Source organism: Actinoplanes sp. CA-142083 (genome assembly GCF_050942195.1).
Classification (GTDB): Bacteria; Actinomycetota; Actinomycetes; order Mycobacteriales; family Micromonosporaceae; genus Actinoplanes.
Genome location: NZ_CP192076.1, coordinates 10251144 through 10307871, shown reverse-complemented (window position 1 = coordinate 10307871; position 56728 = coordinate 10251144). Strand labels below are relative to the sequence as shown.

Annotated in this window: 50 protein-coding genes (1 of these 50 running past the window's edge); 29 read left to right on the top strand and 21 right to left on the bottom strand. The window is 71.1% G+C overall.

From position 1 onward, the window contains the following. The 3 genes from lysS to ACQPZX_RS47700 all read left to right on the top strand — a co-directional run. Positions 1 to 814, top strand: the 3' portion of a protein-coding gene (lysS, locus tag ACQPZX_RS47710) for a lysine--tRNA ligase (RefSeq protein WP_433371558.1). Its footprint begins 728 nt before the window's first position; only the last 814 of its 1542 coding nucleotides appear in the window; its start codon lies beyond the left edge, outside the window; its stop codon occupies positions 812 to 814. An 89-nt stretch (positions 815 to 903) separates the two neighbouring features. Further along, positions 904 to 1260 (top strand): histone-like nucleoid-structuring protein Lsr2, encoded by a 357-nt coding sequence (locus tag ACQPZX_RS47705; RefSeq protein ID WP_433371555.1) that lies wholly within the window; start codon positions 904 to 906, stop codon positions 1258 to 1260. 493 nt (positions 1261 to 1753) lie between these two features. Continuing rightward, a complete protein-coding gene (locus ACQPZX_RS47700; RefSeq protein WP_433371553.1) occupies positions 1754 to 4276 on the top strand; it encodes an ATP-dependent Clp protease ATP-binding subunit in 2523 nt (840 codons plus the stop codon). A 51-nt stretch (positions 4277 to 4327) separates the two neighbouring features. Here ACQPZX_RS47700 and ACQPZX_RS47695 read toward each other — a convergent pair whose 3' ends face one another. Together ACQPZX_RS47695 and ACQPZX_RS47690 are read right to left on the bottom strand one after the other, a co-directional pair. Then, positions 4328 to 5737, bottom strand: coding sequence for a family 43 glycosylhydrolase (locus ACQPZX_RS47695; RefSeq protein ID WP_433371550.1), 1410 nt, complete (start codon positions 5735 to 5737; stop codon positions 4328 to 4330). Next, positions 5734 to 8229, bottom strand: a complete 2496-nt coding sequence (locus ACQPZX_RS47690) for an alpha-L-arabinofuranosidase C-terminal domain-containing protein (protein ID WP_433371548.1) — start codon at positions 8227 to 8229, stop codon at positions 5734 to 5736. Before ACQPZX_RS47690 ends, ACQPZX_RS47695 begins: the two co-directional genes overlap by 4 nt. Positions 8230 to 8427: 198 nt before the next feature. Here ACQPZX_RS47690 and ACQPZX_RS47685 point away from each other — a divergent pair, with 198 nt between their 5' ends. Beyond that, positions 8428 to 9399: an arabinan endo-1,5-alpha-L-arabinosidase gene (locus ACQPZX_RS47685; protein WP_433371545.1), complete on the top strand. Its 972-nt coding sequence runs from the start codon at positions 8428 to 8430 to the stop codon at positions 9397 to 9399. Positions 9400 to 9444: 45 nt separating this feature from the next. Here ACQPZX_RS47685 and ACQPZX_RS47680 read toward each other — a convergent pair whose 3' ends face one another. Beyond that, positions 9445 to 10353, bottom strand: coding sequence for an A/G-specific adenine glycosylase (locus tag ACQPZX_RS47680; RefSeq protein WP_433371542.1), 909 nt, complete (start codon positions 10351 to 10353; stop codon positions 9445 to 9447). Between the two features lie 21 nt (positions 10354 to 10374). Between ACQPZX_RS47680 and ACQPZX_RS47675 the strand changes: the two genes are divergently transcribed. The 4 genes from ACQPZX_RS47675 to ACQPZX_RS47660 all read left to right on the top strand — a co-directional run bounded on the left by ACQPZX_RS47675 (position 10375) and on the right by ACQPZX_RS47660 (position 12690). After that, positions 10375 to 10878, top strand: coding sequence for a glycine cleavage system protein R (locus ACQPZX_RS47675; protein ID WP_433371539.1), 504 nt, complete (start codon positions 10375 to 10377; stop codon positions 10876 to 10878). After that, positions 10875 to 11402: a peptide deformylase gene (gene def, locus ACQPZX_RS47670; RefSeq protein WP_433371536.1), complete on the top strand. Its 528-nt coding sequence runs from the start codon at positions 10875 to 10877 to the stop codon at positions 11400 to 11402. The genes ACQPZX_RS47675 and def overlap by 4 nt, the downstream gene beginning before the upstream one ends. A gap of 82 nt (positions 11403 to 11484) precedes the next feature. After that, positions 11485 to 12261, top strand: coding sequence for an adhesin (locus tag ACQPZX_RS47665; protein WP_433371534.1), 777 nt, complete (start codon positions 11485 to 11487; stop codon positions 12259 to 12261). Further along, a complete protein-coding gene (locus tag ACQPZX_RS47660) occupies positions 12262 to 12690 on the top strand; it encodes a GNAT family N-acetyltransferase (protein WP_433371531.1) in 429 nt (142 codons plus the stop codon). Between the two features lie 9 nt (positions 12691 to 12699). Here the strand turns inward: ACQPZX_RS47660 and disA are convergent, their stop codons facing one another. The 4 genes from disA to ACQPZX_RS47640 all read right to left on the bottom strand — a co-directional run bounded on the left by disA (position 12700) and on the right by ACQPZX_RS47640 (position 16967). After that, positions 12700 to 13890: a DNA integrity scanning diadenylate cyclase DisA gene (gene disA / locus ACQPZX_RS47655; protein ID WP_433371528.1), complete on the bottom strand. Its 1191-nt coding sequence runs from the start codon at positions 13888 to 13890 to the stop codon at positions 12700 to 12702. 83 nt (positions 13891 to 13973) lie between these two features. Next, on the bottom strand, positions 13974 to 15389 hold the full coding sequence (radA, locus tag ACQPZX_RS47650) for a DNA repair protein RadA (protein ID WP_433371525.1): 1416 nt from the start codon (positions 15387 to 15389) through the stop codon (positions 13974 to 13976). A 30-nt stretch (positions 15390 to 15419) separates the two neighbouring features. After that, the gene (locus ACQPZX_RS47645; RefSeq protein WP_433371522.1) at positions 15420 to 16058 is read right to left on the bottom strand and encodes a hypothetical protein; all 639 of its coding nucleotides are present in this window, start codon (positions 16056 to 16058) and stop codon (positions 15420 to 15422) included. Between the two features lie 81 nt (positions 16059 to 16139). Continuing rightward, positions 16140 to 16967: a UbiA family prenyltransferase gene (locus ACQPZX_RS47640; RefSeq protein ID WP_433371519.1), complete on the bottom strand. Its 828-nt coding sequence runs from the start codon at positions 16965 to 16967 to the stop codon at positions 16140 to 16142. A gap of 46 nt (positions 16968 to 17013) precedes the next feature. Here ACQPZX_RS47640 and ACQPZX_RS47635 point away from each other — a divergent pair, with 46 nt between their 5' ends. The 4 genes from ACQPZX_RS47635 to ACQPZX_RS47620 are packed head-to-tail and all read left to right on the top strand — an operon-like array spanning position 17014 to position 20400. Beyond that, positions 17014 to 17730: a methyltransferase domain-containing protein gene (locus ACQPZX_RS47635; protein WP_433371516.1), complete on the top strand. Its 717-nt coding sequence runs from the start codon at positions 17014 to 17016 to the stop codon at positions 17728 to 17730. After that, positions 17727 to 18881 (top strand): acyl-CoA dehydrogenase family protein, encoded by a 1155-nt coding sequence (locus ACQPZX_RS47630; protein WP_433371514.1) that lies wholly within the window; start codon positions 17727 to 17729, stop codon positions 18879 to 18881. Before ACQPZX_RS47635 ends, ACQPZX_RS47630 begins: the two co-directional genes overlap by 4 nt. Then, positions 18875 to 19945, top strand: a complete 1071-nt coding sequence (locus ACQPZX_RS47625; protein WP_433371511.1) for a type III polyketide synthase — start codon at positions 18875 to 18877, stop codon at positions 19943 to 19945. The genes ACQPZX_RS47630 and ACQPZX_RS47625 overlap by 7 nt, the downstream gene beginning before the upstream one ends. Further along, on the top strand, positions 19942 to 20400 hold the full coding sequence (locus ACQPZX_RS47620) for a DUF6023 family protein (protein WP_433371508.1): 459 nt from the start codon (positions 19942 to 19944) through the stop codon (positions 20398 to 20400). The genes ACQPZX_RS47625 and ACQPZX_RS47620 overlap by 4 nt, the downstream gene beginning before the upstream one ends. Here ACQPZX_RS47620 and ACQPZX_RS47615 read toward each other — a convergent pair. Beyond that, entirely contained in the window at positions 20397 to 21176 is a 780-nt protein-coding gene (locus tag ACQPZX_RS47615) for a hypothetical protein (protein ID WP_433371505.1), read from the bottom strand. The genes ACQPZX_RS47620 and ACQPZX_RS47615 overlap by 4 nt on opposite strands. Before the next feature lie 334 nt (positions 21177 to 21510). On the opposite strand from ACQPZX_RS47615, the gene ACQPZX_RS47610 reads away from it, so the two are divergent. The 5 genes from ACQPZX_RS47610 (at position 21511) to ACQPZX_RS47590 (ending at position 25649) form a co-directional block, all read left to right on the top strand. After that, positions 21511 to 21996, top strand: a complete 486-nt coding sequence (locus tag ACQPZX_RS47610; RefSeq protein WP_026206027.1) for a CarD family transcriptional regulator — start codon at positions 21511 to 21513, stop codon at positions 21994 to 21996. Between the two features lie 41 nt (positions 21997 to 22037). Continuing rightward, positions 22038 to 22739, top strand: a complete 702-nt coding sequence (gene ispD, locus ACQPZX_RS47605; protein ID WP_433371502.1) for a 2-C-methyl-D-erythritol 4-phosphate cytidylyltransferase — start codon at positions 22038 to 22040, stop codon at positions 22737 to 22739. 4 nt (positions 22740 to 22743) lie between these two features. Then, on the top strand, positions 22744 to 23217 hold the full coding sequence (gene ispF, locus ACQPZX_RS47600; protein WP_433371499.1) for a 2-C-methyl-D-erythritol 2,4-cyclodiphosphate synthase: 474 nt from the start codon (positions 22744 to 22746) through the stop codon (positions 23215 to 23217). Positions 23218 to 23243: 26 nt separating this feature from the next. Then, positions 23244 to 23636, top strand: a complete 393-nt coding sequence (locus tag ACQPZX_RS47595; RefSeq protein WP_433371496.1) for a PPOX class F420-dependent oxidoreductase — start codon at positions 23244 to 23246, stop codon at positions 23634 to 23636. A gap of 825 nt (positions 23637 to 24461) precedes the next feature. Further along, positions 24462 to 25649, top strand: coding sequence for a hypothetical protein (locus ACQPZX_RS47590; protein ID WP_433371493.1), 1188 nt, complete (start codon positions 24462 to 24464; stop codon positions 25647 to 25649). A 92-nt stretch (positions 25650 to 25741) separates the two neighbouring features. Here the strand turns inward: ACQPZX_RS47590 and ACQPZX_RS47585 are convergent, their stop codons facing one another. The 6 genes from ACQPZX_RS47585 to ACQPZX_RS47560 are packed head-to-tail and all read right to left on the bottom strand — an operon-like array spanning position 25742 to position 32370. After that, a complete protein-coding gene (locus ACQPZX_RS47585; RefSeq protein WP_433371491.1) occupies positions 25742 to 26773 on the bottom strand; it encodes an N-acetylglucosamine kinase in 1032 nt (343 codons plus the stop codon). Beyond that, on the bottom strand, positions 26770 to 28026 hold the full coding sequence (locus ACQPZX_RS47580) for a 6-phospho-beta-glucosidase (RefSeq protein ID WP_433371488.1): 1257 nt from the start codon (positions 28024 to 28026) through the stop codon (positions 26770 to 26772). Before ACQPZX_RS47580 ends, ACQPZX_RS47585 begins: the two co-directional genes overlap by 4 nt. Next, positions 28023 to 28910, bottom strand: a complete 888-nt coding sequence (locus ACQPZX_RS47575) for a carbohydrate ABC transporter permease (protein ID WP_433371486.1) — start codon at positions 28908 to 28910, stop codon at positions 28023 to 28025. Before ACQPZX_RS47575 ends, ACQPZX_RS47580 begins: the two co-directional genes overlap by 4 nt. Beyond that, positions 28907 to 29836, bottom strand: coding sequence for a carbohydrate ABC transporter permease (locus tag ACQPZX_RS47570; RefSeq protein ID WP_433371483.1), 930 nt, complete (start codon positions 29834 to 29836; stop codon positions 28907 to 28909). Before ACQPZX_RS47570 ends, ACQPZX_RS47575 begins: the two co-directional genes overlap by 4 nt. A gap of 3 nt (positions 29837 to 29839) precedes the next feature. Next, positions 29840 to 31159, bottom strand: coding sequence for an ABC transporter substrate-binding protein (locus tag ACQPZX_RS47565; protein WP_433371480.1), 1320 nt, complete (start codon positions 31157 to 31159; stop codon positions 29840 to 29842). 35 nt (positions 31160 to 31194) lie between these two features. Next, the gene (locus ACQPZX_RS47560) at positions 31195 to 32370 is read right to left on the bottom strand and encodes an ROK family protein (protein ID WP_433371477.1); all 1176 of its coding nucleotides are present in this window, start codon (positions 32368 to 32370) and stop codon (positions 31195 to 31197) included. Positions 32371 to 32565: 195 nt separating this feature from the next. Here ACQPZX_RS47560 and ACQPZX_RS47555 point away from each other — a divergent pair, with 195 nt between their 5' ends. Continuing rightward, positions 32566 to 33777, top strand: coding sequence for a chitosanase (locus tag ACQPZX_RS47555; RefSeq protein ID WP_433371475.1), 1212 nt, complete (start codon positions 32566 to 32568; stop codon positions 33775 to 33777). Positions 33778 to 33815: 38 nt separating this feature from the next. On the opposite strand, the gene ACQPZX_RS47550 is transcribed toward ACQPZX_RS47555, so the two are convergent. Then, a complete protein-coding gene (locus ACQPZX_RS47550; RefSeq protein ID WP_433371472.1) occupies positions 33816 to 34976 on the bottom strand; it encodes a homogentisate 1,2-dioxygenase in 1161 nt (386 codons plus the stop codon). Positions 34977 to 35054: 78 nt separating this feature from the next. Here ACQPZX_RS47550 and ACQPZX_RS47545 point away from each other — a divergent pair, with 78 nt between their 5' ends. The 5 genes from ACQPZX_RS47545 to ACQPZX_RS47525 are packed head-to-tail and all read left to right on the top strand — an operon-like array spanning position 35055 to position 39466. Then, a complete protein-coding gene (locus tag ACQPZX_RS47545; RefSeq protein ID WP_433371469.1) occupies positions 35055 to 35900 on the top strand; it encodes a hypothetical protein in 846 nt (281 codons plus the stop codon). Next, a complete protein-coding gene (locus ACQPZX_RS47540; protein ID WP_433371466.1) occupies positions 35897 to 36994 on the top strand; it encodes a fumarylacetoacetate hydrolase family protein in 1098 nt (365 codons plus the stop codon). Before ACQPZX_RS47545 ends, ACQPZX_RS47540 begins: the two co-directional genes overlap by 4 nt. Before the next feature lie 45 nt (positions 36995 to 37039). After that, the gene (locus tag ACQPZX_RS47535) at positions 37040 to 37498 is read left to right on the top strand and encodes an SRPBCC family protein (protein ID WP_433371462.1); all 459 of its coding nucleotides are present in this window, start codon (positions 37040 to 37042) and stop codon (positions 37496 to 37498) included. 14 nt (positions 37499 to 37512) lie between these two features. Then, entirely contained in the window at positions 37513 to 38646 is a 1134-nt protein-coding gene (locus tag ACQPZX_RS47530; protein ID WP_433371459.1) for a PQQ-binding-like beta-propeller repeat protein, read from the top strand. Positions 38647 to 38659: 13 nt separating this feature from the next. Continuing rightward, entirely contained in the window at positions 38660 to 39466 is an 807-nt protein-coding gene (locus ACQPZX_RS47525) for an SMP-30/gluconolactonase/LRE family protein (protein ID WP_433371456.1), read from the top strand. Between the two features lie 584 nt (positions 39467 to 40050). On the opposite strand, the gene ACQPZX_RS47520 is transcribed toward ACQPZX_RS47525, so the two are convergent. After that, a complete protein-coding gene (locus ACQPZX_RS47520; RefSeq protein WP_433371453.1) occupies positions 40051 to 41292 on the bottom strand; it encodes an ROK family protein in 1242 nt (413 codons plus the stop codon). 52 nt (positions 41293 to 41344) lie between these two features. On the opposite strand from ACQPZX_RS47520, the gene ACQPZX_RS47515 reads away from it, so the two are divergent. Then, positions 41345 to 42544: an MFS transporter gene (locus ACQPZX_RS47515; RefSeq protein WP_433385942.1), complete on the top strand. Its 1200-nt coding sequence runs from the start codon at positions 41345 to 41347 to the stop codon at positions 42542 to 42544. Position 42545: 1 nt separating this feature from the next. Here the strand turns inward: ACQPZX_RS47515 and hisC are convergent, their stop codons facing one another. The 4 genes from hisC to hppD are packed head-to-tail and all read right to left on the bottom strand — an operon-like array spanning position 42546 to position 46349. Beyond that, positions 42546 to 43631: a histidinol-phosphate transaminase gene (gene hisC, locus ACQPZX_RS47510; protein ID WP_433371450.1), complete on the bottom strand. Its 1086-nt coding sequence runs from the start codon at positions 43629 to 43631 to the stop codon at positions 42546 to 42548. Continuing rightward, on the bottom strand, positions 43628 to 44632 hold the full coding sequence (locus tag ACQPZX_RS47505) for an RDD family protein (RefSeq protein WP_433371447.1): 1005 nt from the start codon (positions 44630 to 44632) through the stop codon (positions 43628 to 43630). Before ACQPZX_RS47505 ends, hisC begins: the two co-directional genes overlap by 4 nt. Then, the gene (locus tag ACQPZX_RS47500; protein WP_433371444.1) at positions 44629 to 45183 is read right to left on the bottom strand and encodes an RDD family protein; all 555 of its coding nucleotides are present in this window, start codon (positions 45181 to 45183) and stop codon (positions 44629 to 44631) included. The genes ACQPZX_RS47505 and ACQPZX_RS47500 overlap by 4 nt, the downstream gene beginning before the upstream one ends. An 11-nt stretch (positions 45184 to 45194) precedes the next feature. Then, a complete protein-coding gene (gene hppD / locus ACQPZX_RS47495) occupies positions 45195 to 46349 on the bottom strand; it encodes a 4-hydroxyphenylpyruvate dioxygenase (RefSeq protein WP_433371441.1) in 1155 nt (384 codons plus the stop codon). Between the two features lie 88 nt (positions 46350 to 46437). Between hppD and ACQPZX_RS47490 the strand changes: the two genes are divergently transcribed. The 3 genes from ACQPZX_RS47490 (at position 46438) to ACQPZX_RS47480 (ending at position 50018) form a co-directional block, all read left to right on the top strand. Beyond that, a complete protein-coding gene (locus ACQPZX_RS47490) occupies positions 46438 to 46923 on the top strand; it encodes an Lrp/AsnC family transcriptional regulator (RefSeq protein WP_433371439.1) in 486 nt (161 codons plus the stop codon). Between the two features lie 63 nt (positions 46924 to 46986). Next, positions 46987 to 48288 carry a PQQ-binding-like beta-propeller repeat protein gene (locus ACQPZX_RS47485; RefSeq protein ID WP_433371436.1) on the top strand — a complete coding sequence of 434 codons (1302 nt, stop codon included), beginning with the start codon at positions 46987 to 46989 and terminating at the stop codon, positions 48286 to 48288. Between the two features lie 71 nt (positions 48289 to 48359). Then, complete coding sequence (locus ACQPZX_RS47480; protein ID WP_433371433.1) at positions 48360 to 50018, top strand: fumarate hydratase; 1659 nt, start codon at positions 48360 to 48362, stop codon at positions 50016 to 50018. Positions 50019 to 50021: 3 nt separating this feature from the next. On the opposite strand, the gene ACQPZX_RS47475 is transcribed toward ACQPZX_RS47480, so the two are convergent. After that, positions 50022 to 50537 carry a hypothetical protein gene (locus tag ACQPZX_RS47475; protein WP_433371430.1) on the bottom strand — a complete coding sequence of 172 codons (516 nt, stop codon included), beginning with the start codon at positions 50535 to 50537 and terminating at the stop codon, positions 50022 to 50024. Positions 50538 to 50888: 351 nt separating this feature from the next. Between ACQPZX_RS47475 and ACQPZX_RS47470 the strand changes: the two genes are divergently transcribed. Further along, positions 50889 to 53762 (top strand): BTAD domain-containing putative transcriptional regulator, encoded by a 2874-nt coding sequence (locus ACQPZX_RS47470; protein WP_433371427.1) that lies wholly within the window; start codon positions 50889 to 50891, stop codon positions 53760 to 53762. After that, positions 53759 to 56701, top strand: a complete 2943-nt coding sequence (locus ACQPZX_RS47465) for a BTAD domain-containing putative transcriptional regulator (RefSeq protein ID WP_433371425.1) — start codon at positions 53759 to 53761, stop codon at positions 56699 to 56701. The genes ACQPZX_RS47470 and ACQPZX_RS47465 overlap by 4 nt, the downstream gene beginning before the upstream one ends. Positions 56702 to 56728: the final 27 nt, after the last annotated feature.

Below are 56728 nucleotides of genomic sequence, written 5' to 3'. Positions count from 1 at the left end.
TCTCTATCTGCGGATCGCGCCGGAACTGTTTTTGAAGCGGGCCGTGGTCGGCGGCATCGAGCGAGTCTTCGAGATCAACCGGAACTTCCGCAATGAGGGTATGGACTCGAGTCACTCGCCCGAGTTCGCGATGCTCGAGGCGTACCAGGCGTACGCCGACTACAACGTGATGCAGCAGCAGGTTCAGGAGTGGATTCAGGAAGCCGCGTTCGCGGTGAGTGGATCACACATCGTGACGCACTACGACGGCACCGAGTGGGACTTCGGCGGTCAGTGGCCGGCGGTGACGCTGTTCGGTTCGCTCTCCGAGGCGCTCGGCGAAGAAGTCACGGTGATGACCGATCGGGCACAACTCGAGAGCTACGCGGAAAAGCATGACCTTTCCGCGGACCCGAAGTGGAGCAACGGCAAGCTCGCCGAGGAGCTCTTCGAGCACCTGGTCGTGCACAACCTGCAGCGGCCCACTTTTGTACGGGATTATCCGGAAGAGACGGCGCCGCTGACCCGGGCACACCGGGAAACTCCGGGCCTCACCGAGAAGTGGGACCTGTACGTCAACGGCTTCGAGCTCGCGACCGCGTATTCCGAGTTGGTCGACCCGGTGGTGCAGCGCGAACGACTGGTCGCACAGTCGTTGCTGGCCGCCGGCGGCGATCCCGAGGCCATGCAGCTGGACGAGGATTTCCTGCGCGCCATGGAGTACGGAATGCCGCCGACCGGCGGGATGGGAATGGGAATCGACCGGCTGTTGATGGCGCTGACCGGCCTCGGCATTCGGGAAACGATCCTGTTCCCGCTGGTCCGGCCCGAGTAATATACGACCCGCCATTGACGTATACCGCCGCCCTGGCGTTATTGTCTTGTCCGTTGCGGGAGAACCTGTGTTCGGGAGGATAGCGGCGCGTGGCCAAGCAGATCATTCACAAGCTGGTCGATGACCTCGACGGCGGTGACGCCGAGGAGACCGTCAAGTTCGCGCTCGACGGCATTCAGTACGAGATCGACCTCTCAGACAAGAACGCCGCTAAATTGCGGGACGTGTTCGCCCCCTACGTGGGGGCCGGGTCGAAGGTGGCCCGCGGCGGTGTGGTCGTGGGGGGCCGGGCCGCACGTGGCCGCGGAGGGGCTACCGCCGACCGCGAGCAGAACAAGGCGATCCGGGAGTGGGCCAAGAAGGCCGGCAAGGACATCTCCGACCGGGGCCGCATCCCTCAGGAGATCGTCGACGAGTTCCACTCGAAGGGCCCCGGAAGGGGCTGAGCTGAGCTAGCTGGCTCCGCTTCGCTCCGCGAGCGATCGCCCCTTCGGGGCTGATGAGGAGCCGGGCGATTTTCCGGCGCCGCAAACCCCGCGGCGACGAAAAACCGACCGTCTCCTCATCAGCGGGGCGATCGCGGTCAGTGGTACACGTGAGCAAGGGCTCGTCGCGCGAGGGCGCGGCGGGCCCTCGCTGCTTTCCGGGTGATCTTTGCCCGCGGTCCGTAGAGTTATCCACAGGTGTGGACGAAGTTGTCCACAGCCTGTGGATGCACGTCCGACGGCGATTTCGCTGTCCGCGTACTCGTTCGGGTGGGGGAAGAGCCGCTGAGCGTGCGAAGTTGGCTAAATCAACGTTGCGGTTGGTTCCGGCGGGCCACGAGGGCCCGGCAGAACCGCCGGGCGGCGATAGAGTAGTTACAGCACGGGCATCACCGATGCCCGGGCGCTGGCCCCGCCAGTTCATTGGCGCACGGCACGTGAGGAGCACGAGGGCATGTTCGAGCGGTTCACCGACCGAGCGCGACGGGTTGTCGTCCTGGCCCAAGAAGAGGCCCGGATGCTCAACCACAACTACATCGGGACCGAGCACATCCTGCTCGGCCTGATTCACGAGGGCGAGGGCGTCGCCGCCAAGGCTCTGGAGAGTCTCGGCATCTCGCTCGAGGGCGTCCGGCAGCAGGTCGAGGAGATCATCGGCCAGGGCCAGCAGGCGCCGAGCGGGCACATCCCGTTCACGCCTCGAGCGAAAAAGGTGCTGGAGCTGTCGCTGCGCGAAGCGCTGCAGCTCGGCCACAACTACATCGGCACGGAGCACATCCTGCTCGGGCTGATCCGTGAGGGCGAGGGCGTTGCCGCCCAGGTGCTGGTCAAGCTCGGCGCCGACCTCAACCGGGTCCGCCAGCAGGTGATCCAGCTGCTCTCGGGCTACCAGGGCAAGGAGCCGGCCGCGGCCGGCGCCGCGGCGGGCGAGGCCGCTCCGTCCACGTCGCTGGTGCTCGACCAGTTCGGGCGCAACCTGACCCAGGCCGCCCGCGAGGGCAAGCTCGACCCGGTCATCGGCCGGGAGAAGGAAATCGAGCGGGTCATGCAGGTGCTGTCGCGCCGCACCAAGAACAACCCGGTGCTCATCGGCGAGCCCGGTGTCGGCAAGACCGCCGTCGTCGAGGGCCTGTCCCAGTCGATCGTCAAGGGCGAGGTGCCCGAGACGCTCAAGGACAAGCAGCTGTACACGCTCGACCTGGGCGCGCTGGTCGCCGGTTCCCGCTACCGCGGTGACTTCGAGGAGCGCCTCAAGAAGGTGCTCAAGGAGATCCGCACCCGCGGCGACATCATCCTGTTCATCGACGAGATCCACACGCTGGTGGGCGCGGGCGCGGCCGAGGGCGCGATCGACGCGGCGAGCATCCTCAAGCCGATGCTGGCCCGCGGCGAGCTGCAGACCATCGGCGCGACCACGCTGGACGAGTACCGCAAGCACCTGGAGAAGGACGCGGCTCTCGAGCGCCGCTTCCAGCCGATCCAGGTCGGCGAGCCGTCGCTGGCGCACACCATCGAGATCCTCAAGGGCCTCCGCGACCGCTACGAGGCGCACCACCGGATCAGCATCACCGACGCCGCCCTGGTGGCCGCGGCGACGCTGGCCGACCGGTACATCTCGGACCGCTTCCTGCCGGACAAGGCGATCGACCTGATCGACGAGGCCGGCGCCCGGATGCGGATCCGCCGGATGACCGCGCCGCCGGACCTGCGCGACTTCGACGAGCGCATCGCCCAGGTGCGTCGCGACAAGGAGTCCGCGATCGACGCGCAGGACTTCGAGCGCGCCGCCCAGCTGCGCGACAAGGAGAAGCAGCTGCTCGGCCAGAAGGCCCAGCGGGAGAAGGAATGGAAGGCCGGCGACCTCGACGTCGTGTCCGAGGTCGACGACGAGCAGATCGCCGAGGTCCTGGGCAACTGGACCGGCATCCCGGTGTACAAGCTCACCGAGGAGGAGACGTCCCGTCTGCTCCGCATGGAGGATGAGCTGCACAAGCGGGTCATCGGCCAGGAGGACGCGGTCAAGGCCGTCTCCAAGGCGATCCGCCGCACCCGGGCCGGCCTGAAGGACCCGAAGCGCCCGTCCGGCTCGTTCATCTTCGCCGGCCCGTCCGGCGTCGGTAAGACCGAGCTCTCCAAGGCGCTCGCCGAGTTCCTGTTCGGCTCCGAGGACGCGCTGATCCAGCTGGACATGTCCGAGTTCCACGACCGGTACACGGTGTCCCGCCTCGTCGGTGCCCCTCCCGGCTACGTGGGTTACGACGAGGGCGGCCAGCTGACCGAGAAGGTGCGGCGCAAGCCGTTCTCCGTGGTCCTCTTCGACGAGATCGAGAAGGCCCACCCGGACGTCTTCAACACGCTCCTGCAGATCCTCGAGGACGGCCGCCTGACCGACGGTCAGGGCCGGATCGTGGACTTCAAGAACACGGTCATCATCCTGACCACCAACCTCGGCACCCGCGACGTGGCCAAGGCGGTGTCGCTGGGCTTCCAGGCCTCGGAGGACACCGAGAGCAACTACGACCGGATGAAGGTCAAGGTCAACGACGAGCTGAAGCAGCACTTCCGCCCGGAGTTCCTGAACCGTATCGATGACACGATCGTGTTCCACCAGCTCCGGCAGGACGAGATCCTGCAGATCGTCGACATCTTCACCGCGCGGATCGAGACCCAGCTCAAGAACAAGGACATGGGCCTCGAGCTGACCGACAACGCGAAGAAGTACCTGGCGAACAAGGGCTTCGACCCGGTGCTGGGCGCGCGGCCGCTGCGCCGCACGATCCAGCGCGAGCTGGAGGACACCCTGTCCGAGCAGATCCTCTTCAACGAGCTGCGCCCCGGCCAGATCGTGGTGGTGGACTGCGAGGGCGACCCGGCTCTCGTCGAGAAGTCGAAGCTGACTTTCCGCGGCGCCGACCGGGGAGTCCAGGTTCCGGACGCTGTTCCGGCCGACCTGGGCGCCGCCTCCACCGAGGAGTAACAGATCAGCAAACGGCCCGGCTGCGTCAAGCGCAGCCGGGCCGTTTCGTTGTCAGCTGAGCTCGAAGGTCGTCGGTTTTGACGAGACCGTGATCGTGCCGTGGTCGGCGTGCAGATATCCGCCGTCCGAAGCTTGGATCGTGACGCCGTGCCGGTTCCAGCTCCGGCGGAAAGCCGTCGCGGTCGGGTCGAGCTTTACGGCCGACCCGTCGATGCGGACAAAACGGTCTGGATGGTCGACCGAGCGGATCACCTCGGTGCCGCCTTCGTGTGCCTCGAAACGCCACTGGGTGGCCGCCAGATCGCGTGGCGCTGTCGAGACCACGAGCGCGCCGGCATCGTCATGACACACGAAGTCGTGGCGGCTCGGGGAGAGCCGCACGATCGGGCCGCCGTCGCCCACCGGGATCCCGAACAGCGGCGTCCCGTCCGGGTGCCAGTACAGCTTCTGCACCCGGGCGTGCCGGTTCGGGTCGTACAGCGGGTCGCCGGTGATGTCCCGGTAGTCGCGGGCGTGGTAGACCAGCACGTCGGTCACCCCGTCCTCGGCCACCGTGAACGAGTTGTGGCCCGGCCCGAACCGGGCGGTCTCCGGAGAGGTGACGAAGATCGGATCCGGGGTCTTCACCCACGAGTCCCGGTCCAGCAGGTCGGCGTCCGCCCGGGCGGTGAGCAGCCCCATGCAGTAGCGGGCGTCGGTGGCGCTCGCCGAGAAGGTCAGGAACACCCGGCCGTTGCGGATCAGCACGGCCGGACCCTCGTTGACCCGGAAGCCCTGGATCTCCCAGCTCTTGGTGGGCGTGGTGATCCGGGTCGGCTTCGAACCCAAGGTCCAGGGATTCGAAAGCCGGGCGATGTACAGGCTGGTGTTGACCGCGATCTCCGGCTCGCTCTGCGCCCACACCAGGTAGCGGCGCCCGCGATGGGCGAACGTCGTCGAGTCCAGCGTGAAGCCGTCCCACTCGGTCAGCAGCTGGCCGCGCAGGGTCCAGCCGGACGGGTCGAGCGGGTCGGCCAGCGGCGACTCCAGGATGTACGTGCGGATGCGGAACACGTCGTCGGAGTCGCCGGCCGCGAAGTACACGTACCAGCGGCCGTCGATGCGGTGCAGCTCGGGCGCCCAGATGTGGCCGGCCATCTTGCCGCTCGCCGGGCGGCGCCAGATCACGGTCTCGGGAGCGGCGGTCAGGCCGGCCAGGGTCGTCGCGCCGCGCAGCGCGATCCGGTCGTACTCGGGCACGGACCCGGTGAAGTAGTACATCCCGGCCGTGCGCGGCGTGATGAAGGGATCGGCCCGCTGGCTGACCAGCGGCTGAACGGTCGGGACGCCGTAGATCTCGGCGTCCGTGCGAGGCCCGGCGGCGGCCGCCGTCCCGGCCTGGGTCATCCCGGCGATACCCGCTCCGGCGGCGACCCCGAGCGTGCCGCGCAGCAAAGTGCGCCGGCTGAGGGCGTACGTCATGAGCTCTCCTTGATGCGCAGGAAGGTGACCGACGAAGCCGGGAAAACCCGGGTGAACGACGATCCGATGCCGCCGACCGTGCTGGTCACCGGCTGGATCGGCTCGGCCGAGCGGGTGTTCTGCTCGCCGGGGTCGCCCGCGAGGACGGTCATCCGGGCGGTGCGCGCCACCTTCAGCCCACCCAGGTCGATCTTGGTGAGGGCCGGGGTGTCGGCGGCGTTGACGACCTTGACGATCAGCTCGCCGGTCCGCTTGTCGTGGGTGACGACCTGCGCGAACGGCTCGGTGACCTTGTTGTCGTCGAAGCTGCCCCACACCTCGCCGTCGCGGAGCAGGGTGACCTGCGTGCCCCGTACCTGAATGGTCAGGTTGTAGGTCTGGCCGGTGACCACCGTGTCGGGCCTGGTGAGCAGCTGCTCCTTGGCGTCGGCGCTGCCGGAGGCCTTCTCGATCGCGCCCTGCGTGTTGTTCCAGCCGCCCAGGTTCCACCAGTACCAGGTGCCGGAGTCCTTGATCCCGAACGGGATGAGGAAGCCCTCGGCGCCGGCGGTCTTGGTGGCCTTGAGCGTGATGTCGTAGTCGGTCGCGGTGATGTCGGTAGCCGCGGCCACCATCGTGTTCGTCGCCGCGGTGTCGGTCTGCACGTAGGCGCCGTCCTGCACCGACCACGCGCCGCGGTTGGACAGCGTCGACCAGCCGTCCGCGTTGCCGTCCTCGAAGTCGTCGGAGAACAGCACCGTGCCGTCGGTCCCGGTGACCTTCAGATCGTCGTAGCGGGCCGCGGTGGCCCAGGTGGACAGTCCGACCCGGCCGGTGATCGGCTGCGGCTGCACGACCTTCCCACCGGTCACGGCACTGGGAACCACGCGGTCGCCGACGTTGTTCATGAACAGCTTCTGCATCTGGTAGCTGGTCGAGCCCCACGACTCGTCGTTGTCGAACCAGATCATGTCGGGCCGCCACTGGACGTTGTCGATGTTGGCGAGCAGCGGCGCGTAGGACGCCATCTTCACGACGTCGGCGTTGCGCTCCAGCGCGGTCATGTAGGCGGCCTCGGCCAGCGAGTTCGCGAACTTCGCGTCCAGCGATGCGTATTCACCGAGGAAAACATCAGGACCGCTGCGATCGTACGAGTCATAGCGCGCGTTGTTCTGCAGGAACCACGACGGGCTGTTGTAGTAGTGCTCGTCGACCATGTCGCTGCCGGCGGCCTTGTTCTTGGCCCACAGGTTGTCGAAGGTGACGCCCATGTCGTCCGGCCCGGAGTTGCTGATCACCGTGACGTTCGGGTACTTCGCCTTGATCGCGTCCCGGAACTGCAGGTAGTTGGCGAAGTACTCGTTCGGCAGGTTCTCCTCGTTGCCGATCGCGATCATGCTGAGGCCGAACGGCTTCGGGTGCCCCATCTGCGCCCGCAGCTTGCCCCACGTCGAGCCGACCGGCCCGTTCGCGAACTCGATCAGGTCGAGCGTGTCCTGGATGTGCCGCTGCAGCAGCGCCGGGTCGTTCGTCGCCCGGTTCTGGCCGCAGCCGGTGACCAGCGCCGGCACGACCGGCAGTGGCTTCGCGCCGATGTCCTCGGCGAACTGCAGGTACTCGTAGTAGCCGAGGCCGTAGCTCTGGTTGTAGCCCCAGAAGTTGGCGTTGGTCGCCCGGGTCTCGGCCGGCCCGACCGTGTCCTTCCACTGGTAGGAGCGGGCCCGCGGGTAGTTGTTCGCGGCGTCGTAGGAATACATGCTGCCGGTGTTGACCAGGCAGCCGCCCGGGAAGCGCACGAACCCCGGGTGCAGCGCCGCGATCTTCTCCGCAAGATCTTTTCTAAGACCATGATTCTTGTACGTCTCGCGCGGGGTCAACGAGATCATGTCCAGCCTGGACGAATTATCCGTTTCAATGCTGACCCGGCCGGTGTCACTGGTGGCCGTGGCCCTCAGCGTCCCGCTGTATCTGGCCCACGCGTCGCTAGTGATCTTCTTGGTGAGCGGCGCGGCGATCGTCGTGCCGTCGGCCGCATGCAGGCTCACGGTCAGGTTTGCGCCCTGATCCGCGCGGGCCCACACCGAGAAGTCGTAAATTTCGCCCTTTTTCGTGGCGAGGCCGCTGTTGTAGCCGGCGTTGGTCAGCTCGGCGGCGCCGGTCGTCCGCAGGTAGGTGCGGTTGCGATCGTTGAGCCGCGCGTCGTCGTCCACAGTGGTGGCCGTGCCGGTCACGGTCCAGCCGGTCAGGCCGGTGTAGGAGCGGTTGTCGGCCGGCAGGAACTCGAAGGATCGGTTGCGGATCATCTCGGCGTAGAGGCCGCCGTCGGCCGCGAAGTTGATGTCCTCGAAGAAGACGCCGTACATCTGGTCGCCGATGGCGGCGCCCTGCTGCCGCGGGTGCAGCGTGATCGTGTAGTCCGGGTCGGTGGCCGCGGAGGCCGGTGGCGCCACCGCGAGCGGCAGCGCGACCAGCGCCACCGCCGCGCCGGTGAGTCGGGTTCGGAGTCGGGGCATGACGGGGGTCCCTCCCGAGATGTCCTTGTGCACGTCAACATCGATTGCCAGATGACGAACGCGGTCGAAGCTCGCGCAATCTGTAAAACGTCCTGCTAAAGGCCGTCTTAAGCTGCCGAACACTTCTTGACGTCCGTCTATGTGAACGTTCACTCTAGCCGTAACACCCCCGAAATGTCAGCGGCGAGAGGGAGTCTCATGTCGTTCCGCAGGAAAGCGCTTGCCAGTGCGGTCGCGCTGGTGACGGCCGGTGCGGTCGCGGTCGGCGTCGGGTCCGCCGAGGCGGCCACCTACCCGAACCCCGGCACCGTGACCGGCAGCGTCAACGTGCACGACCCCGGCATCGTGAAGAAGCCCGACGGCACGTACCTGATCGCCCACACCGGCGACAACATCGTGCTCAAGACCTCGACGGACCGCACGGCCTTCCGCGACGCCGGCGTCGCCTTCCCCAGCGGCGCGTCCTGGACCACGTCCTACACCGGCGGCAGCCGCAACCTCTGGGCGCCCGACATCTCGTACCGCAACGGCAAGTACTTCATGTACTACTCGGCGTCCACCTTCGGCTCCAACCACTCGGCGATCTTCCTGGCCACCAGCACCACCGGCGCGTCGGGCAGCTGGAGCAACCAGGGCCTGGTCATCGAGTCCAAAACCAGCGACAACTTCAACGCCATCGACCCGAACCTCTACGTGGACCCGTCCGGCCGCTGGTGGCTGAGCTTCGGCTCGTTCTGGTCCGGCATCAAGCAGGTGCAGCTCAACGCCACCACCGGCAAGCGCCTGGACAGCACCATCCGCTCCCTGGCCGGCCGCGGCGGCGGCGCGATCGAGGCGCCGTTCCTCTTCCGGCACGGCTCGTACTACTACCTGTTCGTCTCGTTCGACCTGTGCTGCCGCGGCGCCTCCAGCACCTACCGCATCATGGTCGGCCGCTCCACCAGCGTGACCGGCCCGTTCGTGGACAAGAACGGCACCGCCATGACCAGCAGCGGCGGCTCCGAGATCCTGGCCGGCCACGGCAGCATCCACGGCCCCGGCGGCCAGTCCGTCTTCACCGACTCCGACGCCGACGTGCTCGTCTACCACTACTACGCCGACAACGGCGCCGCCCGCCTGGGCATCAACCTGCTCGCCTACGACTCCGCAGGCTGGCCCTACGTCTACTGACCGGCGCCTGTGGACAGCGCCCGTTTTTTGTCAGACCCGGATGCTCTAATCGTCCCCACCCAACCGGGTGGGGGCGGTCCGTGGGGCGTCGCCGGCCAACACAAAATTTTCCGCGCCGAGCGGCTCGACCAGGCCGTCCTCGACCAGCCCCGCCAGCGCACGGGCCCGCTGCACGTCGTCCTGCCACACCACATCGAGCCGCTGGCGGGGCACCGGCCCATCGGTGTGCCGCAGCACTTCCAGCAACAACCCCCGCACCTGCCGGTCGGTCCCCGCATACCGCTGCGGCTTCCGGCTGGGCCCCTCCGGCAGCTTCTCCCCGGTGGCCCGCCACGCGCAGGCCGCCTCGAACGGGCACTCAGCGCAGCGGGGTGCGCGGGCCGTGCAGACAACCGCACCGATCTCCATGAAGGCGATGCTGGCCCGCGCGGCACGCGCCTCGTCCAACGGCAGCAGATCTTCGACCGCCACCAGATCGGCCGCGGTCGTGTTCGGCCCCGCGTCCGGCTTTCCCTCGATGGCCCGGCTCACGACCCGCCGCACGTTGGTGTCGACGACGGGGTGCCGCTGGCCGTACGCGAAAGCCGCCACCGCCCGCCCGGTGTAGGTCCCCACCCCGGGCAGCGCGAGCAGCTGCTCCAGATCGTCGGGCACCCGCCCACCGTGCCGTTCCACGATCGCCACCGCGCAGGCGTGCAGCCGCATCGCGCGCCGCGGATAACCGAGCCGCCCCCACATGCGGATCGCCTCGGACGGCGGTTCGGCGGCGAGATCGCCCGGCGTGGGCCAGCGGGTCATCCACGACCGCCAGGCGGGCTCGACCCGCACCACCGGGGTCTGCTGCAGCATCACCTCACTGACCAGCACCCCCCACGCGGTCGTTGTCGGCTCGCGCCAGGGCAGATCGCGAGCATTCCGGTCAAACCAGGCGATGGCATCATCCGCGAAAGTCATGGCAGGACTTACTGTAGGCGGGTGCACGAGCTAGCCATCACCGTCATCGGCCCTGACCGCGCGGGCATAGTCGCTGACGTCGCCGAGGCGCTGGCCGGCGTCGGCGCCAACCTCACGGACTCGACGATGACCCGCCTGCGCGGGCACTTCGCCATGACCCTGATCTGCACCGGCACCGGGGTCGAGGCCGCCCGCGCGGCGCTCGAGCCGCTCGACGGGGTCACGACGTCGGTGCGCGAGGTCGCGCCCGAGGCCGGCAAGGACGAGGGTGGCGAGCCGTGGGTGGTGAGCGTCCACGGCGCCGACCGGCTCGGCATCGTCGCCGCGGTCACCCGGGTCGTCGCGGCCGAGGGCGGCAACATCACCGACCTGAGCACCCGCCTCGTCGGCACGCTCTACGTGCTGATCGCCGAGGTCGACCTGCCCGCCGGGCAGGCCGATGAGCTGGCCGAGCGGCTCGCGGTGGCCGGCGCCGAGCTGGGTGTCGACGTGACGCTGCGCTCGGCCGATTCGGAGATTCTGTGAAATTTCCGGATCTGCCCGAGGGGCGTGTCCTTCCGGTCGTCACCGCGCCCGCCGCCGTGCTGAGCGCGGCCGGCGAACAGGCCGACCCCACCGACCCGTCGATCGTGCAGCTCGCCGCCGACCTGATCGCCACGATGAAGGTGTCGCCCGGCTGCGTCGGCCTGGCCGCGCCCCAGGTCGGCGTCGGCGCCCAGGTCTTCGCCGTCGACGTCGTCGGGCACCCCAAGTCCGCCACCACCCACGGCACGTTCGTCCTCTGCAACGCGAAGATCGTCGAGGCGAGCCGGTGGAAGTCGGGGCGCGAGGGCTGCATGTCCGTTCCCGATCTCACCGGCGACGTGAAACGGGCCGGCCGCGTCGTCGTCGAAGCGCTCGCCCCGGGAACCGGCGAGCCGGTCACCATCACCACCGATGCGTTCGAGGCGCGCGCCCTGCAACACGAGATAGACCACTGTGCCGGCAAGCTTTTCCTCGACCGCGTGGCCGGGGCGCACGCCATCTACCAGCGCAAGGTCTATCTCTAACGTTTGGTAAGGCGAGTCGGTGTCGCATACCCGGCGCGTCGCGACCGCTGCCGGGGGTGTCCGGGTTTACGGTGGCCCCATCATGAGAGCGACGGTTGGTCCCCTTCCATCCGCCGTCTACTGGCGGCGTCGTGCGGTCGTGCTAGGAGCTGTCCTGCTCGGCATCATCGTGCTGTTCGTTTCCTGCTCCGGTGGCGACAAGGACGACCAGCACGGCAAGGGTGCGTCGTCGCCGCCGCAGTCGCAGCTGCCCACCCCGGCGCCGGCCAACTCCGCGTCACCGTCCACCGAGCCGTCCTTCCTGGATGGCGTGCCCGGCGGCAACCAGCCCTCGCTGCCGGCCCTCGGCGACCTCGAGTCGCCGACGGCGGGCAACGACGACGGCGGGGCCGCGACCACCGCGACCACCGCGCCCACGACAGCCGCGCCGGGTCAGAACACCAACGTGACGGCGGCCGCCGACGGCTCGTGCGCCGACAACGAGATGTCGGTCGCGCCCAGTGCCGCCGCCACGAGCATGAAGCGTGGGGCGTCGCTCGACATCACGCTCACGGTGAAGAACATCAGCACCAGGGCGTGCAGCCGCGACGTCGGGGCCGGACCGCAGGAGCTCTATCTCGACCAGGGCGCCCGCAAGTACTGGTCGTCCGACACGTGCAGCACCAACAAGGGCAGCGACGTGAAGCAGTTCGCGCCGGGGGAGACCCGCTCGTACAAGGTGACGTGGAACGGCCGGCAGTCCAGCAGCTGCACCGGAAGCCAGGCGTCGGGGCCGAACCCGCCGCCGGGGCAGTACGAGCTGCGCGCCCGGCTGGGGACGATCGTGAGCAACCCCGTCGTGATCACCATCGCCGCCTGAATGGTGAGCGACTACCGGCTGAGCGAAGACCCCGCCGACCTCGACATGGACAGCGTCGTGCGCTGGATCAGCCTCGACGCCTACTGGGCGAAGGGCCGCACCCGTGAGGTGATCGAGCGCTCCTTCGCCAACTCGTTCCCGGTGGGCCTCTACGCCGACGACGGCCGGCAGGCGGCGGTGGCGCGCATCGTCTCCGACCGTGCGACGTTCACGTGGCTGTGCGACGTCTACGTCGACCCCGCCCACCGTGGTCGTGGCCTCGGCACCCTGCTCGCCGGCTGGGCGGTCGAGTGGGCCGAGCGTCACGGCGTCAAGCGCGTCATGCTGGCGACGCTGGACGCCCACGGGGTGTACGCGAAGGCCGGCTTCGTGCCGATGGCCCACCCGGAGCGGTGGATGGAGATCGACAACCGGCCGTCCTTCGGCTAGGGCGAAGCCCTAGACGTAGCGCTCCAGAATGGACGCCTCGGCCAGGCGGGAAAGGCCCTCGCGGACGCCGCGGGCGCGCGCGTCGCCGACGCCGTCGACGGCCTGCAGATCCTCCACTGTGGCGCCCAGGAGGCGCTGGAGGCTGCCGAAGTGGTCGACCAGGCGGTCGACGATCGGCTGGGGAAGCCGCGGGACCTTGGCCAGGAGGCGGAAACCCCGGGGCGAGACCGCCGCGTCGAGGGCGTCGGAGGCGCCGGGATAGCCGATCGCCTTGGCCACGGCCACCAGGTCGATCATCTCGGTGGCGGAGAGCAGGTCGAGCTCGACCAGGGCCTCGTCGAGCGTGCGGGCCTTGCGGCCGGTCGGCAGGTAGTCGCGGATCACCAGGGTGCGATCGGCGTCCACCCCGGCCATCAGCTCGTCGAGCTGCAGGGCCAGCAGGCGGCCATCGGTTCCCAGCTCGACCACGTAGCCGGAGATCTCGTCGGCGATGCGGCGGACCATCTCGAGGCGCTGGACGACCGCCACGGCGTCGCGGACGGTGACCAGGTCTTCGATCTCGAGGGCGGACAGGGTGCCGGAGACCTCGTCGAGGCGCAGCTTGTAGCGCTCCAGGGTGGCGAGGGCCTGGTTGGCCCGGGAGAGGATGGCGGCGGAGTCGTCGAGGACGTGGCGCTGGCCATTCACATACAGCCCGATGATGCGCATGGACTGGCTCACCGAGATGACCGGGAAGCCGCTCTGCTTGGCCACCCGCTCCGCCGTACGGTGCCGGGTGCCGGACTCCTCGGACGGGATGCTCGGGTCGGGCATCAGGTGCACGGCGGCGCGGACGATGCGGGTGCCGTCGCTGGAGAGGACCACGGCGCCGTCCATCTTGCACAGCTCGCGCAGGCGGGTGGCGGAGAACTCGACATCAAGCGGGAAACCGCCGGTGCAGATGCTCTCGACGACCGGGTCGTGACCGAGAACGATCAACGCGCCGGTGCGGCCGCGGAGGATGCGCTCCAGGCCGTCGCGCAGGGCGGTGCCGGGGGCCATCAGGGCCAGATTGGCGCGGAGCGGGTCGGCGCTCACGCCGCCACCCGAGAGGCCTGGAGTTGATGATGTGGTCGCCGCGGCGCGCGCCGAACCGTTGACGCCGGGACGTGGCGTCGGGGTGGCGGCGGCGGGCTTGGAACCATCGCGGTCGAGCGGCACCTGTACATTCTACGGACTGTCATCCAGGCCGCCGAGGCATGGTTCGATGAATGCTCCGTAGCGTGATGAAACATCACGCTCTGTCACCGGTTGCCGTGCTCGGCCGAGGCCCGGGCGGCGGTCTGCAATGCGGAGCGTAGGTCGGAGACCTCGGTGACCCGCATGCCCTTGGGCGGGGCGCCCTCGGGAGCGCAGCCCGGCGGGACCAGGGCCTCGCGGAACCCGAGCCGTGCCGCCTCGGCCAGGCGGCGGCCGACCGCGCCGACCCGGCGGATCTCGCCGGTCAGGCCGACCTCGCCGATCGCGACCAGGGTCGGGGCCATCGCCAGATCGAGGCCGCCGGAGGCCACGGCCAGCGCCATCGCCAGGTCGGCGGACGGCTCGGTCAGGCGGATGCCGCCGACGGTGGCGGCGAAGACCTCGCGGTTGTAGAGCTTGAGCTGCTTGGTGCGGCGCTCCAGCACCGCCAGGACCATGGCGAGGCGGGCGCTGTCGAGGCCGGAGACAGTGCGCCGCGGCGAGCCCTGCACCTCGGCGCCGATCAGGGCCTGCACCTCGGTGACCAGGGCACGGCGACCCTCCATGGCGACCGTGACGCAGGTGCCGGGGACGGGCTCCTGATAGCGCGTGAGGAACAGGCCGGACGGATCGGGGAGGCTGGCGATGCCGCCCTCGTGCATCTCGAAGCAGCCCACCTCGTCGGCGGCGCCGTAGCGGTTTTTGACCCCGCGCACCAGGCGCAGCGAAGAGTGCTTGTCGCCCTCGAAGTGCAGGACGACGTCGACCAGGTGCTCGAGGACGCGGGGGCCGGCGACCTGGCCGTCCTTGGTGACGTGACCGACAAGGACGGTGGCGATGCCGCGCTCCTTGGCCACCCCGACCAGCGCGGCGGTGACGGCGCGGACCTGGGTGACGCCGCCGGGCACGCCCTCGGTGCCGGGCGCCGAGATGGTCTGCACCGAGTCGAGCACGAGCAGGCCGGGCTTGACCGCGTCGAGGTGGCCGAGGACGGCGCTCAGGTCGCTCTCGGACGCCAGGAACAGGTTGTCGTGCAGGGCATCCATGCGCTCGGCGCGCAGGCGGACCTGGCTGACCGACTCCTCACCGCTGACCACCAGGGACGGGGTGCCGGCGCCGGCGGCCCACTGCTGGGCCACGTCGAGCAACAGTGTGGACTTGCCCACACCGGGCTCGCCGGCCAGCAGGACGACCGCGCCGGGGACGAGGCCGCCGCCGAGCACCCGGTCGAGCTCGCTGACGTTGGTCGGCACGGCCTTGGCCGGGGCGGCGCTGATCGTGGCGATCGGGCGGGCCGGCTCGGCCGGCATGCGCGAGCTGACCACCCGGCCCGCACCCAGCGGGCTGCTCACGGTGGACTCGATCACCGAGCCCCACTCGCCGCACTCGGGGCACCGGCCGAGCCATTTCGGCGGCTGGTGCCCGCAGGCGTCGCAGACGAAGGCGGGTCGGGCGGCCTTGGCGGCCTTGGTGGTCGTCACCCGGACAAGTTAGCCGGAGGGTACGACAACTTACTCCGCCTCGGAGTTCTCGTCCTCGTTGCCGGGGGCGCGCGAGGCCGGCGACGTCGGGGTCTGGAACGGCGCGAGCACGTCGATCGCCTCGCCGTCGTTGGCCTGGATGGTCAGGCTCAGCGAATAGCCCGGCTTGAGATCGTTGCTGAGGCCGACGGCCTGCAGGTTCTTACCCGGGCCGGGGATGAAGGTCTGGGTGCCCAGCGGCGGGATGGTGAACTTGGCCGGCTCCAGCGCGGGCGGCTCGGCGGCCGGCGCGGAGGCGGACGGCGACGGCTCCTCGGACGGGGCGAGCGCGCCCACGCCGACCTGCTGGGCCGAGACGATGCTGGGCGTGACGTCGGTCTGCGGACGGCTGCTGATCGTCACGGTCATCGGCTGCTCGGTCTGGTTGAACAGGCTGACCTGCAGCGGCGCGGTGCCGTTGGCCGGGTAACCCTCGGGGGCGTCGTAGGCCACCTGGAGGTTGCGGATCAGCAGCTTGCCGTCGGGGCTCTGCGTGTTGAGACCCGAGACCGGCGCCTTGAGAAGGGCGGTCTCGGCGACCTGACCGGCCGAGCAGCCGGCCAGCGCGATCACGGCGACCATCGCGGCACCCGCGGCCTGTGCGACGCGGCGGGTTCCCAGCGAGCGCATCACGATCCTCCAAGAAAGTCACCAAAGGGTGTGACCTCAGCCTAGAGGGCCGTGATCTGGCGCGTGCGCCGACCCGTCCATTCACACCACCCGGCCACTGAAGATCAGCAAAAGGACGTCGATCAGGGCCACCACGATCACCGCGCGGAACATGGCCACCCGGCGTCCCGTGGCGCGCCTCTGCGCGTACCAGCCAAGGGGAAGGACCACGACGGCGGCCGCCGCGGCCGCCCAGCCCGCCCACGACGGCGGTCCGCCGGGACCGAAGACCAGCGTGAGCGTCGCGCCCAGCAGGAGAATCGCGGCGGCGAAGGCGGAACCGGTGGCGCCGAGGCGATGCGGGAGACCACGCACCCCGGTCGCCGCGTCGTCCTCGAGATCGGGCAGCACGTTGGCGAAATGAGCGCCGCCGCCGAGCAGCGCGCCCGCCGTGACCAGCCAGGCCGGCGGCGCCGGATGGCCGGGCAGCGCGGTCACCACGAATGCCGGGAGCAGGCCGAACGCGATCAGGTAGGGGACCACCGAGAACACCGTGGACTTCAACGGCCAGTCGTAGGAGAGCGCGACCAGGCTGGCCACCGTGAGGATCGCCGTCGGCCGGAGGCCGAACGGCGCGGCGAGGACGGGAACGGCGAGCGTCGCGATCAGTCCGGCGATCCCGACCGTACGCCGGGAGACGGCGCCCGCCGCGATCGGCTTGTCCGGCCGGCCGGTATGCCGGTCACGCGCCGCGTCGAGCCAGTCGTTGACCCACCCCACCGACAGCTGGGTCGCGCCCACGGCGAGGAAGATCCCGGCGATCGCCCAGCCGCGGTGGCCCACCCCGATCGCGAGCAGTGTCATGGCCACGGTGACCGCCAGCCCGGGCTCCGGATGAGATGCCTTGATCACAGCGAGCGCGCGGGCCATGCGGCCAGTGTGGTGGATGTGCAAGATGCGTGCCACGCTCGATCACATGCGGTCGATGCCCCGTAACGATCCGCGTCAGTACGACGAGCTGGCCGACCAGTGGTGGCGGCCGGGCGGCGGCTTCGAGATGCTGCACTGGCTCGCCGCGGCGCGGGCTTCGCTGATCCCACCGGCCGGCCGCTCCGGCGCGGTGCTCGTCGACGCGGGCTGCGGCGGCGGCCTGCTCGCGCCGCACCTGGCCGGCAAGGGCTATCGGCACGTCGGCGTGGACCTGCGGCATCACGGGCTGCGAGTGGCCGCCGAGCACGGCCTGCAGGCGGTGAACGGCGACGTGACCGCGCTGCCGATCGCCACCGGCGCGGCCGACGTGGTGGCGGCCGGCGAGATCCTCGAGCACGTCACCGACCTGCCGTCGACCGTGGCCGAGCTGTCCCGGGTGTTGCGGCCGGGTGGGCTGGTGGTGCTGGACACGGTCAACGACAACGCGCTGAGCCGGTTCGTCACGGTCACCGCGGGCGAGCGGCTGGGCTTCGCCCCGCCGCATCTGCACGATCCGGCGCTGTTCGTGCGCCCGCGCCGGCTGATCACGGAGTTCGCCCGCCATGGCGTACGCCTCGAGGTGCGCGGCGCCCGGCCGACGCTGACCGGCTTGTTCCGCTGGCGGGTTCTGCGAAGCGAGCGCGCCCGCGGCCGGATCGTGCCGTCGGGACTGACGACGGTGCTCTACCAGGGGACCGGACGCAAGGAGGGGGACCGTTCATGATCGACGAGGCCCGGCGGCTGGCGCCCCGATTCGCGGCGCGGGCGGCCGTGCACGACCGGGACGGCGCCTTTCCCGCCGACGACTTCGCCGACCTGCGCGAGGCCGGGTTCTTCGGGCTGATGGCCCCGCCCCGGCTGGGCGGGGCGGGCGCCGGCTTCGCGGACTACGCGGCGATCGCGTACGAGCTGGCCCGCGGCAACGGTGCGACCGCATTGATCTTCAACATGCACGCGTCGGTCACCGGCGCGCTCAGCGGGGTCACCGACGAGCTGGCCGAGGCGCTGGGCCTGCCGCCCGAGGCGCTGCGGGCCCGCGACGACGCGTTGCGCGCGGCCGCCCAGGGCGCCTGGTACGCGGTGGCGATGAGCGAGCGCGGCGCCGGGTCGAGGCTGTCGCAGATGTCGACCTCCTACCGCGCCGTGGACGGCGGCTACCGGATCGAGGGGGCCAAGACGTTCTGCTCGGGGGCCGGCAACGCGGACGCGTACCTGGTGGCGGCCCGCAGCGCCGAGGAGCCCGAGAAGGTGTCGCAGTTCCTGGTTCCGGCCGGGGAGGGTTTACGGGTCGAGGAAACGTGGGATGCGCTCGGTATGCGCGCCACCGCCTCGCACGACCTGCACGTCGACGTGACCGTCCCGGCCGGGGCGCTGCTCGGCGGCGTCGAGGGCCTGGCCCTGGTGGTCGCCCAGCTGGCGCCGCATTGGATGGTGGCCAGCTACGCGGCGGTCTACGTCGGCGTGGCCCGGGCCTCGGTGGACGCCGCGATCGAGCATGTCAACGAGCGCAAGCTGGCGCACCTGCCGGCCATCCGGGCCCGGATCGGCCGGGCCGACGCGGCGGTCGCGGCGGCGCACCTGGCGGTGATGGAGGCGGCCCGGCGGGTCGACAGCGCGCCCGGCGACGCCGAGACGAACCGGTGGGTGTGGCGGGCCAAGCTGCTGGCCGGCACGACCGCGGCCGAGGTGGCGGCGTCGATGCTGGAGGCGGCCGGCACGTCCGCGATGCGCCGCGGCCACCCGCTCGAGCGGCTCTACCGCGACGCGCGGGCCGGCTCGCTGCAACCGGCCACCAGCGACGTGTGCGCCGACTGGCTCGGCGTGGACGCGCTCGGCGGCGATCCCGACTCGGAGGGGTCCGCACCGCGATGGTGAGCCACGCGACGATCGCCGGGGTGGGTGTGGCGCTGCCGCCCGCAGTGCGGCAGGAGGAGGTCTGGTCGGGCTACTTCGCCCGCCAGCACACCGGGGCGCGCCGCGTCCTGGCCGAGCGGATCTTCGCGAACGCCGGGGTGCGCACCCGGCAGGCCGCGGTGAGCCCGCTGCTCGAGGACGTCTCGGACTGGTCGACCGAGCGCCGGATGCGCCGCTACCAGGTCGAGGCGGTTCCGCTGGGCAAGGAGGCGGTCTCGCGGGCACTGACCGACGCGGGCCTGAAAGCCGACGAGATCGGGATGTTCGCCGTCTGCTCGTGCACCGGCTACGCGACGCCGGGGCTGGACATCCTGCTCGCCCGCGACCTGGGCATGGCGGCCGGCGTGCGGCGGCTCTTCGTGGGCCACATGGGCTGTTACGCGGCGCTGCCGGGGCTGGGCACGGCGGCCGATTTCGTGGTCGCACAGGGCCGTCCGGCGCTGCTGCTCTGCGCCGAGCTGACCAGCCTGCACCTGCAGCCGCCCGGCGTCCGGGCGGACATCCAGCAGATCGTCTCGCACGCGCTCTTCTCGGACGCCGCGGCCGCCGTCGTGCTCACTCCGGGCGACAAGACCAGTTTCGGGTACGCCGTCCGTGAGGTCGCCGCGGTGACCGACAGCACGACCGCCGACCACATGACGTGGGAGGTGACCGATCTCGGCTTCCGCATGGGCCTCTCACCCCGGGTGCCGGCCGTGCTTGCCCTGCACGTCCGCGGGCTGGTGGTGGACCTGCTGGCCCGGCACGGTCTGGAGATCGCCGACGTGGACGGCTGGGCGGTCCATCCGGGCGGTCCCAAGATCCTCGACGTGGTGCGGGACGAGCTCGGCCTGGACGAGGAGGCGATCGCTGCGTCCCGTGAGGTGCTGGCGTCGTACGGAAACTGCTCCTCACCCACCGTGTTGCTGGTCCTCGACGCTCTGCGTCGCCGCGCGGCGCCCCCGCGCCGCGTCCTGATGCTCGCCTTCGGCCCGGGCCTCACGCTCTACGGAACGCTGCTCGAGACCTCTACAGTCACAACGTGATCGGGGATCGGGCGCGGGGGGCCGTGTTGTACGGCTGTGCCGTCGTGCTGCTCGCCGGCGGTGCCACCTGGTGGCTGCGGGCCGCTCCCCGCGATCCGGCCGAGGACCCCACGATCCAGCGCTGGCGGCAGACCGCGATCGAGCAGCTTCCGACCGAGCCCGGGCAGGACGACGCCGACACGCTGGCGCTCGCGGCCGGCTCCGACCACCAGGTGCTGGCGGAGGTCGACTCGGGGAAGTACCGGATCTCGGTGGTCTGCGTGGGCGACACCGGCAGCCAGGTGCGGGTCAGCCTCGGCGAGGCCGGCACCGACTCGGGACACGGCCTGGACTGCTCCGACGGCGCCGGCGACTACTTCGACGTGGGCACCTCGGGACAGCTGCGGATGTTCCTCTCGGTCAACGGCGTGGGAACGGTGATCTTCCGCTACACCCTGGAGCGCCGCGGCGACTAGAGCCGGGCCAGGTCGGGGCGGATCTCGTCGACCGCGGCCAGCCGGGGGACGGTGCGCACGATCGAGCCGCCCTTGTCGACCAGCAGGGCGGCGGCGGTGCCGTCGTCGGCCTTGCTGATCTTGAGCTCGGTGCGCACGCTGCCGCTCGGGTCCTGCAGCACCCGGACGGTCTTGCCCTGAGCCTGCGGGGTCGCGCCGGTGGGCGGGGTGCCGCCGCCCTTGACCGCGGCGGTGGCCGTCGCGTTCGAGATCGTCACCACGGCGATCTCCGGGGGGACGGTGGCGATCGTGTCGGACACCAGACCCGCGCAGTCGCAGCCGTCGATCAGCAGGATCACTGCCGGTAGCTGCCCGCGCAGCGGCACGGTCTGCCCGTCGGCGCCGATCAGCTCGAGCGCGGGGAGCGTGCCGATGTGGTCGTCGGTGGTGTTGGCCGTCCGCTGGGTCACCGGCTGACGCGGCGGGCCGGGCCAGGCCGAGGCGAACAGGCTGGCCACCGTGACCAGCACGGCCATCGAAATGATCAAAACCGGCGCGCGTACGGCGGCGGTGGCGACCTTGCGGAGGCGGCGCATGCCGGGGCGGTTGGCGAAGCGGCGCCAGCGGGTCGGCTTGGCGGCCAGCCGCAGCTCGGCGCGGACGGCGTCGACCTCGTCGGAGAGCTCGGAGAGGTCGTCGGGGATGACGATGACGCCCCACTCCTCGGGGAGGTCAGGCAGGTCATCGGAGGATCCGCCGTCGTGCGTCCATCCACCGTTGTCGCTGGGACCAGCCATAACTCACCCTCCCCCCAGGCCGACCAGGAATTCTTCGGTCGGGGACCTGAAGTCCAGCCTTCCTTAACCTTCGCCCGACCGCCAGTAGTGCGCGCTTCCGGACCTTAGCGATAAGCTTGACCTCACAAACGCCATAGGTGCGAAATATCCGACTCGCTGGGCAAAGCGGTCACGCTTTCGTCACATTCCGTTACCGAGGCAGCTCCTGGCGCTCCTGTCAAGCCGTAGAAGCGCCCATCACAAGGCCCCTGAGCTGCACTAACAGTCACCGGCTGGGCGGGACATAGCTGGCTGAGCGTGTTACCCTAGACACAGCGAAAGGGGCTTCGAACCTATGGTTTTCAGTGTCGGCGAGACCGTTGTTTACCCCCACCACGGGGCCGCACTCATCGAGGCAATCGAAACACGGGTCATCAAGGGCGAGCCGAAGCAGTATCTCGTTCTGCGTGTTGCCCAGGGTGATCTGACTGTTCGGGTGCCCGCTGAGAACGCCGAGATCGTCGGCGTGCGTGAAGTGGTCGGCGAGGAAGGCCTGGGTAAGGTCTTCGACGTCCTCCGTGCACCGCACACCGAGGAGCCGACCAACTGGTCGCGGCGTTACAAGGCCAATCTCGAGAAGCTGGCCTCCGGTAACCCCCTCAAGGTTGCTGAGGTTGTTCGTGACCTCTGGCGGCGCGAGCGCGAGCGCGGTCTCTCGGCCGGAGAGAAGCGCATGCTGGCGAAGGCCCGCGACATTCTGGTCGGCGAGGTGGCTCTTGCGGAGAAGAGCACCAAGGACGAGGCCGAGGTTCTCCTCGACAAGGTCCTCACCGAGGCCTGACCGGCGCTTCATTTCTGAAGATCTCTGCACAGGACCGCGACGTGACCCCGCAGCTCAACGCTCGGGGTGACGTCGCGGTCCTCGTTCCAGCGGCCGGCGCGGGCCTGCGGCTCGGCCCCGGCGGCCCGAAAGCCCTGCGCCTGCTCGCCGGGGAGCCGCTGCTGGTGCACGCGATCCGGCGGGTCGCGGCTGCCCCCTCCGTACGGATGATCGTGGTTGCCGCTCCGAAGGCCGAGGTCGAAGCCGTCCGTGACCTGCTCGCCCCGGTGGCGCCGGTGACCGTGGTGGCCGGCGGCGCCGAGCGGCAGGAGTCGGTGTCCCTGGCGCTGGCCGCCGTGCCGGAGGAGATCGGGATCGTGCTGGTGCACGACGCGGCACGCGCGCTCACGCCGCCGCAGCTGATCGAGTCGGTGGCGGCGGCCGTCCGTTCCGGGCATCCCGCGGTGATCCCGGCGCTGCCGGTGGTCGACACGATCAAAGAGGTCGGGCCTTCTCCCTCCGGCGAGCTCGTTCTCGGTACGGTTGACCGCAGCGTGCTGCGCAGCGTGCAGACGCCGCAGGGGTTCCGGCACGACGTGCTGGCGGCCGCGCACGCCACGGCCGCCGACGCGCACACCGACGACGCCGGCCTGGTGGAAAAGGCCGGACTGCCGGTGACCTGCGTGCCCGGCTCCGAGCTCGCCATGAAGATCACCAGACCCCTCGATCTGGTGCTGGCCGAGGCCCTGCTGCACGTAACCTGATCTCGTGGTCAATCAGCGGGTCGGCATCGGCACCGATGTGCACGCGTTCCAGCCCGGCGCACCCTGCTGGGTGGCGGGCCTGCTCTGGCCCGGCGAGGTCGGCCTGGCCGGCCACTCCGACGCCGATGTGGCCGCGCACGCCGCCTGCGACGCGCTGTTCGGCGCGGCCGGGCTGGGCGACCTGGGCAGCAACTTCGGGACGAGTCGGCCGGAGTGGGCCGGCGCCTCGGGCGCGGCGCTGCTCACCGAGACCGTGCGGCTGCTGCGGGCCGCGTCGTTCGAGGTGGTCAACGTGTCGATCCAGGTGATCGGCAACCGCCCCAAGATCGGCACCCGCCGGGACGAGGCGCAGAAGGTGCTCTCCGAGGCGGTCGGCGCTCCCGTCACCGTGGCCGGCACCACCAGCGACGGACTCGGTCTGACCGGCCGCGGCGAGGGGCTGGCCGCGATCGCGGTGGCCATGGTCACGACACCCTGATCTCCGGTCTCCGGCAGGATCAACCCATGACTGTTCCCCTGCCCGAATCCGTCCGCCGCCTGATCGACGGAAACACCTTCGCCGTGATCACCACCATCAACGCGGACGCCAGCCCGCAGTCCACCGTCGTCTGGGTCAAGCGCGACGGCGACGACGTGCTGTTCTCGACGATCCGCGGGCGGAAGAAGACCCGGAACATGGAACGCGACCCGCGGGTGTCACTGTGCGCCTACGACCCGGCGAACCCGTATGTGTACTTCACCGTCGAGGGCACGGTCACGCTGGTCGAGGAGGGCGGGGATGCGCTGATCGACGAGCTGAGCCACAAGTACGACGGAAAGCCGTTCACGCCTACGCCGGGCGCGACCCGGGTGGTCTGCCGCCTCACCGCGGGCCGGGTGGTGGCGCGAGCCGAGTGATTCGCGGCGCGGTTTGATGGGGGTGGCGCCGCCCGTGGTGGGCCGCGCTGCCTCGCTTCTGCCGGGCCGCGCTGCCTCGCTTCTGCCGGGCCGCGCTGCCTCGCTTCTGCTGGGCCGCGCTGCCTCGCTTCTGCCGGGCCGCGCCGCCTCGCCTTCTGCTGGGCCGCGCCGCGGCTTCTGCTGGGCCGCGCCAGCCGTTCTCTTTGATCGGATCGCCTCGCCCGCTGGTGGTCACCGCCTCGCCTGCCGTCGGGCCGTCCCCACCCCACCCTCTGTTGGGTGGGGCGATTGGAGCACTGGGGTGTGACATTTTCGCCGGCGTTGTCCACAGGACGCGGGCGACTGCGGTGAGGGCGCCGAGGATGATGAGTTGCGGCTCTTGGCGAACGGCGGCTCATCAAGATTGCGGGGCGGCCGGTGCCAGCGGCGGAGTCGGCCGGGCAGCGACCTGGGCGGGCCGGCGTGGGGCGGCGCGGGCGGTGGTGCTGGCGGTGTGGGCCGGGTGCGGTCGGGGTGGGCGAGGCGGTGAAGGTGGCGGCCGGCGTGGGGCGGCGCGGGCGGTGGCGCCGGCGGTGTGGGCCGGGCGGCGGCCGGAGCCGGCGAGGCGGCGACTGGGGCGGGCCACGGCGGTGGGCGAGGCGGCGAAGGTGACGGCCGGCGCGGCGCGGGCGGTGATGCTGGCGGAGTAGGCCACGCGTCGGCTGGGGCGGGCCAAGGCGGCGACCAGGGCGGGCCGAGGTAGCGGCCGGGCTGAGTGGGCGGGCGGCGACCGGGCTTGGCGGGCCGGGTGATCTCGTGGTGGCGTGGAGCGCCTAGGCTCGACGCGTGGGCCCCGATCTGGATCCGGAGACTACGCCGGAGGAGTACCGGCAGCGTGCGCTGCTGCTTGCTGACCTGGGCCGCTATGACGAGGCCGCGGGAGAGATCGCGGCGGGGCTCAGCGCGGCACCGGGGGAGCCTAGTCTGCTTGCCACGCTGGCGCGGATTCATCTGGCGGCGGAGCAGCCGGCCGAAGCGCTGGCGGCGGCCGAGCGGGCGGTTGCGGCGGCGCCGGAGGCGCTGAGTACGCAGGTGGTGCGGGCCATGGCGCTGACCGACAGCCGGCGGTATGCGGATGCGGCTCGGGTCGCCTCGGACATTCTGCGGCGGTGGCCGGCCGACGCGTACGCGCAGCGCACCGGCGCCGCTCTGCTCAGTGAGTCGCGTAACGGCCAGGAGGCGCTCAACGCCGCGTGGAACGGGGTGCGGGTCGCGCCGGCCGAGGCCGAGGCGCACCTGGTCCTGGCCGTGGTCGCGGCGCGCTTGCGGCTGTTCGATCTGGCCCAGCGGGCGTACGCGGAAGCACTAGATCTTGATCCGGCGATCGGGAACGCGCAGACCGATGTGGGGATCGTGCGCTTCGAGCGGCGGCGGTGGGCGCAGGCCCTGGAAGGGCTGGCCGACGACGCGACACTGCCGGTGCGGGCCGACGAGCCGGTTCCGGGCGACGAGCCGGTGCCGGAGGATAGCCCGTATCCAAATCCGTTCCCGCGTGCCTACCCGGCGCCCGACCGGCCCGAGCCCGAGCAGCCCGCGGCGCGGACGTCGGCGAGCTGGACCGGGGATCCGGTGGTGAGCCGTCCGAGCGGGCCGGTGCTCGACGCGTCGGGCGAGGAGGCTGCGACGTTCCGGCAGGGCACGCGGATCGCCTCCAACGCCACGATGGTCGCGGGCGTGATGACCGCGGCGATGACGCTGGTCAGCGACGGGATCTCGCGGGCCTGGGCGGGGCTGGTCGGGGTGCTGATCGTGGTCGGCGTGGCGATCTGGCTCAACCGCAAGGTCACCGGGCCGGTGGGCCCGGCGCTGGCCCGGCTGCGCGCCGGTGACCGCGGGCTGGCGACCGCTGTGTATCTGAGTCTGGCCGCGCCGCTGCTGTTCCTGGTGTACACGGCGATCGGTGGCGTGGTGCCGCTGGTCGCTGGCATGGTGCTGGCCGCGGCGGCGGGCATGTTGATCTTGGTTAGGCGTTGATCGAGAATTGGCGGAGCGGAAGGTCGGGCCGGGCCTGAACGACCGCGACCTCAAGCAGCTGGTCGGCTGAATTCCCCTCGAGCCCGGGTGCGTCAATCGGCGAGGGACGGAGAGCTCCCGTCGAGCAACGCGGGCACGAGCCCGGGGCGGCGTCGAAGGAACTCCGTGCGGAGGACCGGCTCGGCCGCCGTGGAGAGGCCCAGGGCGTCGAGGGCCAGCAGGGCCGCGCCGGCCACCGGCGGGGACTCCAGCACGGCGATCTCGACCTTCGGGGCCTGGGCCTTCGCGCCGGCTACCACCTGGTCGTGCAGCTGCGGGTGGCGGGCCCGCAGCACGCCGCCGCCGAGCACCAGCGCGTGCGGGCGGTCGAGCAGGCCGAGCTTCCCGGCGGCGACCCGGTGCTGGCCCAGGATCTCGGCGGCCTGCCGGTCGATCAGCGCCGACGCCACCTCGTCGCCGGTGGCAGCTACTTCGAACAGGACCGGCGCCAGCTCGAAGATCCGGTCCATCGGCAGGTCGCCGAAGTGCAGCGCGATGCTCACGTCCTCGACCGACGGCAGTCCGAAGTGGTCGGCGACCGCCCGGGACAGCGCCGTCGGGCGGCCGCGACCGTCCTCGCCGCGGGCCGCCTCGCGCAGCGCGTGGTCGGCGAGGTCGTGGCCGCCGCCCCAGTCGCCGGTGATCGGGCCGAGCGCGAGGAACCGGGCGGTGCGGCCGTCGGCGGCGCGGCCCACGCAGTTGTTGCCGGCCCCGCAGACCACCACGACCGCGTCGGGCATCGCGGTGCCGGCCCGCAGCATCGCGAAGCAGTCGTTGTCGACGAGGGTGCGCCGGGCCCAGCTCTCCGCCTCGATCGCCTGCTGGAGCCGGCTCACCTCGATCGGCAGGTCGGCGCCGGCCAGGTAGACGGCGACCGCCTCGATCGGGGCGCCGAACGGCAGGCCGGCGTCGGCGTGCACCGCGCGGATCAGCCCGTTCAGCACCTCGATGGCGCCAGGCAGGCCGACGTTGTGCGGTGAGGACGTGCCGCCGCGCACGAAGCCGAGGATCTGGCCGGACTCGTCGCCGAGCACCACATCCGTCTTCGAGTTGCCGCCGTCGACCGCCAGATAGAGCGCTCTCATCGGGCCCACGCGAGGTGGTCCCGGCCGGCGGCGATCAACTTGTCGGCGAGCGCGTCCGCGTATTCGTGCTGGCCGATCAGGGGATGGGCGAGCAGGGCACGATACACGCGATCGCGTCCGCCCCGCAGCGCGGCGTCGAGCGCGTACTCCTCGTACCCCCAGACGTGGGTGATGAGACCGGCCAGGTCGGGCGTGACCGGGGTGACCGGCAACGGCGCCGGGCCCTCGAGGCCCGCCCGGGCCGAGACCTCGATGACCGCCTCGTCGGGGAGGAACGGCAGCGTGCCGTTGTTGCGGATGTTGACACTGTGGACGGCGCCGGCGTCGAGGTCGTGCAGCGAGGCGATCAGGCCAACCGCCGCCTCGGAGTAGTAGGCGCCGCCGCGCTCGCCGAGCAGGGCCGGCTTCTCCACCAGGGTCACGTCGCGGTACATGTCGAGCAGGACCGCTTCGATCTCGGCGACGCGCTGGCCACGCGTCGGGGCGCCGAGCGATTCGCGTACGTGCTTGTCGTGGTTGTAGAAGTACGAGAGGTAATAGGAGGGAACGTTGCCGAGCATCGTGATGATCTCGGAGGGGATGTCCACTTCGCCTGATATTTCGGACAAATGCTCCTCGATGAGGCCAGGGAGTCGATCAACGCCGTCCACAAAGGCCGCCCGCTCCCAGGTCAGGTGGTTGAGGCCGACATGGTCGAGGACGACGGCGGACGGGTCGACACCGAGGTAGGAAGCGAAGCGCCGCTGGAAGCCGATCGCCACGTTGCAGAGGCCGACCGCCTTGTGCCCGGCGTCGAGCAGCGCGCGCGTGACGATGCCCACGGGGTTGGTGAAGTCGACGATCCAGGCGCCCGGCTTGGCCCGGGAACGGATCCGGGCAGCCACGTCGAGCACGACCGGAACCGTGCGCAGCGCCTTGCCCAGCCCGCCCGCGCCGGTCGTCTCCTGACCGACACAGCCGCACTCGAGCGGGAACGTCTCGTCGCTGATCCGCGCGTTCTGCCCGCCGACCCGCAGCTGGATCACCGCGGCGTCGGCGTCGGTCACCCCGGCGTCCAGGTCGGTGGTCCAGGTGACCTTGCCGGGGTGACCGTAGTGCTCGAAGATCCGCGCCGAGAAGGCTCCGACGATCTCCAGGCGCTCCGCGGCCGGATCGATCAGGACCAGCTCGTCGACCATCGAGCCGAGGCGGGCGAAGCCGTCCACCAGCTCGGGCGTGTAGGTCGATCCGCCGCCGATGACTGCGATTCTCACTTGAACCCCGTAATGGTGATGCCCTGCACGAACGCGCGCTGAGCGAAGAAGAAGATGATGATCAGCGGAGCCATCGCCAGCACCGTTGCCGCCGTGACCAGGTTCCAGTCGACGTGATGGACGGTCCGGAACGACGCCAGGCCCAGCGACAGCGTCCACGCCTTCTCGTTCTCGCTCGTGTAGAGCAGCGGACCGTAGAAGTCGTTCCAGCAGTAGAAGAACTGGAACAGGCCGGCGGCCGCGATGCCCGGCTTGGCCATCGGCAGCACCACCCGCAGCAGCGTGCGCCACTCGCCGCAACCGTCGACCCGGGCGGCGTCGAGGTACTCGGTCGGGATGGTCAGCAGGAACTGCCGCAGCAGGAAGATGCAGAACGCGTCGCCGAACAGGGCCGGGATGATCAGCGGCGCCAGCGACCCGGTCAGGCCGTACCGGGCCCACATCAGGTACAGCGGGACGGTGACCACCTGCGGCGGCAACATCATCACGCAGATGATGACCAGGAACAGCACGTTGCGGCCGCGGAATTTCAACTTCGCCAACGCGTACGCGGCGGGGATGCTGGACGCCAGCGTGAGGACCGTGGAGGTCACCGCGTAGAGCACGGTGTTGAGCAGGTAGCGGGGCATCGGCGTGGCCTCGAAAACTTTGACGTAGTTCTCGGGATGCCACGAGTTGGGCCAGTAGTCGCTGGTCAGCGCCTGGTTGCTGGTCATCAGCGAAAGCAGGACGAGGTAGACGACCGGCGTGAGGAACATGATGACCAGCACGATCGCGATGCTGTGCTTCGCGATCCAGGCCAGCCTGTTCTGCCGCCGGAGGCGCCGATCCGGGCCCTTCTCCAGCAGAGGCTCGGCCGAGACGTCGAGGACCGCGGCGGTCATGCTGTTTCCTCTCCCGAGAAGGCCTTGGCGCGGCGCATCAGGATCACGGTCACCGCGAAGGCGGCCAGGAACAGGGCGATGGCCAGGGCGTTCGCGTAGCCGAGCGCGTTGTAGCGGAACCCGACGGTGTAGAGCCAGAGCGGGTACGTGAAGGTCGAGCCCTCGGGATAGCCGAAGGACTGGGAGATCCCGGCGCCGGTGGTGGCCTGCCCGCTGGCGATCGAGCCGGCCACCGCCGCCTGGTCGAAGTACTGCAACGTGTAGATCACGCCGGTGACCGCCGCGAACAGGATCACCGGCTGGATCGACGGCAGCGTGATCGACTTGAAACGGTGCCAGGCGTTCGCGCCGTCCAGCGACGCGGCCTCGTACAGGCTCTCCGGAACGCCCAGCACCGCGGCCAGGAAGATCACCATCAGGTCCCCGATGGCCCACAGGCCCAGCAGGACCAGCGACGGCTTCGCCCAGACGGGAGAGTTGAACCAGAGCGGGCCGTCGATGCCGCTCTTCTCGAGGAAGTGGTTGACCGGGCCGGTGCCCGGCTTGAGCAGGTACACGAACGCGATGGTGGCGGCCACCGGGGGGACGAGGGCCGGCAGATAGAACACCGTACGGAAGAAGCCCGCGCCCCGCCGGATCTGGGTGAGCAGCATCGACAGCCCGATCGCCCCGATGATCCGGGCCGGGACGAAGACCACCACCATCCACAGCGTGTTGCGTACCGCCTGGAGCAGGAACGGGTCGTCCGCCATCCGCTTGTAGTTGTCCAGCCCGACCCACTCCGGCACGGAGAGCAGGTCGAACTTCGTGAACGAGAAGTACACCGCCGAGATCAACGGGTACAGGAAGAACACCGCGATACCGATCAGCGCGGGCGCCAGGAACGACAGGATCGTCAAGTTCTTACGTAGGCGGATGGCGGTCATTTCCTAGCCGCCGAGCGTCATGACGCTGTTGATCTGCTTGTCCGCATCGGCCAGACCCGCATCGAGATCCTTGACCTTGCCGGCCTGGTAGTCGACCACGAACTTCTGGAACGTCTCCTGGTAGGCGGGGCCCGATGCGGTCGGGGGCGTGGTCGACGAGTTCGGGTTGTTGAAGATGTCGATGAACGTCTTGAAGTCGGCGTCACCGTTCAGCGCCGGGTCGGCGACCGACTTCTGCGTCGTCGGCACGTTCTTGAGCAGCCCGGCCAGCTTGGTGATGGCCGCGTCGTTCGTCGTGAGGTACTTGATCAGCTCCCAGGCCGCCTCGGGGTTCTTGGCGTTCTTGGAGATGCCCATGATGTTGCCGGTCACGTAGCCGCCGCCGTAGCGGGCCGGGTCCGAGGTCGGGATCGGCGCGACGCCGTATTTGAGGTTGGGGCTCTGGTCCTTGAGGAAAGCCAGCCTGAACTCGGCGTCGATGTTGATCGCGACCTGGCCCTTCTGGAAGGCGTTGTCGGCGCTGAACTCGTCGCCGAGGCCGGCCTTGAACTTGGTCAGCTTGTCGTAGCCGTACCAGTCAATGAGGTTCTTCTCCCAGGTCAGGAGCGTCTTCCAGTTGGCGTCGGTACCGACCGCCGACTTGCCGTCGTCGGTCAGCCACTTCGCGCCGGTGGCCGGGGCCAAGTGCGCGGGCGCGTTCTCGTAGAAGTCGGAGAGCGGGAGGAAACCGACCGTCTTGAGGGAGCCGTCCGGGTTCTTGACCGTGAGCTTCTTGGCGTCCTCAGTGAGCTCGTCGAGCGTCTTCGGCGGTCCGGCGATGCCCGCCTTGGCGAACATGTCCTTGTTGTAGTACATGCCGTACGCGTCGGCGAGGAACGGCATCGCGCAACGCTTGCCGTCGAACTCGGTGTACGACCGGGTGGTGGCGTTGAGCTGGTTGAGGTCCACCTTGTCGCGGCTGATGTACGGCGTGAGGTCCACCCACGCCCCCGACGAGCAGAACTTGCCCACGATGTCGGTGGAGTAGGACAGCCCGACGTCCGGTCCGTTGCCGGCGCCGATGGCCTGGGTGACCTTCGAGTCGTCCTGTCCGGACTTGACGGTCACCTTGATGTTCGGGTGCGTCGACTGGAAGTCCTTGATGACCTGGTCGATGGCGTCGGCCTCGCGCTCGGTGAAGAAGTGCCAGAGCTCGACCGTCCCGGAGACCTGGGTCCCGGGGTCAGCGATCTTGGTTTCTTCCTTGGGCGCGGGCGTGCAGGCGGTGGTCAGCAAAACGGCGGTACCGAGGGCAAAAAGGGCAGGGGGTATCCGTTTGTTCACTTCGGCCTCTCAACTGACTCAGTGCAGCGGGGGGATCAGCTGTCGCGAATTGCGGTGATCAAGGCTTCGCGGACGGCGGTGAGCCCGGCGTCGAGAGCGCCGAGCAGCACCGCGTCGTCGTCGATGGTGGTGACCGCGAGCGAGCTCTCCAGCGGCGCGGTCCGCCGGGCGGCGGCGGTCACCGCGGCCAGCAGCGTGTCGCCGCCGGCTTGGGCGATCGGGCCGGCCAGCACCACCAGATAGGGATCGAGTACGGCAGTAACAGCGGCCAGGCCGACCGCGATCCGGTCGGCCAGGGTGGTCAGAAACTCGCCGCTGGGCAGGTTTGCTGCGGCGCGCACGACGTCGGCGGGAGTCTCGCCGGCGATGCCGTTGTCGCGGGCCAGCTCGAGAATGGCAGCGCCGCCGAAGAGGTCCTGCAGGTCGAGCTTGCGGTGGGTGGAGTCGGGGGAGTACAGCGGCATGTAGCCGATCTCGCCGGCGCCGCCGCGGGCGCCGCGGATCAGCGAGCCGTTGATGTCGATGGCCAGACCGAGACCGTCCTGGCCGATCCAGAGCAGCGCGAAGCCGTCCGCTTCGCGGCCGGTGCCGCGGTTGCGCTCGGCCACCGCGGCCAGGTTGACGTCGTTGTCGACGCCGATGTGGGTGCCGAGCGCCGCGGCGATCTCGGGCACCAAACCGGCGCGGCCGAAGCCGGGCACGTCCACGTGCCGGATCGTCTCGGTGCGCGGGTCGTACGAGCCGGGGACGCCGAGCTGCACGTGCCGGATGCGGTCGGCCGGCACCAGGGCCTCCTCGCGCAGGCGGGCGACCACGTCGACCAGCGCGTCGGCCGGATGGGTGGCCAGGAAGTCGACGCGGGAGTCGAAGCGGGCGCGAACCGTACCGGTGAGGTCGCAGAGCGCGGCGGTGACCGAGGGCGTGCCGCTGGTGCCGATGTCGCGCACCGAGACGGCGGCCGTGAACGCCGCCTCCGGGTTGGCCGCGTAGATCTCGGCGTTCGGGCCGGGCCGGCCGCTGTTGTGGCCGACCACGTTGACCAGGCCCGCGTCGGTGAGCCGGCGCAGCACCTCGGAGATGGTCGGGGTGGAGAGCGCGGTCAGCTTGCGCAGGTCGGACCGGGTGAGCATGCCCGGGTCGAGCAGGTGCGCGAGCGCCGCGCTCTCATTCATGGCGCGGAGCAGCTTGGACGAGCCGGCCAGACGCGTCAACGGGGCTCCCGGGTGGTGATTGGCAAACTGGCTAACAGTTGCCTCGGACGGTAGGCACGGGCCCGGCATGTGTCAAGGCCCACTCCGGCAGCCTAGACCCCGCCATCGACGGGGATTGATAAACCTCTTTAACAGTTGTAGCGTCTCGGTCCAACGCGCGCGCCATCCCCGTAATCCCCCTCTTCGAGGAGCGCCATGAACCGCGTGAGGACACTCGCGTACGCCTCATTGGCCCTGGTCATCCCCGCTACAGCCATCGCTTATGGGCTGCTGCCGGCCAGTGCCGCCACCGCCGGGCCGATCAAGGGAATCGGCGGCAAGTGCATCGACGTCGCCGGCGCCGCAACCGCCAACGGCACCGCGATCCAGCTCTACGACTGCAACGCCAGCGCCGCCCAGCAATGGACCGTCGGGAACATCGATGGCACGATCCGCGCGCTCGGCAAGTGCATGGACGTCACCGCGGCGTCCACGACGAACGGAGCGAAGATCCAGCTCTACGACTGCAACGCCACCGGCGCCCAGAAGTGGTCCGTCTCCAACGGCGCGCTGGTCAACACCGGGTCGGGCAAGTGCCTCGACGCCACCGGCCAAAGCTCGGCGAACGGCACCCGGCTCCAGATCTGGACCTGTACGAACGCCGCCAACCAGACTTGGACCATGCCCGGCGGAACAACACCCACAACTCCCCCCACCACTGCCCCTTCGGGCAAGAACCTGGACGATCCGGCGAAGAAGGACGTCGCCATGCAGATCGTGTCGGCGGCCGAGAACTCGTCGCTCAACTGGCGCGGCCAGTTCGCGTACATCGAGGACATCGGCGACGGGCGGGGCTACACCGCCGGGATCATCGGGTTCTGCTCGGGGACCGGGGACATGCTCGAGCTCGTCCAGGCGTACACCACCACCAAGCCGTCCAATGTGCTCGCCAAGTACCTCCCGGCGCTGCGCAACGTCGACGGGACCGACTCGCACGCCGGCCTCGACCCCAACTTCACCCGGGACTGGAAGACCGCGGCGGCCGACCCGGTGTTCCAGGCCGCGCAGGAGGCCGAGCGCGACCGCGTGTACTTCAACCCGTCGGTGCGTGACGGCAAGTCCGACGGCGTCCGGGCGCTCGGCCAGTTCGCCTACTACGACGCCGCGGTCATGCACGGCTACGAGGGCATGCGCTCGATCCGCAGCCGCGCGCTGGCCAAGGCGAAGCCGCCGTCCCAGGGCGGCGACGAGCGCGCCTGGCTCAACGCGTTCATGGACGAGCGGGTCGTCGAGATGAAGAAGGAGGAGGCCCACTCGGACACGTCCCGAGTGGACACCGCCCAGCGGGTCTTCCTCAACAACGGCAACTTCGACCTGAACACGCCGCTCGACTTCAAGGTCTACGGCGAGAGCTTCCACATCGGCTGATCAGGGGCCCGGGGCGCCGCGCGGCGCCCCGGGCGACCTCAGGAGCGGTTCCAGGTCCAGGCGTAGCCCGTGTCCTCGACGGACAGGCCCGCCTCGCACAGGTCGAGCGGCCGGAAGGTGTCGACCATGACCGCCAGCTCGTCGAACGCCTCGGCGCCCAGGGCGCGCTCGACCGCGCCCGGCTGCGGGCCGTGGGTGAAGCCGGACGGGTGCAGGGAGATCGAGCCCTGCTCGATCCCGGAGCCGCGGCGCGCCTCGTAGTTGCCGCCGGTGTAGAACATCATCTCGTCGGAGTCGACGTTGTGATGGTTGTACGGCACCGGGATCGCCAGCGGGTGGTAGTCGACCTTGCGGGGCACGAACGAGCAGACCACGAAGTTGGGGCCCTCGAAGGTCTGGTGCACCGGCGGCGGCTGGTGGATACGGCCGGTGATCGGCTCGAAGTCGTGGATCGAGAACGCCCACGGGTAGAGGCAGCCGTCCCAGCCGACCACGTCGAACGGGTGGTGGGCGTACACGTGCCGGGTCCAGCCGGCGCGGTGCTTCACGTACACCTCGACGTCAGTCTCGTCGACCAGCAGGGGGTCGACGGGCGCGCGCTGGTCGCGCTCGCAGTACGGCGAGTGCTCGAGGAACTGGCCGCGCACCGAGAGGTAGCGCCTGGGCGGGCCGATATGCCCGGTGGCCTCGATCGTCAGCATCCGCACCGGGCGGCCCTGCGGCACGATCCGGTGAATCACCGAGGTCGGGATGATCACGTAGTCGCCGGTGCCGACCTCGAGCCGGCCGAACGTCGACTCGATGATCGCGGTGCCCTCCTCGACGTAGAGGCACTCGTCGCCGACCGCGTCGCGGTACAGCGGGGACGGGCCGTCGGCGATCACGTAGCCGATCCGGACGTCGTTGTTGGCCAGCAGCGGGCGCCGGCCGAGCACGGCGTCGGCGGGACCCTCGTCGAGCTTGTGGGTGCGCAGGTGGCGTGGCTTGAGCGGCAGGTTGGCAGCCTGCTTCGAAGACGGTGGTTCGAACGCGTCGGCGGACACGATCGCGGTCGGCGCGTGCCGGTGATAGAGCAGGGACGAATCGGACGAGAATCCCTCCTGCCCCATGAGCTCCTCGGCGTACAGGCCGCCGTCGGGACGCCGGAACTGAGTGTGCCGTTTGTGTGGCACCTCGCCGACGCTGCGGTAGTACGGCATCGTTGCCTCCCACCCGGTAAAATCTGACATAGCGGACGTGGTTGTCCGCTTCTCGAAGCGTCTATTAGGTTCAGTTTCGTGTCAACGCTGGTGCCTACGCTCTTCTCCGGGCTGGTCGATGACGCGTCCCTGCTCCCGCCCAGCTTCATCAGCCTGCCCGACGCCGAGGCCAAACACGGCGAGCATCGGGCGGCCTGGTTCGCCCGGCTCCTCGGGCCGTTGCTGGTGCCGGCGTCGCTGATCGGCGGCGAGCTGCCGGCCCGGGAGCAGCCGGTCGCGCTCATCGGCGACGTCCCGGTGGGCGCGTTGCCGGCGGCGCTGGAAAAGCTGCGGGCGGCCGGGGCCGTGGTTTTCCATATCGAGGCGCCAGTGGCGCGCCGGGGAGAGGATCCGCAACCCGGTCTCACCGCGCTGCGTGCCCTGGCCGGCAACGACAAAGACCTTGACGTGTACGCGGAGATCCCGCTGAGCTGGGGACTGCTCGGCGCCCTCGACACGGTGGCCGAGTGCCGCGCCGACGGCATGCGCCTGGCCCCCAAGTTCCGGGTCGGCGGGCTCGCGGCCGAGCTGTTCCCCACCCCCGTCGAGCTGGCCGCCGTGCTGTGCGCCTGCCGCGACCGCGAGCTGCCCTTCCGGCTGGCCGCGGGGCTGCGGCACGCGATCCGGCACACCGACCCCGAGACCGGCTTCACCCACCACGGCTTCCTCAACGTGCTGGCCGCCTCGATCCTCGCGACCGACGGCGCCGAGGTGGCGGAGGTCGCCGAGGTGCTGGCCGCCACGCACCCGCTGCCGCTGGTCGAGCCGGCCCGCATGCGGCGGGAGGATTCGCGGCCGCTTTTCGTCGGCTTCGGCGCGGCCAACGTGGTCGAGCCGCTCACCGAGCTCGTCCGGCTCGGCCTGATCAACGGGGGTCAGCAATGAGTCGCTACGGCATCGAAAATCTTCCGTACGGCGTCTTCAGCCGCCCGAACGAGGCGCCCCGTCTCGGCGTACGCCTCGGGTCGTCTGTTGTTGATCTCTCGACGCTCGGTGGCCTGCTCAATCAGCACTCGCTCAACCCGCTGATGGCGGCCGGGCGGGCACAGTGGACGGCGGCGCGCGAGGCGATCGTGGAGTTCGTCGCGGCCGATCCCGAGCGCATCCCGCTGAGCGAGGTCACCCTGCACCTGCCGTTCGAGGTGGCCGACTACACGGATTTCTACTCGTCCGAGCACCACGCGCTGAACGTGTCGGCGATCCTGCGTCCCGACGCGCCCGGCCTGCCCGAGCATTGGAAGCACCTGCCGATCGGCTATCACGGCCGGTCGAGCACGGTGGTGGTGTCGGGCACCCCGATCCGGCGGCCGTCGGGGCAGCTCGGGCCGGGCGTCTTCGGGCCCAGCCGGCGGCTCGACATCGAGGCCGAGGTGGGTTTCGTGGTCGGCGTGCCGGGGCGGCGGCTGCGGACCACCGACTTCGCCGATCACGTTTTCGGCCTCACGCTGGTCAACGACTGGTCGGCGCGCGACATCCAGGCGTGGGAATATCGTCCTTTGGGCCCATTTCTCGCCAAATCCTTTGCCACGTCGGTCTCGCCGTGGATAGTGCCGCTCGCGGCGCTGGCGCCTGTCGATCACGCCGGGCAAGATCCACAGCCGCTGGACTATCTGCTGCCGGCGGGAACCGCATTCGATTTGCGGCTTTCGGTGGAGTGGAACGACACCCGGGTCGCGTCGCCGCCGTTTGCGTCCATGTATTGGACCGCGGCGCAGCAGTTGGCCCACCTCACGAGCAACGGCGCCTCGGTGCGCACGGGTGATCTGTTCGCCTCCGGCACGGTCTCCGGACCGCGGCGCGACCAGGTCGGCTCGTTCCTGGAGCTCACGCTGAGCGGCGCCGAGCCAGTGAAGCTCTCCGATGGCAGCACACGCGGTTTCCTGGAGGACGGCGACAGGGTCACCATCGCCGGCACGACGATCGGGGCGGCCGGCGTAGAAATCGGTTTGGGCGAAGTGACCGGAACAGTCCTCCCCTAGTGCTGCGCGCCTTACCCTCGTAGCGTGTACGCGGGAGGTCACTCTATGTCGACGGTCGCGGTGACACGCTTGATCGAGGCGCCGGTCGCCGCGGTCTGGCAGGTGTTCACCGACCTGGCCCGCCGGCGCGATTGGTTGTCGGCCGTCACCGCCGTCGAGGTGCTCACCCAGGAACCGTTCGGCGCGGGCGCGACCTGGCGCGAGACCCGCCGGATGGCCGACGGTGGCGAGATCACCGAGGAGTTCCGGGTCCTGGAGTGCGTGATCCCCGAGCGGTTCGTGGTCACCTCGCCCGGCATAGGCGCCGACTATCGCATGACGTATTCGTTCGTGCCCGTGATCGCCGGGCGCCACAAGGGCGGCACCATGGTCACCGTCGTGCAGGACGGCGGCGCGACCGCACCGGCCGGCCGTTTCCTCGCGCTGATCTTCGGCGGGCTGGCGGCCGGCACCGCCGAGGGCGCCCTCCGCCGAGACCTGGACGATCTGGCCGCCGCGGCCTGACATAGTCTCTGCTGGTGTCACGGGTGCTGCTGCGATCGCTGTTCGCGCTGGTCGTGGCGGCCGCGGCGGTGTTGATCGGGTGGCGCGTCCTCAAACCAGCCGAGGTGCTGGCGACCGTCAAGCCGCCCCTCGCGACCGCGCGGGCGGATCATCCGAGCGCCACCGGCCAGCTCGCGACCGCGCCGCTGATCGTCGCCGACAAGATCCGGGTCTACGCGTCGAAGCGCCAGATCCGGGCGGACGCGCCGGTCGACGCCAAGACGGTCTACACCGCGGTCTGGAGCTTCCGGCGCTGGCCCGAGCAGCTGTCCGGGCTGGTCGCGTCGGGCGGGACGGTGGTCAGCCGCTGGTCCGACGGCGAGCTCGTGGCGATCGACGGCACGACCGGCAAGATCGTTTGGCGGGCCGCCGGCCCTTCAGGGCCGGGATTCGAGGGACATCGGACCGGTTCCGCCACGGTGTGGGCGCCGGAGGGCCTGCGGGTGGCCGGGCAGAGCGTTCTGGTCACGGCGGGTGGGCAGCTTTTCGCGTACGGGATGAGCACCGGAACCCGACTCTGGAGCGCGACCTGCGCGCAGGCCTTCACCACCGCCGCAGCCCAGGTCGTCTGCCCTTCGGGCGTCTACGACGCGGTGACCGGCGCACCCATCGCGTCGTTCCCGCCCGGCCCCTACACGCCGGTGGGCTGCGACGTCGCGTCGTCCTCGTGCGCCGGCCTGCGCGACGGCGGCGGCCACGGCTGGCTCACCACGTCGCCGGCGCCTATCCGCGCTTCACCGCTGGACCGCCCCGAAGCGAACCTGGCGGCCGGCCTCGTCGTCACCGCCGATGGCCACGCGGTCGACGCGCTCACCGGCAAGGCGCGCCCGGACTTCCCCGCCGGCACCCTGGTCCTGGGCGCCTCGTCCGGGCGGGCGGTGCTGCTCACGCCCGATCGCACGCTGCTGACGGTGGATCCGCGGACCGGCGCGACCGTCACCTCGTTTCCCCTGGAGCTGAAGCGCGAGGGCACCGACTGGGATCCCGGCCGCTGGCAGGTCACCGAGCACTACGTGGCGGTCGAGCGGCTCGGGTTGAAGCGACGAGACAATCCGAACATTCCCGGCTACTACTTCTCGGTCGAGCCCGTCGTGGTCGCCGCGCTCTGACTACTTTGGTCACATGGCGGACCCGAGAGTGGTGCTGACCGGAATAGTCATGGGCGAGTCGGTTCGCTGGCACGACGACCGTCTCTGGTTCTGCGACTGGGCGGCGGGCGAGGTGATCCGCGTCGAGGACGACAAGCCGTCGGTCGTGGCCCGGATGGCCGGCTTCCCGTTCTGCGTCGACTGGCTGCCCGGCGGCGAGCTGCTGATCCTCGACGGACCCGGCGCGCGGTTGCTGCGTGACGGCTCGGTGCACGCCGACCTCGGGCACATCGAAGCGGCCCACCTGTGGAACGACATCGCCGCCGACTCGCGGGGCAACGCCTTCGTCAACAACGTCGGCTACGACTTCCCGGGCGGCGGCGAGCCGGGGCCGGGCTTCGTCGCGGTCGTGACTCCCGACGGCGCGTCCCGCCGGGTGGCCGACGGGTTGCTCTTCCCGAACGGCATGGCGGTCACGGCGGACGACAGCACATTGATCGTGGCCGAGTCACACGCCGGCCGGTTGACCGCTTTTGACATCGCTCCGGACGGCGGCCTGACCAACCGGCGGGTGTGGGCCGACGTGTCCGGCTCGGCGCCCGACGGCATCTGCCTTGATGCGACCGGGGCGATCTGGTACGCCGACGTTCCCAACCAGCATTGCCGCCGGGTCCGCGAGGGCGGCGAGATCCTGGCGACGATCCCGTTCCCGGACGGCGCTTTCGACTGCGCCATCTCCGCCGACCAGCAAACCCTGTACACGGTGACCGCCGACTACACCGACCCCCAGGCGATGTTCACCGGCCGCACCGGCCGCCTCTTCGCCGCCGACTTGGCTTGAGCGCTTCGGCGCCCGACCGGAATGGTTGGCCGGTCCCGCAATGTGGCCGGCGGCTCTCGGCCAGTGGAGCGGCTCCCGCATGCTGGCCACGTGTGCCCGATCGCGCCCGCAATGCGAGAACCGCGACGGCGCCTCACCGGATATATCAGCTTAAATCCGGCAGAAGTCGATCGACGCATCGAAGGGTGATGACTTGCCGTCCGCGCCGAACCTCAGATCATCAAGATCCGCCGGGAGGTCGGCGCGGGCGCCGCTGGGCGACAGGCGTGGCGGCAAGGCGGGCGGAGAGCACAGCCATGCCGTGGCGCCCGGCCATGCACCCGGCGGCCCATGGCGTCCCCGGGCCGGCCATGCACCCGGCGGGCCATGGCGTCCCAGGCTGGCCATGCACCCGGCGGGCCATGGCGTGCCCAGGCTGGCCATGCACCCGGCGGGCCATGGCGTGCCCAGGCTGGCCATGCACCCGGCGGGCCATGGCGTGCCCAGGCTGGCCATGCACCCGGCGGGCCATGGCGTCCCAAGGCCGGCCGTGCACTCAGCGGGCCATGCTGTCCCAAGGCCAGCCGTCGACCGGCTTGCGGCTGTCAGGCCAGCTCGGGCAGGAGGCGTGACCAGGCCTCCTCGGCGGCGCCGGCGATCGGGCCGTCGTCGCCCAGCGCGGCCGGGACGACCGGGGGTGGCGCGGCTCGGTGGACCTGCATGAGGCCGGCCCGGTAAGCCGCGTCGATCTCCTCGGGGGCTGCCGCCAGCAAGTCGACGCCGATGCCGCCCAGGGTGACCAGGTCGGCGTCCAGGGCGTTCACCAAGCCGGCCATGCCGCGGCCCAGCGCGGCCGCGACCGCTCGTACCGCCGCGCGTGACTCCGGGTCGGGGGCGGCGATCACGCGGCGGGCGTAGGTGACCGGGTCCCGGGGGGCGGGCATGCCCAGCAGGCGGGCCAGGGCTGTGCCGTCCACCGCCGTGCCCCAGCAGCCGGCCGCGCCGCATGGGCAGGCGATTGCCGGGTCGCCGAAGGGCATGTGGCCGAACTCGCCGCCGGCGCCTCGCGCGCCGAGCAGGGCGCGGCCGTGGTCGACGACCGCGCCGCCGAGGCCGCCCTCGATGCGCAGGTGCAGGTGGACCGTCGCGTCCACCGCGGCGCCCCGGTGGGACTCGGCGGTGGCGGCCAGGGTGGCGTCGTTGCCGGCGGCGAGGACCGGGCTGGGCCTCGAGGCGGCCGGAGTGGCGTCCTTGCCGGCAAGGCCGGGCCGTATGGCGGCCAAGGTGGCGGCGAGGATCGGGCCGGGCCGTGCGGCGCCCGAGGTGGCGTTGTTGCCGGCAGCCAGGACCGGGCCGGGCCACAGGGCGGTCAGGTCGACGTCGTTCCAGGCCAGGTTGCTCGCGGTGAGCCGCAGCGCGGGGGAGACGGTGCCGGGGACGGAGACGCCCATGGCGCGCAGCCTCTCGCCGTACGTGTGCTGGAAAGAAACGACGGCGGCCGTGACCGCCGCAGTGACCGACGCCCACTCGGCGCCGGCGTGCGGGCCGGTCGCCGCGGCCAGGATCTTGCCGCCCAGCTCGACCACGTCGATCCGCCACGTCTCGTGGGTGATCGCCACCGCCAGCACCAGCGGGCCCGCGGGATGCGGTACGAGGACCGTGGTGGGACGGCCCCGATTGCCGCTCGGCGCGGCGGGCGCCTCGGCCAGAAGCGACTGCTGGGCGAGCCGGGCGACGATCTCCGTGGCCGCGCCGGTACCCACGCCCAGCAGGCGGGCCGCGTCGGCGCGAGTCACGCCGGGGCGCGTGTGTGCCACCCGGAGCAGCTCGGTTGAGCGGGTCGTCACATCCCGTTCCCTTCTTTTACTCGGATCTAGAGCTTAATCTGCGAGAGTGACCATGAACCGCCCGGCGCTGGCCGTCCTCGGAGCCTCCGCCTTCTGCTTCGTCACCGCCGAGACGCTGCCTGTGGGGCTGCTCCCGCAGATCGCCGACGGCCTGCACGTCGACGAGGCGCACGTCGGGCTGCTGCTCACCAGCTACGCGGTGGTCGCCGCGATCAGCACCATCCCGCTGACCGCGCTCACCATGCGGGTGCCGCGGCACCTGCTGATCGCGATCACCATGGCGATCTTCGTGGTGTCGCAGGCCGCGGCGGCGTTCGCGCCGACCTTCCCGGTGCTCGCCGGGACCCGGCTGATCTGCGCGCTGGCGCACGGCGTCTTCTGGTCGATCATCGGGCCGGTCACGGCACGGCTGGCTCCGCCGGGACAGGCCGGGCGGGCGACGGCGCTGGTCTTCATCGGGAACTCGCTGGCGATCGTGGCCGGCGTCCCGGTCGGCACCGCCCTCGGGCAGTGGCTGGGCTGGCGGGTGGCGGTCGGCGCGGTGGCACTCGGCGGCGCGGTCTGCGTGCTCCTGCTGCGGCGGGTGCTGCCCGCGCTCGACCCGCTGCCGCACGACCGTGAGACGCGCCTCGGCACCCAGCTGCGGGCCTCGGTGACGATCATCCGGGACCGCCAGGTGGCGCTGCTCTGCGCGATCACCACGGTGCTGGTGATCGGCCACTTCGCGGCCTACACCTACATCGCCCCGCTGGCGCGTCGTGACGGCGGATTGCAGGGCTTCGGCCTGAGTGCATTGCTTCTCGGGTACGGCGCGGCCGCGCTCGTCGCCGGATACGCGGTCGGCCGTCACGTCGACCGCCGGCCCGGACCAGCGCTGACGCTGCTGCTCGCGGTGCTGGCCGGGGCGGTCGCCCTGCTCGCGCCGGTGCTCGGCCCGGTGCCGACGATCGTTGCCACGCTGCTGTGGGGCGGCGCGTTCTGCGCCATCCCGGTCTGCCTGGCCGCGACGGTGCTGCGCATCGCGCCGCGCGCCCGGGACGCCGCCTCGGCCGTGTACGTGGTGTCGTTCCAGATCGGCATCGGCGGCGGCGCGTTCGTGGGCGAGCGCTTCGCCTCGGCGGGCCTGCTGGGCGGGCTGCCGCTGCTGGCCGCGGGCCTGGCCCTGGTGGCGCTGGTGATGGTTGCCCGGGCCCGGGAGGTCTTCCCGAGCCGCTTGGCGGAGGCCGACCACCACCCCGCGCTCGTCCACTAGGTCAGAGCTGCTCGAGGGCGACCTCGGCGGCGGCCAGGAAGGCGTCGTTCTCCTCGGGGGTGCCGATGGTGACGCGTACGCCGTCGCCCTGGAACGGACGCACGATCACGCCGCGGCCCTCGCACACCGCGCCGAACGCCGCGGCCTGGTCGCCCAGCGGCAGCCAGACGAAGTTGGCCTGGCTCTCCGGCACGTCCACGTGCAGCTTGCGCAGCGCCTCGGTGACCCGGGACCGCTCGGCGGCGACCAGCCCGCAGCGGCGCCTGACCTCGCCCTCCTGCGCGAGCGCGGCCAGCGCGGCGGCCTGCGCGACCAGGCTGGTCGAGAACGGGGTGAGCACCTTGCGGATCGCCGCGGCCACCTCGGGCTGCGCCACCAGGAAGCCCATCCGCAGGCCGGCCAGGCCCCACGCCTTCGACATCGTGCGCAGCACCAGCACGTTGGGCCGGTCGGCGTAGGTGTCGATGCCGTCCGGCACGTCGGGGTCGGTGACCATCTCGCGGTACGCCTCGTCGAGCACCACCAGCACGTCGGAGGGCACGTCGGCGAGGAAGCGGTCGATCTCGGCCTTGCGCACCGAGGTGCCGGTCGGGTTGTTCGGGTTGCAGACGAAGACCAGGCGGGTGCGGTCGGTGATCGCGTCGGCCATCGCCCCGAGGTCGTGGCCGTGCGCCGCGGTGTTCGGCACCCGCACGCTGGTCGCGCCGGAGCCGGCCGAGATGATCGGGTACGCCTCGAACGAGCGCCACGAGTAGACGATCTCGTCGCCCGGCAGGCAGGTCGCCTTCACCAGGATCTCGGTGAGCGCCACCGACCCGCAGCCGGTGACGATCCGGTCGGCGGCGACGCCGTACCGCTCGCCGAGCGCGTCGCGCAGCTCGGCCGCGCCCATGTCGGGGTAGCGGTGCGAGTGCAGCATCGCGTCGGTCACCGCCTCGACCACGCCGGGCAGCGGCCCGTACGGCACCTCGTTGCTGGCGAGCTTGATCGCCTCGGCGATGCCGAGCTCGCGGGTCAGGTCGGCGAGGTTGCGGCCGGGCACGTAGGCGGGGAGTCCGTCCAGGTCGGCACGGGTGAGGCGGGTCATCGTTGTTCCTCCGAGGAAGAGCTGCCGCCGCTGCCGGTGGAAGCGTCGACGGGTTGCCGGTCGTGGGGCGGCAGGGCGATGACGACCGTCCGGGCGGACTTGTCGTGGTACGCCTGCCTCAGCTGCGGGTCGAACACTGGCGAGAGCGAGTCGATGAACTGCAGGACCAGGCCGAGGCCGGCGCAGCCCCACGCGGGGGTCCACAGGCCGAGGCGGGCCCAGCGGCCGAACGCGCGGCTGAAGCCGAGCGGCTCGGTGTTCTCGATCGCGACCACCTTGATGCGCATGACACGCTTGCCGAGGGTCTGCCCGCTGCCGGCGATGGCCGGCGCCTCGTAGACCAGCCACAGCAGGGTGGCCACGATCAGCATGGCCCAGAGCAGGCTGTCCATCCGCCCGGAGGCCTGTGAGGTGACGTCGAAGGCGTCGCCGCCGTTGGCCACCGTGTCCATGGTGTTGCGCCAGATCGGCTCGAACTCCTGCCACCACTGGTACGCGAAGTAGCCGTTGACCACGACGTTGAGCACCAGCACGGCCAGGATGTCGAGCAGCCGGGCGACCAGGCGCGGGCCGAGGCCGGCCAGGGCGAAACCGTGGGGGCGCGCCTCGACGCGGTAGGGGTACGCCGCCATGCGCACGCCGGGCGGCATCTGCTGCCACCCGGGCGGTTGCTGCCATCCCGGCGGCGGTCCCGGTGGCTGCGGTTGACCCGGGGCGGGCGGCGGCTGCCAACCGGGCGGGGGTTGCCAACCGGGCGGCGGCGGGGGCATGGGACCCCAGCCGGGCGGGGCCTGCGGCTGCTGCGGCGGCGGCGAGACCGGCTGGGCGGCCGGGGCGGCGGGCTCGGGCGCCGGGGGCGGCTCCTCCTCGACCGGGGGCGGGCCGTCCGGCGGGACCGCGTCGGCCGGGATGGCCTTTCCGATCCAGCCCTCACCGTCCCAGTAGCGCTGGGTGGTGGTGTCGGCCGGGTCCTTGTACCAACCGGCGGGCAACGAGCTCATGCGGAAACCTTAACCACCACGGTCTGAGCAGCCTTGTCGTGCAGGGTCTGCAGGTAGGGCTTGTCCCACAGCTGCCACAGGCCGTCGACGTAGCTGAAGAACGGGACGAACATCCCGGCGACCTGCTGCACGAGGTAGCGCCGGGTCGCCATGCCGCGGGTCAGCCGGGCCGACGGGTCGATCGCCACGACCTTGATCTTCATGGCCTTCTTGCCCAGGGTCTGCCCGGTGCGGTGCATGAACTCGACCTCGTACAGGTAGTACACGAGCAGGTAGAGCACGAAGAAGCCGAGCTCGATGAAGAGCAGCGGCAGCCAGAGCTCGGCGAGCAGGGCGAACGGATCGTCCTCGCTGAACCCCTGACCGGCGAGCGAGAGGCCGAGGATGATGCCGGCCACGATCAGATAGACGAAAGCGACCGCGCCCACCAGCAGCGCGTCGATGATGTACGCGAGCAGGCGGGTCCCGAAGTCGGCGAGCGGCACCCCCGCCGGGCTGACCGGCGGGGGCGGCTGAACCGGTACGTAGTAATAGACCGGAGGCTGGGTCACGCGGAACAGTGTTACAGGTTGCCGCGACGCTCCTGCTCCCGCTCGATCGCCTCGAACAGCGCCTTGAAGTTGCCCTTGCCGAAGCCGAGCGAGCCGTGCCGCTCGATCAGCTCGAAGAACACGGTCGGCCGGTCCTGCACGGGCGCCGTGAAGATCTGCAGCAGGTAGCCGTCCTCGTCCCGGTCGACCAGGATCCCGCGCCGCTTGAGCTCGTCGATCGGCGCCCGCACCTCGCCGATCCGGGCGCGCAGCTCGGGGTCGTCGTAGTACGAGTCGGGGGTGTTCAGGAACTCGACGCCGGCCGCGCGCATGGCGTCGACGCTGGCCAGGATGTCGTTGGTGGCGACCGCGATGTGCTGGGCGCCGGGGCCGCCGTAGAACTCGAGGTACTCGTCGATCTGCGACTTGCGCTTGGACACGGCCGGCTCGTTGAGCGGGAACTTCACCTTGCGGTGGCCGTCGGCGACGACCTTGCTCATCAGCGCCGAGTAGTCGGTGGCGATGTCGTCGCCGATGAACTCGGCCATGTTGGTGAAGCCCATGACCCGGCCGTAGAACTCGACCCACTCGTCCATCTTGCCGAGCTCGACGTTGCCGACGACGTGGTCGACGGCCTGGAAGAAGCGCTTGGGCTGCACGCCGGCCTGGATCGCGGCGGTGCGGTCGACGATCGGGGCGCGGGTCACGAAGCCGGGCAGGAACGGGCCGTCGTACCCGGAGCGGTCGACCAGCGAGTGGATCGTGTCGCCGTAGGTGGCGATCGCGGCGATCCGGACGGTGCCGTGCTCGTCCTTGACGTCGTGCGGCTCGGTGACGCTCCGCGCGCCCGCGTTGATCGCGTGCAGGTAGGCGGCGTCGACGTCGGGCACCTCGAGCGCGATGTCGTGGATGCCGTCGCTGTGCTTCGTGACGTGGTCGGCGCCGGGCGCGCCGGCGTGCACGGCGCCCGTGACCAGGAACCGGGCCGAGCCGCTGACCAGCACGTACTCGGCGTGGTCGCGGAAGCCCTGCTCGGGGCCGCGGTAGGCGACACAGGTCATGCCGAAGGCGCTCGAATAGAAGTGGGCCGCCTGCTTCGCGTTGCCCACGAGGAACTGCAGGTAGTCGACGCCCTTGACGGGGAAGACGTCGGCTTTGCTGGTCGCGTGCTCCATCATCTGCGTCATGTTCAGAGGCTGCCCCTCGTCTTCAGACTGGGCAACCGGTGCAATCATGGCTGAACAGTCTGCGCAACTCGTACGGTAAGTTGGCCAAATGACTGTGCAATCTGTGCAGCTCGACAGGCTCGACGCGCGACTGGTCTCCCTGCTGCGCGAAGAGCCGCGCATCGGCGTACTCGAAATGTCTCGACGTCTCGCCGTCGCTCGCGGAACCGTTCAAGCCCGCCTGGACAAGCTGATCGCGCGCGGCGCGATCAAGGGTTTCGGTCCCGAGGTGATACCGGAGGCCATCGGGTACGGCGTGATGAGCTTCGTGACCCTGGAGATCAGCCAGCGGTACGGGCACCAGGCCGTCGCCGACCACCTGGCCGAGATCCCGGAGGTGCTCGAGGCGCACACGATCACCGGCAGCGGCGACCTGCTCTGCCGGATCGTGGCCCGCTCGAACGCCGACCTGCAGCGGGTGATCGACCAGATCGTCGGCTACGAGGGGATCGTGCGGGCGTCGACCATCATCGCGCTGGCGGAGCTGATCCCGTATCGCACGTTGCCGCTGGTGCGGGCGGCATCCGGCACATAAGGGATCGACACGGGCATATCGAGATCCATCCCCCGGGGGATTGACCTCGTTAGCGTGTCGCGCATGGCGTCGGGTGGCAGCCCCTGGAAGGGCTACGGGCTGGCCGCGCTCGTGCTGGTCATCGTGCTCGCCACCACCGGCGTCTGGAACCCGTGGCCCAAGGTCTGGTCCTGGATCAACACGAGCGAGCCGATCGCCGCGGGCGTCTCCCGCTGGCAGACGACGATCGGCGGCAGCCCGCAGAGCGTCACCATCGCCGGCGACTCGGTGATCGTCGAGTACCGCACCTCGGTCGAGGCGTACGGCCTGACCGCGGGCCTGCAGCTCTGGAAGAGCGACGCCGACTGGGCCGCCGTGGCCGGCGAGGGCAGCGACGCCGTGGTGGTCACCGGCCGGCTGCTCCAGAAGGGCTACCAGGTGCTCGACCCGCGCAGCGGGTCGGTCCGCCGCGCCGACACCCAGGCCAGCGCCGTCTGGACGTACCGCACCGGCATCCTCGACCTGCACTGCGCCAAGGGCGGCGACTGCGAGCTCACCGCCTGGGACCTGCGCGGGACCGCGCGCTGGCGGGTCAGCACCGGCGGCATCGGCTTCGTGCTCGACGCGGCCAACCCCGACCTGCCCGACACCAACCCGCTCACCGCGAACGGCATCGACGACGACGTGGCCGGGACGCGGGAGATGCCGGCCCTGATCGGGCTCCCCGACGACGGCAAGGTCCGGGTGATCGACACCGCCTCCGGCAAGCTGGTGCAGACCGCCGAGCCCGCCGCCGGCCAGCGGGTCGCGGTCACCGGCGGACGGGTGCTCACGGTGACCGGCACGGCCGGCGACGGCACCTGCTACTACGGCGTGGTCGCCACCGACCCGCCCGGCGGCGGCACGGTCTGGAAGAAGGACGGGCTCAACCTGCGGACCGCGGCCAACGGCTCCGGCTGCAAGCAGGACCGCGACCCGGCCGGCGGCGAGGACGTGGTGCTCGGCGTCGACCCGGTCGGCAAGCAGGAGCTCATCGCCGCCCACGATGGGCGGGTGCTGTGGCACGGCGCCAATGGCGAGGAGGTGCTCGCGATCAACGACGGCTTCGCGGTGATCCGCAGCGCCGACAAGGCGACCCTGCGCGGCTTCTCGATGGCGACCGGCAAGACCGCCTGGAGCCGCCCCGCCGGCACCGGAGCGTCCGCCGCCCTGACCCCGTACGCCGTGATCATTGTCACTTTGAAACCGGGCCGCGTCGCCGCGCTGTCGCCGTCGAGCGGCCGGCTTCTCGCCGAGGTACGGACAAGTGCCAAGATTTTCACTTCCGGACCGAGCGGAATGATCGCCGTCGACGGCCGCGACATGGCCTACCTGCCGTTCGCTTGACCGAACTGGTATGCGGCTCACGGCCGGAGCGGTTCGCATGACCAGGCGCCGCTGTCCTAGGCTTGCCCGTCATGAGCAGAGGCGCCGCATTCTCGTACTCGCCGCTGTTGCCGATCGGCGACGACCTGACCGAGTACCGACTGGTCACGGACGAGGGCGTGGACGTGGTCAACGGGCCCGGCGGCCGGCGGTTCCTCACCGTCGACCCCGCCGTGATCACCCAGCTCACCGCCGAGGCGATGCACGACATCGCCCACTTCCTGCGCCCGGCGCACCTGTCCCAGCTGCGCTCGATCATCGACGACCCGAAGGCCTCGCCCAACGACCGGTTCGTCGCGCTCGACCTGCTGCGCAACGCGAACATCGCGGCCGGCGGCGTGCTGCCGATGTGCCAGGACACCGGCACCGCGATCGTGATGGGCAAGCGCGGGCGGCACGTGCTCACCGACGGCTCCGACGAGGAAGCGATCGCCCAGGGCGTCTACCAGGCGTACACGCGGCTCAACCTGCGCTACTCCCAGCTCGCGCCGCTCACCATGTGGGACGAGCGGAACACCGGCTCCAACCTGCCGGCCCAGATCGAGCTGTACGCCGAGGACCCGGGCGGCCAGCCCGACGCGTACAAGTTCCTCTTCATGGCCAAGGGCGGCGGCTCGGCCAACAAGTCGTACCTGTACCAGGAGACCAAGGCGCTGCTGAACCCGGCGCGGATGATGGAGTTCCTGGACGAGAAGCTCCGCCTGATCGGCACGTCCGCCTGCCCGCCCTACCACCTGGCGGTCGTCATCGGCGGCACCAGCGGCGAGTACGCGCTGAAGACGGCCAAGCTGGCCAGCGCCAAGTACCTCGACAACCTGCCCCGGCACGGCACGATGTCCGCGCACGGCTTCCGCGACCTCGAGCTCGAGGCCGCGGTTCTGGAGCTGACCCGCGACTTCGGCATCGGCGCGCAGTTCGGCGGGCGGTACTTCTGCCACGACGTACGCGTCATCCGCCTGCCCCGGCACGGCGCGTCCTGCCCGGTCGCCATCGCCGTCTCCTGCTCGGCCGATCGCCAGGCCCTAGCCAAGATCACGCCGTCCGGCGTGTGGCTGGAGCGCCTCGAGGCCGACCCCGCCCGTTTCCTGCCCGACGTCGAGCTCGACGAGGGCCCGGTGGTCAAGGTCGACCTCAACCGGCCGATGGCCGAGATCCGCGCCGAGCTGTCGCAGTACCCGGTGAAGACCCGCCTGTCGCTGACCGGCCCGCTGGTCGTGGCCCGCGACATCGCGCACGCCAAGATCTCCGAGCGCCTGGCGGCCGGCGAGCCGATGCCGCAGTACCTGCGCGACCACGCGGTGTACTACGCCGGTCCGGCGAAGACCCCCGAGGGGTACGCGTCCGGTTCGTTCGGCCCGACGACGGCCGGCCGCATGGACGCGTACGTCGAGCAGTTCCAGGCCGCCGGCGGTTCCCTGGTGATGCTGGCCAAGGGCAACCGCTCGGCCCAGGTGACCCGGGCCTGCGAGTCGCACGGCGGCTTCTACCTGGGCTCGATCGGCGGCCCGGCGGCCCGGCTGGCCCAGGACTGCATCCGCCACGTCGAGGTCCTGGAGTACCCGGAGCTCGGCATGGAGGCGGTCTGGAAGATCGAGGTCGAGGACTTCCCCGCCTTCATCGTCGTCGACGACAAGGGCAACGACTTCTTCGCCGAGGTCACCAAGCCGGTGCTGGCGATCGGCCGCCGGTAGGCCCTAGCCGCAGTAGCCGGCGACCGGGGTCAGCCACTCGTTGAACTGCGCCTGGACCGTCTTGTTCAGGTCGGCGAGCGTCTTCACCCGGTCGAAGTACCGCCGGTCGGTGGCGCTGCTCTCGAGCTTCGACGCGGAGACCTTGCCGGCCGCCTGGAAATCGGGGTCCTCGGCCGAGGACGTCTCCTTGCGGATCTTCGTCGCGGCGGCCTTCAGCTGGCCGGCGGCGGTCGTCTCGGCCTTCTCGGCGTCGGCGGCCTGCTTGTTCTCCTTGTAGGTGACCATCTTGCCCATCGCGCTGCCGAAGGCCCGCAGCTCGACCGAGTACAGCGTCTGCAGCTTGTCGCAGACGAGCTTGGTGCTGGTCGAGTAGTCGGGCGCCGCCGACGTGGTGGTCGCGGCGGTGGGCGCGGTGCGGGTGGCCGCGGCCGCCTCGGGGTCGGCCTTCGCGTCGCTGTCGCAGGCGGCGCCGGTCAGCAGGGCGCCGCCGGCGATCACGGCCAGGAGGGCGCGTCGCATGAGGTGATCCTTCTCGTCGGGTACGTCCGGAACCCGGCCGACGTTACGTTCCGGCGCCGCTATCGTCCAACCGACAGTGATCAGCACAATACGAACAGCCCGCCCGCGTGCGACCACGCGGACGGGCTGTGTGTCCCCCGTGCAAGGGCGCGGCGCCCCACCGTGCTGGGGCGATGCTGGGTTGATCCACGGTGGGACGACGCACGGACAGGGTTGACTCCCGCGCTATCGGATTGCTGTCGATCCGCTATCGCCGGCTGCTCTACGCTCTGGGGACTCTCACGGATCGGAGTGGCTCCCGTGCGGTATCGCATATTAGGGCCACTGTCCGTCACCGCTGATGGACAGCAAGTGGCGATCACCGCCGGGCGCGACCGGATCGTGCTCGCGATGATGCTGCTGCACCCCGGCCGGGTGGTGAGCGTCGGCGAGCTGGTGGACGCCGTCTGGGACGAGGATCCACCCTCGACCGCCCGCGCCCAGCTGCAGGCGTGCGTCTCCCGCCTGCGCCGGGTGCTGCCCGGCGGCGCGATCGTCACCGATCCGGCCGGCTACCGCCTGCCCGCCGGCCCCGATGAGCTGGACGCGCTGGCCTTCGACCGGCTCGTCGCCGAGGCCCGGGCCGGCCGCGACCCCGCGCGCTTGCGGGCGGCGCTCGACCTGTGGCGCGGCGAGGCGCTGGTCGGCATCGACAGCCGGCCGGTGCGGGCAGCGGCCACGGCCCTCGACGATCTGTACACGGCCACGGTCGAGGACTGGACGGAGCTGGAACTGGCCGCCGGGCGTGACCGCGAGCTGATCGGGGAGCTGAGCGCGCTGGTCGAGCGGTTCCCGCTGCGGGAGCGGTTGCGCGGGCAGCTGATCCGGGCACTGGCGGGGTCCGGGCGGACGGCCGACGCGCTGGCGGAGTTCCGGCGGGCTCGGGAGGTGTTGCGCGACGAGCTGGGCATCGAACCGGGGCGGGAGCTTCAGGAGCTGCACCGCCGCGCGTTGGGTGACTCGCGCGCACCGGTGCGCAGCCTGCCGCGTACGGTCGGCGACTTCACCGGCCGCGACGACGTGGTGCGCCGGCTGGTCCGGGTGATCGACACCTCCGGCACCGGCGCGCCGGTGATCGCGGTGATCGACGGGATGGCCGGCAGCGGCAAGACCACGCTGGCGCTGCACGTGGCGTCGCTGGTCGGGGAGTGGTTCCCGGACGCGCACCTGTTCGTCGACCTCTACGGCTACGGCGAGCGTGAGCCGGTCGAGCCGTCGGCGGCGCTGCTGACCCTGCTGCGGCAGCTCGGCATCGCGGCGGAGGCGGTGCCGGCCGAGCTCGAGGGCCGGGTCACCATGTGGCGCAGCGAGCTGGCCCGGCGCCGGGTGCTCGTGGTGCTCGACAACGCGTACTCGAGCGCGCAACTGGCCGACCTGCTCCCGGCCGCGCCCGGCACGCTGGCGCTGGTCACCAGCCGGCGCCGGCTCGCGGGGCTGGACGGCGTGCACCCGGAGTCACTGCCGGTCCTGGCCACCGCCGAGGCGACGGCGCTGCTGGAGAGGATCGCGGGCGATCGCGTACGCGATGAGCCCGCCGCCACCGCCGAGGTCGTCCGCCGCTGCGGTGGCCTGCCGCTGGCCCTGCGCCTGGCCGGCGCCCGGCTCGCGCACCGTCCGCGCTGGCGGGTCGCCGACCTGCTCCGCCGCCTGGGCGAGTCGGCGCTGCCCGAGCTGGCCGCCGAGGACCGCTCGGTGGCCGGCGCGTTCGCCCTGTCCTACGAGCAGCTCGCCGACCCCGCCAAGCGGATGTTCCGGCTGCTCGGCCTGCGTCCCGCCCCGCTCTTCGACGTCCTCACGGCCGCCGCCCTGGTCGGAATGCCGCTGAGCGACGCAGAGGACCTGCTCGACGATCTGGTCGACGCGCACCTGCTCGACGAGCCCGAGCCGGGCATCTTCCGGCTGCACGACCTGCTGCGCGAGTTCGCCGCCACGCTCGCCGCCGACCTGCCGCCGGACCAGCGGCGGGAGGCGCTGGTGGCGGTGCTCGACCTCCAGACCTACGCGTTCGCCGCCACCATGCCGGCGGGCTACCGCATGATGCTGAGCCAGGATCTCGGCTCGGCCGCAGCACTACGGCCCGACCTGCTCGCGGCGCTGGCCGACCCGGTGGAGCGGCTGGAGTGGGAGCGGCCGCAGCTGACCGCGTACGTCGAGGCCGCGGCGGCCGCCGGCGAGCACTCGTATGCATGGTGGATCCCTCGTGCAGCCTGGCTCTACCTGTTCAGCCGCGGCTACAGCGACGATCTGCGGGTGCTGTTCCAGCGGGCGCTGGCGGTCGCCGAGAAGGCCGGCGACCGGCAGGGGGTCGCGGTCGTCGCCAACTACCTCGCGTCGGCCTACTGCCGGGCCGACGACTTCCCGGTCGGCCTCGAGCTGCTGGACCGGTCGCTGCGCGCCCACGAGGAGCTGGGCAACCGGCGGGCCGTCGCCACCGTGCTGGGCAACCGGGCCGGGGTCTACGTCGCGATCGGCCGCTTCGCCGACTGCGTCGACTCCGCGCTGGCCTCCCTGCGGGTGCGCTATCTGGCCGGCGACCGGACGCCCACCAGGGTGCCGCTGCACAACCTCGCCCAGGGATACAGCCACCTCGGCCGGCACGAGGACGCGCTGCGCGTGAGCCGGCTGGCCCTGATGTCCGCGATGGCCACCGGTGACCGCGGGGCCCTGGCGCAGACCCTGAATCACATCCAGCGGGCGAAGCGCGAGCTCGGGCTCGCCACGAGCGCCGGGCAGCGTCGCTACCTGGCGGCCTCGCTGCGCCTGTCCGCCGCCTGCGGACACCTCGGCGCCGAGGCGGACAGCCACAACGAGCTGGGCATCCACCTGCGGCGGGAAGGCGCCTACACGGAGGCGGCGCGGGAGCATGAGGCGGCGCTCGACATCATCCGGCGGGCCGTTGACCGGCTGCACGCCGCCGTCTATCTCAACGACCTCGCGATCACTTGCCGCCTGGCCGGCGACCCGTCCAGCGCGCTCGAGTTGCACCGGCAGGCGCTCGGCGCCGTCGCGGGGCGCGGCATGCGGTACGACGAGGCCCGCGCGCGGGCCGGCATGGCCGAGTGCCTGGTCGCCACCGATCCCGAGCAGGCCGCGCGGTTGTGGCGGGCGGCGCTCGACGACTTCACCGAGATGGGTACGCCCGAGCGGTTCGACGTGGAGCGCCGGCTTGCGGCGGTGGGCGGATGACCGTCACGTACCGGATCCTCGGTCCCCTGGCGCCCGCGGTCACCGCCGGGCGTGACCGGATCGTGCTGGCGATGCTGCTGCTCCACCCGGAGCGGGTGGTCAGCGTCGGCGAGCTGGTCGGCGCGGTCTGGGGCGAGGATCCGCCGCCGACGGCGCGCTCCCAGTTGCAGGCGTGCGTGTCGCGGCTGCGCCGGGTGTTGCCGGCCGGCGCGATCGTCACCGACCCGGCCGGCTACCGGCTGCGGATCGGCCCGGACGAGCTGGATGCGCAGATCTTCGAGCGGCTGGTGTCCCGGGCGCGGGAGGCGGGTGACGCCGGCCTGTTCCGCGAGGCGCTCGACCTGTGGCGGGGCGAGGCGCTGGTCGGCATCGACAGCCGGCCGGTGCGGGCGGCCGCGGCCGTTCTCGACGACCGGTTCGCGGCGGCCGCCGCCGAGTGGGCCGGCCTCGAGCTCGGCGCCGGGCACGACCAGGAGCTGATCGGGGAGCTGAGCGTGCTGGTCGAGCGGTTCCCGCTGCGGGAGCGGCTGCGCGGGCAGCTGATCCGGGCGCTGGCCGGCGCCGGGCGGACGGCCGACGCGCTCGCCGAGTTCCGCCGGGCCCGCGAGGTGCTGCGCGACGAGCTGGGCATCGAACCGGGCCGGGAGCTGCAGGAGCTGCACCGGCGGGTGCTGGAGGGCGGGGAGCAGGGCGCCGAGCGGGTGCGCTGCCTGCCGCGCACGGTCGGCGACTTCACCGGGCGCGAGGACGTCGTCGCCGTGGTGCTGGCCGGCCTGGACCGCACCGACCCGGCGATCGCGGTGATCGACGGCATGCCCGGCAGCGGCAAGACGACCCTCGCGCTGCACCTGGCGTCGCTGGTCGGCGACCGCTACCCGGACGCGCACCTCTATGTCGACCTGCGCGGCGCCGACCAGCCGGTCGAGCCGTCCGCGGCGCTGCTGATCCTGCTGCGCCAGCTCGGCGTCGCGGCCAAGGCGGTGCCCGAGGACCTCGACGGCCGGGTCGCGATGTGGCGCACCGAGCTGGCCCGGCGCCGGGCGCTGGTGGTCCTCGACAACGCCAACTCGAGCGCCCAGCTGGCCGACCTGATGCCCACCCTGCCGGGGACGCTCGCGTTGGTCACCAGCCGGCGCCGGCTGGTCGGGCTGGACGGCGTGCATCCGGTGTCGCTGCCGGTCCTGCCGCCCGGCGACGCGCTCACCCTGCTGGCCCGGATCGCCGGCGACCGGGTCCGCGCCGAGCCCGAGGCGGCGGCCGAGGTGGTGCGCCGCTGCGGCGGGCTGCCGCTGGCCCTGCGCCTGGCCGGCGCCCGGCTCGCGCACCGGCCGCGCTGGCGGGTGGCCGACCTGCTGCGCCGGCTCGGCGGTCCCGCCCTGCCCGAGCTGGCCGCCGAGGACCGGTCCGTGGCCGACGCCTTCGCGCTCTCGTACCGTCAGTTGCCGCCCGGCCCCCAGCGCGTGTTCGTGCTGCTCGGCCTGCACCCGGGCGCCGATTTCGACGCGCCCTCGGTGGCGGCGCTGACCGGCCTGTCGCTCGACGAGGCCGCGGACATGCTCGACGACCTGATCGACGTCCACCTGGTCGACGACCCCGAGCCCCGGGTGTACCGGCTGCACGACCTGCTCCGCGAGTTCGCCGCGGCGCTCGCCGCCGACCTGCCGGAGCCGGAGCGGGCCGGGGCGCTGCTCGGCGTCCTCGACCACCAGCTGCACGCTACGAGCGCGACCGTGACCCGCGGCGCGCGTTCCACCCTCGACCACGACCTGCGCTCGCAGGTTCCGCTACGGCCCGATCTGCTCGAGGCCCTGGACGACCCGTCGGCCCGGCTGGAGCGTGAGCGCCGCAACCTCGCGCACTACGTCGACGCCGCCGACGCGGCGGGCCTGGCCGACTACACCTGGCAGATCCCGCGGGCGGCCTGGCGGTATCTCTGGACGCACGGCTACATCGACGACGTGGCCGGCCTGTACCGGCGGGCGCTGGCGGTGGCCGAGCGCAACCGCGACCGGTGGGCGACGGCGACCGCACTCAACTACCTGGCCTCGGCGGTCTACCGGCGCGGCGAGATCGACGCCGCGATCACGCTGATGGAGCGGTGCCTGCGGATCCGGGAGGAGATCGGCGACGGGGACGGCGTCTCCATCTCGCTGGGCAACCTCGCCGCGTCCTACTACCAGGCCGGGCGCTGGCGAAAGGCGATGGAGCTCGCCGCGGGCATGACCCGGAACACCACGCAGAAGCGCAGCCTGTCGGAGGCGAACACCCGGCTCAACGTGCAGGCGATCTGCAGTCGCCGCCTCGGGGACCTGCCCACGTCGATCCGCTACTACCGCCTGCGGTTGCTGGCGCAGCTCGAGATCGGCGATCAGATCCACGTCCAGGACACGCTGATGGCCCTGGCCGCGATCCGGTACCAGGCCGGGGAGCTGGCCGCCGGCGAGGCGTTGCGGCGGATCGGCCTCATGCTGCGACTCCATCAGCGGGAGGGGTTCGGGTACGCCGAGGCCGACGGCCACGACGAGGTGGCGCACGTCCTGCAGGCCGAGGGGCGGTTCGCCGAGGCGGTCGCCCACCACCGGCTGGCGATCGAGGTCGCGCTCACCAACCGCGACCCGCACCAGGAGTCCCGCTTCCGGTCCGGCCTCGGGGTCACCCTGCTGGGGCTCGGCGACCGGGCCGCGGCCCGCGCGGAGTTCACCGAGGCCCTGCGGCTGGGCCGCCGGCTGCGCCTGCCCTACCCGATCGCGCTGGCGCAGGTCGGGCTGGGCGACTGCGACGAACCGGACGACCCGGCCGAGGCGCGGCGGCTGTGGACGCAGGCCCGGGACGCGCTCGCCGAGCTGGAGGCGCCGGAGCTGGCCGCCGTCGAGCGGCGGCTGGCCGGTGGCGAGGATCATCTGCATCCCACGGCCGGGCGAGGGACGATGGTGGGGTGACTACCGAGCAGAGCGGCTACCGGGTAG

Excerpts from the sequence above, each read along its gene's own strand:
- ACQPZX_RS47540 (WP_433371466.1), top strand. The coding sequence starts at position 35,897 with ATGAGTCGCTACGGCATCGAAAATCTTCCGTACGGCGTCTTCAGCCGC.
- ACQPZX_RS47695 (WP_433371550.1), bottom strand. The coding sequence starts at position 5,737 with ATGACGTACGCCCTCAGCCGGCGCACTTTGCTGCGCGGCACGCTCGGG.
- ACQPZX_RS47595 (WP_433371496.1), top strand. The coding sequence starts at position 23,244 with ATGACTGTTCCCCTGCCCGAATCCGTCCGCCGCCTGATCGACGGAAAC.
- ACQPZX_RS47615 (WP_433371505.1), bottom strand. The coding sequence starts at position 21,176 with ATGGCTGGTCCCAGCGACAACGGTGGATGGACGCACGACGGCGGATCC.
- ACQPZX_RS47480 (WP_433371433.1), top strand. The coding sequence starts at position 48,360 with ATGAGCAGAGGCGCCGCATTCTCGTACTCGCCGCTGTTGCCGATCGGC.
- hisC (WP_433371450.1), bottom strand. The coding sequence starts at position 43,631 with ATGACCCGCCTCACCCGTGCCGACCTGGACGGACTCCCCGCCTACGTG.
- ACQPZX_RS47610 (WP_026206027.1), top strand. The coding sequence starts at position 21,511 with ATGGTTTTCAGTGTCGGCGAGACCGTTGTTTACCCCCACCACGGGGCC.
- ACQPZX_RS47630 (WP_433371514.1), top strand. The coding sequence starts at position 17,727 with ATGATCGACGAGGCCCGGCGGCTGGCGCCCCGATTCGCGGCGCGGGCG.
- ACQPZX_RS47660 (WP_433371531.1), top strand. The coding sequence starts at position 12,262 with ATGGTGAGCGACTACCGGCTGAGCGAAGACCCCGCCGACCTCGACATG.
- ACQPZX_RS47625 (WP_433371511.1), top strand. The coding sequence starts at position 18,875 with ATGGTGAGCCACGCGACGATCGCCGGGGTGGGTGTGGCGCTGCCGCCC.
- ACQPZX_RS47475 (WP_433371430.1), bottom strand. The coding sequence starts at position 50,537 with ATGCGACGCGCCCTCCTGGCCGTGATCGCCGGCGGCGCCCTGCTGACC.
- ACQPZX_RS47640 (WP_433371519.1), bottom strand. The coding sequence starts at position 16,967 with ATGGCCCGCGCGCTCGCTGTGATCAAGGCATCTCATCCGGAGCCCGGG.
- ACQPZX_RS47550 (WP_433371472.1), bottom strand. The coding sequence starts at position 34,976 with ATGCCGTACTACCGCAGCGTCGGCGAGGTGCCACACAAACGGCACACT.
- ACQPZX_RS47665 (WP_433371534.1), top strand. The coding sequence starts at position 11,485 with ATGAGAGCGACGGTTGGTCCCCTTCCATCCGCCGTCTACTGGCGGCGT.
- ACQPZX_RS47570 (WP_433371483.1), bottom strand. The coding sequence starts at position 29,836 with ATGACCGCCATCCGCCTACGTAAGAACTTGACGATCCTGTCGTTCCTG.
- ACQPZX_RS47685 (WP_433371545.1), top strand. The coding sequence starts at position 8,428 with ATGTCGTTCCGCAGGAAAGCGCTTGCCAGTGCGGTCGCGCTGGTGACG.
- ACQPZX_RS47680 (WP_433371542.1), bottom strand. The coding sequence starts at position 10,353 with ATGACTTTCGCGGATGATGCCATCGCCTGGTTTGACCGGAATGCTCGC.
- ACQPZX_RS47490 (WP_433371439.1), top strand. The coding sequence starts at position 46,438 with ATGACTGTGCAATCTGTGCAGCTCGACAGGCTCGACGCGCGACTGGTC.
- ACQPZX_RS47700 (WP_433371553.1), top strand. The coding sequence starts at position 1,754 with ATGTTCGAGCGGTTCACCGACCGAGCGCGACGGGTTGTCGTCCTGGCC.
- ACQPZX_RS47575 (WP_433371486.1), bottom strand. The coding sequence starts at position 28,910 with ATGACCGCCGCGGTCCTCGACGTCTCGGCCGAGCCTCTGCTGGAGAAG.
- ACQPZX_RS47525 (WP_433371456.1), top strand. The coding sequence starts at position 38,660 with ATGGCGGACCCGAGAGTGGTGCTGACCGGAATAGTCATGGGCGAGTCG.
- ACQPZX_RS47690 (WP_433371548.1), bottom strand. The coding sequence starts at position 8,229 with ATGCCCCGACTCCGAACCCGACTCACCGGCGCGGCGGTGGCGCTGGTC.
- ACQPZX_RS47505 (WP_433371447.1), bottom strand. The coding sequence starts at position 44,632 with ATGAGCTCGTTGCCCGCCGGTTGGTACAAGGACCCGGCCGACACCACC.
- ACQPZX_RS47635 (WP_433371516.1), top strand. The coding sequence starts at position 17,014 with ATGCGGTCGATGCCCCGTAACGATCCGCGTCAGTACGACGAGCTGGCC.
- ACQPZX_RS47645 (WP_433371522.1), bottom strand. The coding sequence starts at position 16,058 with ATGCGCTCGCTGGGAACCCGCCGCGTCGCACAGGCCGCGGGTGCCGCG.
- ACQPZX_RS47555 (WP_433371475.1), top strand. The coding sequence starts at position 32,566 with ATGAACCGCGTGAGGACACTCGCGTACGCCTCATTGGCCCTGGTCATC.
- ACQPZX_RS47465 (WP_433371425.1), top strand. The coding sequence starts at position 53,759 with ATGACCGTCACGTACCGGATCCTCGGTCCCCTGGCGCCCGCGGTCACC.
- hppD (WP_433371441.1), bottom strand. The coding sequence starts at position 46,349 with ATGACGCAGATGATGGAGCACGCGACCAGCAAAGCCGACGTCTTCCCC.
- ACQPZX_RS47585 (WP_433371491.1), bottom strand. The coding sequence starts at position 26,773 with ATGAGAGCGCTCTATCTGGCGGTCGACGGCGGCAACTCGAAGACGGAT.
- ACQPZX_RS47485 (WP_433371436.1), top strand. The coding sequence starts at position 46,987 with ATGGCGTCGGGTGGCAGCCCCTGGAAGGGCTACGGGCTGGCCGCGCTC.
- ACQPZX_RS47535 (WP_433371462.1), top strand. The coding sequence starts at position 37,040 with ATGTCGACGGTCGCGGTGACACGCTTGATCGAGGCGCCGGTCGCCGCG.
- ACQPZX_RS47515 (WP_433385942.1), top strand. The coding sequence starts at position 41,345 with ATGAACCGCCCGGCGCTGGCCGTCCTCGGAGCCTCCGCCTTCTGCTTC.